58 protein-coding genes (2 of these 58 only partly in view) are annotated in these 55492 nt (G+C 62.9%); 27 read left to right on the top strand and 31 right to left on the bottom strand.

The window, feature by feature from the left end; all coding sequences use genetic code 11:
* The 3 genes from ACIQC5_RS12990 to ACIQC5_RS12980 all read left to right on the top strand — a co-directional run.
* Positions 1–190: the 3' end of a nucleoside hydrolase gene (locus ACIQC5_RS12990; RefSeq protein WP_400282715.1), read on the top strand. The gene continues 719 nt to the left of window position 1, outside the view; the window shows 190 of its 909 coding nt (coding positions 720–909); its start codon lies beyond the left edge, outside the window; the stop codon is at positions 188–190.
* 152 nt (positions 191–342) lie between these two features.
* Positions 343–1965: an SLC13 family permease gene (locus ACIQC5_RS12985; protein ID WP_400282712.1), complete on the top strand. Its 1623-nt coding sequence runs from the start codon at positions 343–345 to the stop codon at positions 1963–1965.
* Between the two features lie 269 nt (positions 1966–2234).
* Positions 2235–2738 (top strand): hypothetical protein, encoded by a 504-nt coding sequence (locus tag ACIQC5_RS12980; RefSeq protein ID WP_400282710.1) that lies wholly within the window; start codon positions 2235–2237, stop codon positions 2736–2738.
* Between the two features lie 47 nt (positions 2739–2785).
* Here ACIQC5_RS12980 and ACIQC5_RS12975 read toward each other — a convergent pair whose 3' ends face one another.
* The 11 genes from ACIQC5_RS12975 to ACIQC5_RS12925 all read right to left on the bottom strand — a co-directional run bounded on the left by ACIQC5_RS12975 (position 2786) and on the right by ACIQC5_RS12925 (position 15618).
* Positions 2786–3982 (bottom strand): glycerate kinase, encoded by a 1197-nt coding sequence (locus ACIQC5_RS12975; protein WP_400282708.1) that lies wholly within the window; start codon positions 3980–3982, stop codon positions 2786–2788.
* 1 nt (position 3983) lies between these two features.
* Complete coding sequence (dctA, locus tag ACIQC5_RS12970; protein WP_400282705.1) at positions 3984–5447, bottom strand: C4-dicarboxylate transporter DctA; 1464 nt, start codon at positions 5445–5447, stop codon at positions 3984–3986.
* 119 nt (positions 5448–5566) lie between these two features.
* Positions 5567–6664, bottom strand: coding sequence for a tartrate dehydrogenase (locus ACIQC5_RS12965; RefSeq protein WP_400282702.1), 1098 nt, complete (start codon positions 6662–6664; stop codon positions 5567–5569).
* Between the two features lie 130 nt (positions 6665–6794).
* Complete coding sequence (locus tag ACIQC5_RS12960) at positions 6795–7691, bottom strand: LysR family transcriptional regulator (RefSeq protein ID WP_400282699.1); 897 nt, start codon at positions 7689–7691, stop codon at positions 6795–6797.
* A 97-nt stretch (positions 7692–7788) separates the two neighbouring features.
* Complete coding sequence (locus tag ACIQC5_RS12955; protein WP_400282697.1) at positions 7789–8775, bottom strand: hypothetical protein; 987 nt, start codon at positions 8773–8775, stop codon at positions 7789–7791.
* Positions 8776–8934: 159 nt separating this feature from the next.
* Positions 8935–9522, bottom strand: coding sequence for a thymidylate kinase (locus ACIQC5_RS12950; RefSeq protein ID WP_400282694.1), 588 nt, complete (start codon positions 9520–9522; stop codon positions 8935–8937).
* 98 nt (positions 9523–9620) lie between these two features.
* Positions 9621–10856 (bottom strand): ZIP family metal transporter, encoded by a 1236-nt coding sequence (locus tag ACIQC5_RS12945; protein ID WP_400282691.1) that lies wholly within the window; start codon positions 10854–10856, stop codon positions 9621–9623.
* Positions 10856–11944: a multicopper oxidase domain-containing protein gene (locus tag ACIQC5_RS12940; protein WP_400282688.1), complete on the bottom strand. Its 1089-nt coding sequence runs from the start codon at positions 11942–11944 to the stop codon at positions 10856–10858. The genes ACIQC5_RS12945 and ACIQC5_RS12940 overlap by 1 nt, the downstream gene beginning before the upstream one ends.
* A 201-nt stretch (positions 11945–12145) precedes the next feature.
* Entirely contained in the window at positions 12146–12979 is an 834-nt protein-coding gene (locus ACIQC5_RS12935; RefSeq protein WP_400282685.1) for an enoyl-CoA hydratase/isomerase family protein, read from the bottom strand.
* Complete coding sequence (locus ACIQC5_RS12930; protein WP_400282683.1) at positions 12976–14220, bottom strand: CaiB/BaiF CoA transferase family protein; 1245 nt, start codon at positions 14218–14220, stop codon at positions 12976–12978. Before ACIQC5_RS12930 ends, ACIQC5_RS12935 begins: the two co-directional genes overlap by 4 nt.
* A gap of 27 nt (positions 14221–14247) precedes the next feature.
* Positions 14248–15618 carry an SLC13 family permease gene (locus ACIQC5_RS12925; protein WP_400282680.1) on the bottom strand — a complete coding sequence of 457 codons (1371 nt, stop codon included), beginning with the start codon at positions 15616–15618 and terminating at the stop codon, positions 14248–14250.
* 115 nt (positions 15619–15733) lie between these two features.
* On the opposite strand from ACIQC5_RS12925, the gene ACIQC5_RS12920 reads away from it, so the two are divergent.
* The 9 genes from ACIQC5_RS12920 to ACIQC5_RS12880 all read left to right on the top strand — a co-directional run bounded on the left by ACIQC5_RS12920 (position 15734) and on the right by ACIQC5_RS12880 (position 21511).
* Complete coding sequence (locus ACIQC5_RS12920) at positions 15734–16498, top strand: IclR family transcriptional regulator (RefSeq protein WP_400282677.1); 765 nt, start codon at positions 15734–15736, stop codon at positions 16496–16498.
* 225 nt (positions 16499–16723) lie between these two features.
* Positions 16724–16882, top strand: a complete 159-nt coding sequence (locus ACIQC5_RS12915) for a hypothetical protein (protein ID WP_400282674.1) — start codon at positions 16724–16726, stop codon at positions 16880–16882.
* Between the two features lie 13 nt (positions 16883–16895).
* Positions 16896–17177, top strand: coding sequence for a hypothetical protein (locus ACIQC5_RS12910; RefSeq protein ID WP_400282671.1), 282 nt, complete (start codon positions 16896–16898; stop codon positions 17175–17177).
* A 121-nt stretch (positions 17178–17298) separates the two neighbouring features.
* Positions 17299–17502 (top strand): hypothetical protein, encoded by a 204-nt coding sequence (locus tag ACIQC5_RS12905; RefSeq protein WP_400282668.1) that lies wholly within the window; start codon positions 17299–17301, stop codon positions 17500–17502.
* Positions 17478–17969 (top strand): hypothetical protein, encoded by a 492-nt coding sequence (locus tag ACIQC5_RS12900; RefSeq protein WP_400282666.1) that lies wholly within the window; start codon positions 17478–17480, stop codon positions 17967–17969. Before ACIQC5_RS12905 ends, ACIQC5_RS12900 begins: the two co-directional genes overlap by 25 nt.
* Entirely contained in the window at positions 17966–19195 is a 1230-nt protein-coding gene (locus tag ACIQC5_RS12895; protein ID WP_400282664.1) for an Nramp family divalent metal transporter, read from the top strand. The genes ACIQC5_RS12900 and ACIQC5_RS12895 overlap by 4 nt, the downstream gene beginning before the upstream one ends.
* On the top strand, positions 19192–19617 hold the full coding sequence (locus ACIQC5_RS12890; protein WP_400282661.1) for a hypothetical protein: 426 nt from the start codon (positions 19192–19194) through the stop codon (positions 19615–19617). The genes ACIQC5_RS12895 and ACIQC5_RS12890 overlap by 4 nt, the downstream gene beginning before the upstream one ends.
* Positions 19604–19939, top strand: a complete 336-nt coding sequence (locus ACIQC5_RS12885; RefSeq protein WP_400282659.1) for a PRC-barrel domain-containing protein — start codon at positions 19604–19606, stop codon at positions 19937–19939. Before ACIQC5_RS12890 ends, ACIQC5_RS12885 begins: the two co-directional genes overlap by 14 nt.
* A 42-nt stretch (positions 19940–19981) precedes the next feature.
* Positions 19982–21511 (top strand): CHAD domain-containing protein, encoded by a 1530-nt coding sequence (locus ACIQC5_RS12880; RefSeq protein WP_400282655.1) that lies wholly within the window; start codon positions 19982–19984, stop codon positions 21509–21511.
* A gap of 60 nt (positions 21512–21571) precedes the next feature.
* Here ACIQC5_RS12880 and ACIQC5_RS12875 read toward each other — a convergent pair whose 3' ends face one another.
* Positions 21572–22408 (bottom strand): alpha/beta fold hydrolase, encoded by an 837-nt coding sequence (locus tag ACIQC5_RS12875; protein ID WP_400283217.1) that lies wholly within the window; start codon positions 22406–22408, stop codon positions 21572–21574.
* A gap of 159 nt (positions 22409–22567) precedes the next feature.
* On the opposite strand from ACIQC5_RS12875, the gene ACIQC5_RS12870 reads away from it, so the two are divergent.
* The 4 genes from ACIQC5_RS12870 to ACIQC5_RS12855 all read left to right on the top strand — a co-directional run bounded on the left by ACIQC5_RS12870 (position 22568) and on the right by ACIQC5_RS12855 (position 25564).
* Entirely contained in the window at positions 22568–23587 is a 1020-nt protein-coding gene (locus ACIQC5_RS12870) for an AvrD family protein (protein ID WP_400282653.1), read from the top strand.
* The gene (locus ACIQC5_RS12865) at positions 23584–24558 is read left to right on the top strand and encodes a beta-ketoacyl-ACP synthase III (protein ID WP_400282650.1); all 975 of its coding nucleotides are present in this window, start codon (positions 23584–23586) and stop codon (positions 24556–24558) included. Before ACIQC5_RS12870 ends, ACIQC5_RS12865 begins: the two co-directional genes overlap by 4 nt.
* Before the next feature lie 87 nt (positions 24559–24645).
* Positions 24646–24891: an acyl carrier protein gene (locus ACIQC5_RS12860; RefSeq protein ID WP_400282647.1), complete on the top strand. Its 246-nt coding sequence runs from the start codon at positions 24646–24648 to the stop codon at positions 24889–24891.
* Positions 24892–24952: 61 nt separating this feature from the next.
* Positions 24953–25564 (top strand): NAD(P)H-dependent oxidoreductase, encoded by a 612-nt coding sequence (locus ACIQC5_RS12855; RefSeq protein ID WP_400282645.1) that lies wholly within the window; start codon positions 24953–24955, stop codon positions 25562–25564.
* Here ACIQC5_RS12855 and ACIQC5_RS12850 read toward each other — a convergent pair.
* The 3 genes from ACIQC5_RS12850 to ACIQC5_RS12840 all read right to left on the bottom strand — a co-directional run bounded on the left by ACIQC5_RS12850 (position 25561) and on the right by ACIQC5_RS12840 (position 27374).
* Complete coding sequence (locus tag ACIQC5_RS12850) at positions 25561–26211, bottom strand: thioesterase II family protein (RefSeq protein ID WP_400282642.1); 651 nt, start codon at positions 26209–26211, stop codon at positions 25561–25563. The two genes, ACIQC5_RS12855 and ACIQC5_RS12850, sit on opposite strands and share 4 nt — an antisense overlap.
* Before the next feature lie 13 nt (positions 26212–26224).
* Positions 26225–26632, bottom strand: a complete 408-nt coding sequence (locus ACIQC5_RS12845) for a winged helix-turn-helix transcriptional regulator (RefSeq protein WP_400282639.1) — start codon at positions 26630–26632, stop codon at positions 26225–26227.
* Positions 26633–26717: 85 nt separating this feature from the next.
* Positions 26718–27374, bottom strand: coding sequence for an HAD family hydrolase (locus tag ACIQC5_RS12840; protein WP_400282636.1), 657 nt, complete (start codon positions 27372–27374; stop codon positions 26718–26720).
* 167 nt (positions 27375–27541) lie between these two features.
* Between ACIQC5_RS12840 and ACIQC5_RS12835 the strand changes: the two genes are divergently transcribed.
* The 3 genes from ACIQC5_RS12835 to ACIQC5_RS12825 all read left to right on the top strand — a co-directional run bounded on the left by ACIQC5_RS12835 (position 27542) and on the right by ACIQC5_RS12825 (position 29998).
* On the top strand, positions 27542–28219 hold the full coding sequence (locus ACIQC5_RS12835; protein ID WP_400282633.1) for an FMN-dependent NADH-azoreductase: 678 nt from the start codon (positions 27542–27544) through the stop codon (positions 28217–28219).
* Positions 28220–28229: 10 nt separating this feature from the next.
* A complete protein-coding gene (locus ACIQC5_RS12830; protein ID WP_400282630.1) occupies positions 28230–28976 on the top strand; it encodes an AAA family ATPase in 747 nt (248 codons plus the stop codon).
* 107 nt (positions 28977–29083) lie between these two features.
* Positions 29084–29998, top strand: a complete 915-nt coding sequence (locus ACIQC5_RS12825) for a helix-turn-helix transcriptional regulator (protein ID WP_400282628.1) — start codon at positions 29084–29086, stop codon at positions 29996–29998.
* Between the two features lies 1 nt (position 29999).
* On the opposite strand, the gene ACIQC5_RS12820 is transcribed toward ACIQC5_RS12825, so the two are convergent.
* Positions 30000–30473 (bottom strand): PASTA domain-containing protein, encoded by a 474-nt coding sequence (locus ACIQC5_RS12820; protein ID WP_400282625.1) that lies wholly within the window; start codon positions 30471–30473, stop codon positions 30000–30002.
* Between the two features lie 105 nt (positions 30474–30578).
* On the bottom strand, positions 30579–31577 hold the full coding sequence (locus ACIQC5_RS12815; RefSeq protein ID WP_400282622.1) for an aldo/keto reductase: 999 nt from the start codon (positions 31575–31577) through the stop codon (positions 30579–30581).
* A 161-nt stretch (positions 31578–31738) separates the two neighbouring features.
* Between ACIQC5_RS12815 and ACIQC5_RS12810 the strand changes: the two genes are divergently transcribed.
* Together ACIQC5_RS12810 and ACIQC5_RS12805 are read left to right on the top strand one after the other, a co-directional pair.
* Positions 31739–33472, top strand: coding sequence for an ABC transporter ATP-binding protein (locus ACIQC5_RS12810; RefSeq protein WP_400282619.1), 1734 nt, complete (start codon positions 31739–31741; stop codon positions 33470–33472).
* Positions 33469–35451: an ABC transporter ATP-binding protein gene (locus ACIQC5_RS12805; RefSeq protein ID WP_400282616.1), complete on the top strand. Its 1983-nt coding sequence runs from the start codon at positions 33469–33471 to the stop codon at positions 35449–35451. Before ACIQC5_RS12810 ends, ACIQC5_RS12805 begins: the two co-directional genes overlap by 4 nt.
* A gap of 124 nt (positions 35452–35575) precedes the next feature.
* Here ACIQC5_RS12805 and ACIQC5_RS12800 read toward each other — a convergent pair whose 3' ends face one another.
* Positions 35576–36148: an MOSC domain-containing protein gene (locus tag ACIQC5_RS12800; protein WP_400282613.1), complete on the bottom strand. Its 573-nt coding sequence runs from the start codon at positions 36146–36148 to the stop codon at positions 35576–35578.
* Between the two features lie 173 nt (positions 36149–36321).
* Here ACIQC5_RS12800 and ACIQC5_RS12795 point away from each other — a divergent pair, with 173 nt between their 5' ends.
* Positions 36322–37101 carry an alpha/beta fold hydrolase gene (locus ACIQC5_RS12795; RefSeq protein WP_400282610.1) on the top strand — a complete coding sequence of 260 codons (780 nt, stop codon included), beginning with the start codon at positions 36322–36324 and terminating at the stop codon, positions 37099–37101.
* Here ACIQC5_RS12795 and ACIQC5_RS12790 read toward each other — a convergent pair.
* Positions 37098–37700 (bottom strand): TetR family transcriptional regulator, encoded by a 603-nt coding sequence (locus tag ACIQC5_RS12790; RefSeq protein ID WP_400282608.1) that lies wholly within the window; start codon positions 37698–37700, stop codon positions 37098–37100. The two genes, ACIQC5_RS12795 and ACIQC5_RS12790, sit on opposite strands and share 4 nt — an antisense overlap.
* A 72-nt stretch (positions 37701–37772) precedes the next feature.
* Between ACIQC5_RS12790 and ACIQC5_RS12785 the strand changes: the two genes are divergently transcribed.
* Positions 37773–38552 (top strand): SDR family NAD(P)-dependent oxidoreductase, encoded by a 780-nt coding sequence (locus ACIQC5_RS12785; protein WP_400282605.1) that lies wholly within the window; start codon positions 37773–37775, stop codon positions 38550–38552.
* 28 nt (positions 38553–38580) lie between these two features.
* Here ACIQC5_RS12785 and ACIQC5_RS12780 read toward each other — a convergent pair whose 3' ends face one another.
* Entirely contained in the window at positions 38581–39084 is a 504-nt protein-coding gene (locus tag ACIQC5_RS12780; RefSeq protein ID WP_400282602.1) for an NUDIX domain-containing protein, read from the bottom strand.
* A gap of 255 nt (positions 39085–39339) precedes the next feature.
* On the opposite strand from ACIQC5_RS12780, the gene ACIQC5_RS12775 reads away from it, so the two are divergent.
* Positions 39340–40617, top strand: a complete 1278-nt coding sequence (locus tag ACIQC5_RS12775; protein ID WP_400282599.1) for a hypothetical protein — start codon at positions 39340–39342, stop codon at positions 40615–40617.
* A gap of 86 nt (positions 40618–40703) precedes the next feature.
* Here the strand turns inward: ACIQC5_RS12775 and ACIQC5_RS12770 are convergent, their stop codons facing one another.
* The 4 genes from ACIQC5_RS12770 to ACIQC5_RS12755 all read right to left on the bottom strand — a co-directional run bounded on the left by ACIQC5_RS12770 (position 40704) and on the right by ACIQC5_RS12755 (position 43474).
* Positions 40704–40883, bottom strand: coding sequence for a hypothetical protein (locus tag ACIQC5_RS12770; RefSeq protein WP_400282596.1), 180 nt, complete (start codon positions 40881–40883; stop codon positions 40704–40706).
* A gap of 8 nt (positions 40884–40891) precedes the next feature.
* Positions 40892–42025, bottom strand: a complete 1134-nt coding sequence (locus ACIQC5_RS12765) for a glycosyltransferase (protein WP_400282593.1) — start codon at positions 42023–42025, stop codon at positions 40892–40894.
* A 267-nt stretch (positions 42026–42292) separates the two neighbouring features.
* On the bottom strand, positions 42293–42463 hold the full coding sequence (locus ACIQC5_RS12760) for a hypothetical protein (RefSeq protein ID WP_400282591.1): 171 nt from the start codon (positions 42461–42463) through the stop codon (positions 42293–42295).
* Between the two features lie 180 nt (positions 42464–42643).
* A complete protein-coding gene (locus ACIQC5_RS12755) occupies positions 42644–43474 on the bottom strand; it encodes an oxidoreductase (RefSeq protein WP_400282588.1) in 831 nt (276 codons plus the stop codon).
* Positions 43475–43599: 125 nt separating this feature from the next.
* Here ACIQC5_RS12755 and ACIQC5_RS12750 point away from each other — a divergent pair, with 125 nt between their 5' ends.
* Positions 43600–44475, top strand: coding sequence for a helix-turn-helix transcriptional regulator (locus ACIQC5_RS12750; RefSeq protein ID WP_400282585.1), 876 nt, complete (start codon positions 43600–43602; stop codon positions 44473–44475).
* Positions 44476–44817: 342 nt separating this feature from the next.
* Here ACIQC5_RS12750 and ACIQC5_RS12745 read toward each other — a convergent pair whose 3' ends face one another.
* The 6 genes from ACIQC5_RS12745 to ACIQC5_RS12720 form a co-directional block, all read right to left on the bottom strand.
* The gene (locus ACIQC5_RS12745) at positions 44818–45210 is read right to left on the bottom strand and encodes a rhodanese-like domain-containing protein (protein WP_400282583.1); all 393 of its coding nucleotides are present in this window, start codon (positions 45208–45210) and stop codon (positions 44818–44820) included.
* Positions 45211–45243: 33 nt separating this feature from the next.
* Positions 45244–46395 carry an LLM class flavin-dependent oxidoreductase gene (locus ACIQC5_RS12740; protein ID WP_400282581.1) on the bottom strand — a complete coding sequence of 384 codons (1152 nt, stop codon included), beginning with the start codon at positions 46393–46395 and terminating at the stop codon, positions 45244–45246.
* Positions 46396–46631: 236 nt separating this feature from the next.
* On the bottom strand, positions 46632–47264 hold the full coding sequence (locus ACIQC5_RS12735) for an SRPBCC family protein (RefSeq protein WP_400282579.1): 633 nt from the start codon (positions 47262–47264) through the stop codon (positions 46632–46634).
* A gap of 236 nt (positions 47265–47500) precedes the next feature.
* The gene (locus ACIQC5_RS12730) at positions 47501–48733 is read right to left on the bottom strand and encodes an amidohydrolase family protein (protein ID WP_400282576.1); all 1233 of its coding nucleotides are present in this window, start codon (positions 48731–48733) and stop codon (positions 47501–47503) included.
* The gene (locus ACIQC5_RS12725) at positions 48734–49237 is read right to left on the bottom strand and encodes a GAF domain-containing protein (protein WP_400282574.1); all 504 of its coding nucleotides are present in this window, start codon (positions 49235–49237) and stop codon (positions 48734–48736) included.
* Positions 49234–50628 carry an MFS transporter gene (locus tag ACIQC5_RS12720; RefSeq protein WP_400282571.1) on the bottom strand — a complete coding sequence of 465 codons (1395 nt, stop codon included), beginning with the start codon at positions 50626–50628 and terminating at the stop codon, positions 49234–49236. The genes ACIQC5_RS12725 and ACIQC5_RS12720 overlap by 4 nt, the downstream gene beginning before the upstream one ends.
* 108 nt (positions 50629–50736) lie before the next feature.
* On the opposite strand from ACIQC5_RS12720, the gene ACIQC5_RS12715 reads away from it, so the two are divergent.
* On the top strand, positions 50737–51615 hold the full coding sequence (locus tag ACIQC5_RS12715; RefSeq protein ID WP_400282568.1) for a MurR/RpiR family transcriptional regulator: 879 nt from the start codon (positions 50737–50739) through the stop codon (positions 51613–51615).
* 779 nt (positions 51616–52394) lie between these two features.
* Here ACIQC5_RS12715 and ACIQC5_RS12710 read toward each other — a convergent pair.
* The gene (locus tag ACIQC5_RS12710; protein ID WP_400282565.1) at positions 52395–55091 is read right to left on the bottom strand and encodes a Tat pathway signal sequence domain protein; all 2697 of its coding nucleotides are present in this window, start codon (positions 55089–55091) and stop codon (positions 52395–52397) included.
* 149 nt (positions 55092–55240) lie between these two features.
* Between ACIQC5_RS12710 and ACIQC5_RS12705 the strand changes: the two genes are divergently transcribed.
* Positions 55241–55492 carry the 5' portion of an ArsR/SmtB family transcription factor gene (locus ACIQC5_RS12705; protein ID WP_400282563.1) on the top strand. It continues 114 nt past the right edge of the window, so the window shows 252 of its 366 coding nt (coding positions 1–252); it begins with the start codon at positions 55241–55243; its stop codon lies beyond the right edge, outside the window.

Below are 55492 nucleotides of genomic sequence, written 5' to 3'. Positions count from 1 at the left end.
CGAAGTGTCCACACCCGGTACCGTCTCGATCACGTGCGACGGCGATTCGGCGGGCTTGAGCACGTTCACCCCTGATCCTGAGGGCAGGGTTCGTTGCGTCACCACCATCGACGCCCAAGCAGTCGCCAACGAAATCAGCACCAGAATCGTCAAGGCGGGCAGGCTGCTGCACGACGTCGAGACTCCCTGAGCCTGATGATGCCGTCACTGTCGGGCGAAGCGCGTGCTTCGTTCCGGCAGTGACGGCATCCCCGTGCTTGGATTCCTTGCCAAACAGTGGCACGCTGATGCCCACTTGGGGTGAATGCAGAGCGGTTGACTCTGCGCAGGGGAAGGACAGGGATGCCCACCGATGTGCCAGCAGGCTCCGCGGGTCCGCCCGCACGGACTGACGTTTCCGCTGCACTGTTGGGTGGGAAAACGTTCCGAAGCCTCAGCGAACAAACCCTCTCACCCAAGGAAGAACAGTTCGAACGAGGCCGCCAAACGCTCGGGCTGTTCCTCGCCCCAGCCGTGGCAGTGGTTTTTGCCCTCCTGCCAGTGCCCATGGACCGGACCCAGCAGCTCCTCGCCGCCGTGCTGTTGGCGGTCATCATCCTCTGGATCTGCGAGCCTGTGCCCATCCCGGTCGGAGGACTTCTTGGGGTAGCGGCCATCGTGCTGCTCGGAATCGCCCCTGCGGGTGACGTGCTTGCTCCTTTCGGATCGACCACGATCTTTACCTTCATTGGGGCGTTCATCCTGGCGCAGGCGATGCTCAAACACGGTATCGCGCAACGGCTCGCCTACGCCGTACTTTCGTTTCCGGGGGTGGCCAAGTCAACGTACCGGGTGATCGTCGCGTTCGGGGTCATCACGTGCATTCTGTCGGCGTTTCTGTCGAACACGGCTACCGTGGCAATGCTGATGCCGACGGCGCTTGGGATACTCGCTGTGATTGCCGAGCTCCTCCAGGACCGCGGAGTCGTAAAGCCCGACTTTGACCCGCTCCGGCTCCGCCTTGGTGCTGCGCTGATGCTCATGCTGGCCTACGGTGCCAGCGTTGGTGGTCTGCTTACCCCTGTGGGTTCCCCGCCGAACCTCATCGGCCGTGGACTGATCGAGGAAGCAACCGGGGAACGAATTTCCTTCGCCCAGTGGATTGCCACGGCGGCACCGCTCTGCCTGGCCATGTTCGTGGTGCTCGCACTGCTCATGTTCCTGCTCAACAAGCCAGAAATCCGGCGGCTCGAAGGAGTCGAAGAGTACATCCGCAAGCAAAAAGCCCTTCAAGGCCGGATGTCCCGGGCCGAGGTGAACACGCTTATCGCCTTCGCAATGACCGTGTGCCTTTGGTTACTGCCTGCGGCGGCAAGCCTGGTCTGGGGCACTGACTCCGCTATCTACAATTTTCTGGACGACCGGCTGGATGAGGGAATAGTGGCCGTTCTGGGAGCGTCGCTGCTGTTCATTCTGCCGACCAACTGGAAGGAACGCCGGGCCACCCTGACGTGGACCGACGCCGCAAGGATCGACTGGGGAACCATCATCCTGTTCGGAACGGGCATCATTTTCGGTTCGTTGCTTTCAGCGACGGGCTTGGCCCGGACCATTGGGACGGCCGCGTCTCAGAACCTGAACGTCACCAACATTGTGGCCATCACCGCATTCGCCGCAGTTCTGGCCGTCCTCATTTCGGAGACGACCAGCAACACGGCTTCGGCCGCCGTCGTGGTCCCTATCGTCATTCCACTCTGCCAAGCGATGGGAGTCGATCCGATGGTGCCCGCGTTGGCCGCCACGTTCGCGGCATCGTTTGGGTTCATGCTGCCGGTGTCCACGCCACAAAACGCGATCGTTTACGGTTCCGGCTGTGTTCCGATCACGCGGATGATCCGCACCGGCATTGCCTTCGACGTCATCGGAGCGCTGCTCATCATCGGCATCATTCCTGTGATGGTGGCGGCTACGGGGATCGGCCGCTAGCCAAGGCTGTCAGGCTCCCGGCATGATGATCAGCCCGCTCGCATGCCGGCCGGGGCTGGTCTGCCTCAGAAGGCCGCGACGTGTGGTTTTTCTATTCGATGGAGAGTAATCTCAGCCGCGATGCCCTTCTTCACTGGCATCTGCCAGGCGGCCTCGGGGAACGGCCGCTGTCAGGGACTTGTCCCGTGAGCGCAGGCACTTGGTCTCCCTCCACAATTCATGGATGGTGCCGCGGAATACACTCGCTCCGCTCGAAATCGAGGAACCCCATGAAAAACAAAAATGCGCTCAGGCTTGCGCCGGTTGCAGTACTGGTCGCTGCCATGCTGTACCCCGCTGTGCCGGCGGCAGCCGCCTTGCAATTACCCATATCGCTTCCAGCAGGCGAGGGCTGTTCGTTTGCTCTGATGCTCGATGGATCTGGTGGCATCATCCAGACAACAGAATTCAAGGACAAAGACGGCAACGTGGTACGCGTTCTCGAAGCCGGCAAGGGCGTCCTCCTGACATACACGAACCTCGATACCGGGGAATCTGTCACGATCCGGACTGACGGTTCGGTGGCCAGCACGCGGGTCAATGCCGATGGGACGCTCACGGTTACGGCAACGGGCCACAACGGACTGATCTTGTTTCCCACGGATATCCCTGCAGGACCTACGACTACGCATTACATTGGCAAATTGGTCTACGACATCGATCCTGTGACCGGCGTGTTCACTTTCGTGACGAGCTCAGGCCAGCAGCGGGACATCTGCGAAGAACTGGGGTAGAGGCGGAATGGCTGGCCCGGTTTCCGGGCCAGCTGCGGACCGCCGTCCTAAACGCCCACAGCATCCAGCACGCTTTGGCCGATGTCCTTGCCAATGCGACGAAGCAGCTTCCTGGACAACTCAGGATCCTTCGCGGAGTCCAACGTTGTGTAGTCAGCCAGCGCATACACGCAGGACAAGGACATCTCGGACCACCGCTCTTGCGGCAGCAGCGAACGGCCGGCGACGGCGATGATGGGCCGGGTGCCGGAACGGCGGGCGACGGCGGCGGGCAGCTTCCCTGCGAGCGTCTGCTCATCGATGCTGCCTTCGCCGGTGATCACAAGGTCGCAATTCTCCTTGCGGGCATCGAAGTCCAGGAGGTCCAGAAAATAGTCCGCCCCTGAAACCTGGCGGGCACCCAGCAGGAGGCAGGCGAACCCGATCCCGCCGGCACTGCCGGCACCCGGCTGCTCTGCCAAGGACGCGGTCTCAGCCTGCGAATCGCGGCCTGCCCAGGAACCCACTGCAGCAGCCCCAGAGCCGGCGAGCACCGAAACGAAGTGCGTCAGACCGGCGTCGAGCGCTGAAACATCGGCGGCAGAACAACCCTTCTGCGGCCCGAAAACGGCGGGCGCGCCGTCGGATCCGCACAGCGGGTTGTGGACATCGCTCGCGAGGATGAGTTCCACGTCCACCAGTTCCGGGACCAACGAGCCGGACACCGAATGCACAAGTGAGAGTGAATGCCCGTTGCCTGGCAGGGAACGCCCAGACGAATCCAGGAACCGAAGGCCCAGCGCTGCGAGCATGCCCATGCCGCCATCGGTACTCGAACTGCCGCCGAGGGCCAGCACCATTCGCCTCGGCTTGAGGCTGAGGGCAAACAGTACGGCCTCTCCAAAGCCGCGGCTGGATGCTTCCAACGGCGCGAGTCCGGCGTTGGGCAGGACGGCCAAACCGCACGTGTTCGCGACCTCCACAACTGCCGTGACGCCGTCGAACGCGATGTCTGCCTTGACGGGCTGGCCCGTGGGGCCGGCGACAGTGCAGTTGTAACGGCCGAAGCCGGAGGCGACGGCGGCATCAACGCTGCCGTCACCTCCGTCCGCGAGTGGAAGGATCTCGCAGTGGATCGCCCCGGATGTGCCGTGGGCGGCACTGAGTCCCGCCGCCAGGGCTTCCGCAACCTCGCCGGCGGTGAGGCTGCCTTTGAACTTGTCAGGGGCGATGAGCACGGTCTTCGGGGCGGTGGTGTTGGTCATGTCAGATGGATTCCGAGTAGGCGGGACGGCGGTCGGCGGAGGCGGCGGGTACAGGAGGTGACGGTACGACGGCGGCAGAGTGCTCGGGTGCTTCAAGGGGGTCTGTCTCGTCCTCCACAGGGACTACTACGGCATCATCAGTTGGCACAGGCTCAAGGATCTCGCCGGCGAAGACGCGGCGGGCGCGGTCGGTGTCCAGCGTGCGGTCCCAGCGGGCGATCACCAAGGTGGCCACGGCGTTGCCCGTGAAGTTCACCAGGGCCCGGCACTCGGACATGAACTTGTCGATGCCGAAGATCAGCATGATGCCCGCAGCAGGGATAGTGCCGAGGGTGGTCAGCGTGGCGGTGAGCGCGATGAATCCGCCACCGGCAACGCCTGCCGCACCCTTTGACGTTAGGAGCATCACGGCGAGGAGGCCGAGCTGCTGGCCAATGGTCAGGTCCGTGTTGGTGGCTTGTGCGATGTACAGGGCAGCGAGCGAAAGGTAGATCGCGGCGCCGTCCAGGTTGAAGCTGTAACCAGTGGGAACAACCAGGCCAACAGTCTCCTTCTTCACTCCGGCATGCTCGAGCTTGCGCATCAGGCCGGGGAGAGCAGGCTCAGCGGTAGAGGTGCCCAGGATGAGCATGTATTCCTCTTTGAGGTGCCGGATCATGGTGAAGATGTTCAGCCGCAGCATGGCCATGATGGAGCCGAGCACAACAATCACGAACAGTATGGAGGTGCCGTAGAACAGCGCAATCAATCCGCCCATGCTGGTCAGCGACGAGACACCGTACTTGCCAACGGCGAAGGCCATGGCGCCGAACGCACCCAGCGGAGCGGCCTTCATGATGAAGCCCAGGATCTTGAACATCACGCCGGTGAGCCGTTGGACGCCGTCCAGTACAGGTGCGCCAACCTTGCCCATGGCGTTCAGGGCGATGCCGAACACCACAGCAATGAAGATGATCTGCAGGATGTCGCCCTCAACGAACGGGCCGGCGATGCTGTTGGGAATGATGTGCGTCAGGAACTGCCACCACTCTTGGTGCTGTCCCGCGTCGATCAGTTTCGCAGCCGAGTCGGAGGTCTTGATAGTGCTGGCGTCTGCGTTGACTCCGTCACCCAGACGGAAAACGTTGATGGCAACAAGGCCGAAGACCATGGCACAAATGGTGCCGATCTGGAAGTAGGTCAGGGCCTTCAGTCCAGTCATGCCGACTTTCTTGAGGTCGGCAACGCTGGCGATTCCGCCCACGATGGTCAGGAACACGATGGGGCCAATGAGCATCTTCATCGCGTTCACGAACGTGGTGCCGATGGGTTCCATGGCGATGCCCGCAGTCGGAGCGAGCCAGCCCAGGAGGATGCCGACCACGATCGCGGTGAGCACCCAGAAGTACAACTGCCGGTACCAACGGGTCTTGTTTGGCGCTTTCCTGCTGGTGGCCGCTGCGCCGGCGGTGGTGATGTGTTCCATGATTCCTACCTCATTGTGGAATGTCTCTGGAGAAGCTGAAGGATGTGGGGAAGGACGACGGCGGCCAGACGGCCGCCGTCGTACGTCGTCTAGGTTGGACTGATTTAGGTGCTGGTGCCTTAGACGGCAGCCAAGGTGCTGACGAGTGCCGAGATGATGGCCTCGGTGACGTCATCTGTGGTGGCGTCGCCGCCGACGTCGCGGGTCAGGTGACCGGAGCCGGTGGCCTGTTCGATGGCTGCTTCGACACGGCGGGCTTCGTCGTGCAAGCCGAAGTGGTCCAGCATGAGGGCGGCGCTGGCGATCGCACCGATCGGGTTGCTGATGCCTTGGCCCGCAATGTCTGGTGCGGAACCGTGGACCGGCTCGAACATGGACGGGAAGCGGCGCTCCGGGTTCAGGTTGGCGCTCGCCGCCAGGCCAAGGCTGCCGGCCAGGGCTGAGCCGAGGTCTGAGAGGATGTCGGCGTTCAGGTTGGACGCCACCACCACGGACAGATCCTCCGGCTTGAGGATGAACTTGGCGCTCATCGCATCAACCAGCACGCTCTCGGTCTGCACATCCGGGTAGTCCAGCGAGACGCGCTGGAACGTTTCGTCCCAGAGGACCATGCCGTACTGCTGTGCGTTGGACTTGGTGACCGAGGAGACCTTCTTCACCGTGCGGGTCCGGGCGAGGTCGAACGCGAAACGCATGATGCGTTCACAGCCCTTTTCCGTGAAGAGCGCGGTCTGGAGGGCGACTTCATTGCCGGGACCGCGGCCGCTCAGGTTGCGTCCGCCGAGGCCGGCGTATTCGCCCTCGCTGTTTTCACGGACAACGATCCAGTCCAGCTCGGTATCGTCAGCCTTGCGGAGCGGGGACTGGATTCCGGGGAGGAACTTGACCGGGCGGATGTTGGCCCACTGGTCAAAGTTCTGGGTGATGTTCAGGCGCAGCCCCCAGAGGCTGATGTGGTCCGGGACGTTTTCCCAACCAACGGCTCCGAAGTAGATGGCGTCGAAGTCCTTGAGGGCTTCAAGGCCCTTGGGGTCCATCATTTGCCCCGTCTTCTCGTAGTAGCCGCAACCCCACGGGAATTCGGTCCATTCGAAGGCGAACTTGCCGTTGGAGTTCTCGGCGAGTGCGTCCAGCACGCGGCGGCCAGCGGAGACAACTTCCTTGCCCACGCCGTCAGCGGGAATCGATGCGATGGTGAATTTCTGGGTGGCGCTCATGCCTACCTCCTCGTTGAGTTTGTTAGCAGTGAGCCTGTTATCGGGGTCACACTGTTCTTCCTCTTCAAGTAGACGTTTGAGGGGTAGTTGGCGTCCAAGACTTAGTTTCGATACGTCTGATAGGTAGGGCCTATGTATTTCTTGTGGCGTGATCTCTGGCGACGTCCAGGAACGCTGTGGCCGCCGGAGTCAGGTTCTCCTTGCGGCTGAGAACAGCGACATCCAGGTGGCTGATTGGTTCTATCAGCAACGTTCGCAGCCCGGCTTTGTGCGCAGTGGGAGCCCACGATGACGGCATGACGGCGTGCCCGACGCCCGCCAAAACCAAGGGAAGAATTGAGGTCCGGTGGGCAACTTCCACCACGATCTCCAGTTCAATGCCGTGGGCGATTGCGTCGTCCACGAGCCAGCGCATGAGCGAACCCCGCTGGCTGGCGATAAGTCGATGGCCGTCCAGATCCTCCCGCTGGATGGCCTGATCCGTGGCCTCGAAGGTGTCCGCCCGCGGGTTGACTATGAGAATCAGCGGCTGGCGTTCGAGTTCAAGAACTTCCACGCCTGGCACCTTGATTGCCGTGGGGGAGCCCGCAAGGCCGATCTCGCTGCTGCCGCTGCGGACTGATTCGATCACCTCTTCCGGCGTGAAGGCGGCCCCGACGTCGAGCCGGACCCACGGGTGGAGTTTGGTGAAAGCGGCGATCATGGAGGTGAGGGGCTCAATGCCGGGGGACGGCATGGTGATGATGTCCAGCCGACCGCTGCGCATGCCCCGCAATGATTGGACCGCGGATTGGGCTGCGTCCAGGTCCCGCATCACCAGTCGAGCGGGGCCGATGAGTTCCTTGCCTGCCTCGCTGAGGACTGCCCGCCGGCCGATGCGGTGGAACAAGGGAACGCCGAGCTCTTTCTCAAGGCTCGCGATGGTTTGGGACAGCGACGGTTGGGCGATCAGCAGATGCTCGGCTGCCCGGTTGAACCCGTCATGATCCACGACGGCGAGGAAGTACTTGAGCTTGCGCGTGTCCATGGTCCGGGGTCCTTTGGGGCGGCGTGCGGGAGTAGATAGTCTATGCCTATCAATTCCCGCCCACGGGTGCGGCGTCCTGCGGCGATGCCGCGCGTGCTCAGCCTGCCGCTGATGAGGCCGCGGTAGTGACGTCCATTCGCCGGCGGCGGATCAGGGCCAGTGCGACCGTGCCCGCCAATCCGATGGCCAAGGCCGTTAAGACTCGTGGGCCGGCTTGGCCTTGGGGTCCGAGTGTGGCGGCGAGGATCTGCCGGCTCATGAGTGCCATCTCATCCAAGTCACCCAGGGTGATGCGCGTGCCCAGTACGTAATTCACTGACGTGAAGATGGCGGGGACCAGCCACAGCAAGGCCAGGTTCGCGGTCCATACAATGGCGCGGCTGGCTGGACGAAGCCCGCACCAAGCCAAGGCCGTGCCCACAAGCACGGGCGGCAGCCAGTAGATCCCCGTGAGGACCGCCGAGGGGATGTCGCCGGGGCCTGTTGCGTTTACGGCCCACTCGGTGATCCAGGATGCGAAAGGCAATGCCATGAGTCCTGCGCCAAGAGTCGCCCAAGCTCTTGACTTGGCCGACAACAGCAAAACCGACAGGAAGCTCGCCACCACGGCAACCAGTGCTCCGGCGAGAAGGCCTGCGAGGTAAAGGCTGGAACGCGAGCCAGGCTCCAACCCTCGTTCCACCACTGCAAAGGCTTGAACCGTCGCCGTGCCGTGCACTGCGAAAACTCCCGCCAGCGCGCACCAGGTCACCAGCCGCCGTCGTGCGGGCGCCCAAGCACGCACCGCCAAACCTGCGACGGCGCCGCCTACAGTCATCAGCGACAAGATCACGGTGACCTTGTATTGGCTGACGGGCAGCAGCGATAAGGGCATGTCGGCCGGCAGGGTTTGGGTTGACCACAGATTCTGCAACGGAAGGATGGCGCCCGTGGTCAACCATGGGGCCAGGCCCAAGAGGGCTGACGTGACTCCGAGCAGTAGGGCAAGGGGTGCGGTCTTGCCGATGTTTGGCAGCTTGTTGGTCCGGGTGGTTCCTGCAAGTCCTGCGGGCTGAGGAGTGTGGTGGTGGATCGGGTGGCTCACGGAAATCCTTCAGCGTCAGGCGGGCATGGGTGGGCCGGATCTGGTTCAAAAATTAAGGGATCGAACCAGAATCATATACCGAATGGATTAATGCGCTGAAGTGGTTGGGATGTGAGAGAAGGTTGGGCTAAAGCGGTTGGGATGTGAGAGAAGGTTGGGCTAAAGCGGTTGGGATGTGAGAGAAGGTTGGGCTAAAGCGAGTCGGATGTGGGAGAGGGTTGCTTCGGGATCGCCGTTGGCGTCCACTTCCAGGAATTGGTCGAATTCGGGGAGGGATCGGTAGGCGTCGCGGAATGCGATCAGGTCCGCCAGCGTCTCTGAATCGGTTCCCCGAGCCATGACGCGGCGGCAGGCCCGCTGGGGGTCGACGTCGAAATGGATCATCAGATCCGGCGACGGAAGCGCCTTCAGCAGCCACGGCAAGAATCGGCCTCGGGGCAGGCCTGCGGCCTCCCGCAGGGCGAGTTGGCAATGCAGATGGCGATCCATCACCACCAGCCCATCAAAACGCGAGGCCCGAGCATGGGAAATGAGGACGTTCACCACGCGGACGCCGGTTTCTATGAAGTCGGCCAGACGGGCCGGTGGTTTCCAGCCAATTCGTGCGCCGATCAGGGACAACCTCCGCCGGGCCGCGTGGTTGCTGAGCAGCAGCGCATTCCTGCTTTCGGTGCGGGCAGAATCAACCAAGGCGCGGGCCGCCGTCGTCTTTCCTGAGCCGTCGATTCCTGTTAGAACAATGAGCATGGGGCCTCCCGTCGTCTCTCTTTCAACGAGGGGACCCGCCGTCTTGTGCCGACATGAGGCACACGTCACGTTCCAAGCCACTGAAGCCGCTCCGGAAATCAGGCTTGGACGAGAAGCCCCGTAGCGAACATGATGCCGAGTCCGAGGATGATGCCGGTTGAGGCAATTGGACTGAGGACTTTGCCACTCATGCCCTTCATGAGGGGCAGGATCTTGAGGGCAACCTGGGCTACGGCGCCGGCTCCCAGTCCCAGCAGGAAGGCCGAGAGCGCGGGTTGGTAAACGGTCGCGCCAATCACGGCCCCACCAATGGCCGGAGCTCCGGCGATCAAGCCAAGCACCGCAAGCCAACCGAGGCGGGCGGGTTCCTTGGCCAGAGGTGTGACGATGGCCAGACCTTCGGTGGTGTTGTGGATCGCGAAGCCGACAATCAAAGTGGCGCCGAGCGCCAGGGAGCCTACCGCGTACGCGGAGCCGATGGCGAGTCCTTCGCCAAGATTGTGCAGGCCAATGCCGATTGCGATCAGCAAGGCCAAGCGGCGGGGGGCCAATGCGGTTGGCTTGTCCGCACGTGAAAGATCCTGGTGTCGGCGCATCCACGCGTCCGAGCCTTCAAGGACAAGGAAAGCAACCAGCGCGCCGAGGAACACCACCAAAGGTCCGCCAAACGCGCCGCTTCCGGCCACAAGTTCCATGCCCTCAAAGGTGGCATCGATCGCCAGGAAAGCCAGCAGTCCTACCGTGACACCGAGCAGCAACCTGATCCACGATGCAGAGGACCGGCGGATGAATGGCATCCACAACATGCCCAGGGCGACCGGAATCACCCCCACATAAATGCCGAGCAGAGTCATCAGCCCGAAGAAGGACGTGCCGCGTTCAGGGCTGAGCGCGGCAGCATCGATCGTGGCCGGAATCTTGCCGCCAACGGACGTGACCAGTGCGATCTCGTACGGATCGCCTTCCACCCAGCTGTAACTGATGGTCAGCGTTGTGGCCTCGAGGGGCGCCATGGTTTCGCGGGTTTGGGTGAACGCGGCGTAGTAGTCGGAGACGTTCACCTGTGCGATCGTGACCGGGTCCGGCCCTTCGTTCCTTGCCGTGATGACAATCTGCCCCGGCAGAAGCCGGACATCTTCGACGGCGACTTCCTCCTTGGGTGGGATGCCTTCAGTCAGCCTCGCCAGACCTGGGCCGTTGAACACCGCGAACGCTGCCATCAGAAGGGCGATCAGGATCAGCGGGCCGATGCCCAGCAGCCAGCCCGGCAGGGAAGGGCGGGGTTCTGCCGGCGAGGTGACTTTCGCCGTCGTGCGCTTTTCTTCAATGCTCATCAGGGATTCACCTCGAAGAAGCCCATCCATCCGAGTTCGGCGAACTCTGTCTTGTGCGCGTGGAACATGTACTTGCCGGGGTAGGGGAAGCGGATTTCGACGATGCCGCGCTGACCCTGCACTTGGGAGATGGTGTCCGTGAATTCGCTCGGCGTGAGCATGGTCCCGGTGGGGTAGTAGTGGAAGAAATTGCCGTGCACGTGGAAGGAATTGATGGGGTCGTACTCGAGCACGTTGATCAGGTGGATCCTCACCAGGGCGTTTTGCTTGACCTGCACCGGGTTGTCCATGAAGTGGAATGGCAGGCCGTTGACGGAGTAGAACTCGTTGTCGTCCCCGCCGTCGGTGTTGTAACCGTTCATCACCATGACCATTTCGTCGTCTGCTGCCGGACGGCCTTGCTTTGGCTCGATGATGAAGCCCCCGTACAAGCCTTTTGCAATGTGCGGCGCCAGCGGCGACTGGTGACAGTGGTAGAGATGCGTCCCGAACGGCGTCGCGTCGAACTCATACGTGAACGACTGGCCCGGGCCGATTGAGCCTGCTCCAATACCGGGTGTCCCGTCCATTTCGGCGCGGTGGACTCCGTGGAAATGCATGGTGTGCGGGTGCGAACCGGCGTTGGTGAAATGGATCCGCAGCACGTCTCCCTCCCGCGCCCACAGCGTGGGGCCCGGGATCCTGCCGTTGTAGCACCATCCTGGGAACGTCACGCCCGGGGCGATTTCGAAGTCCTTATCGACGGCCACGATGTCCCACTCGCGGAGTGTCCGTCCGTCCGGGAGGGTACTGGTCTTGCCGCGGTCGAAGTCGTGGAGGATGGCGGTGGGATCGATGCCGGCCCGGTCGGGCGGGACCGCGCCGCCGGCAAACCCGGCGTGGCCGGCGTGACTCGTGACGTCTGTATGTGCCGTGGTTCCGGACGTGCCTGCTGTCGACGCCGGACGGGAACCTTCTGCCGGAGTGCCCTGGGGGTCGTGGCTGCTGTGATTTTCGGCGGCGCTGAACGCCGGGACCGCAGCGATTGCCGCAGCGCCCGAGAGCATCGACCGCCGGCTAAGGAGCTTCTCCACCATGGATTTAGGCACGCCGACTCCTGCAAATTCGTAACTAGTAACACTATTGTTCGCCTAGCCTAACAGTTGGAGGCGTGGCGTCACCAGATCAGGAGAATGGCGCTCATCAGACACATCGACCACATCATCCCCTGGCACACAGGAGGACCACACCAGCAAGCGCCAAGCCTCCGTCAGCGCAGACCGGAAGCTGATCGGACGGGGGGAAGCGGATCAAGTCCGGGGTGACCACGTGAACTGCGGATGCTCGCGATTGAGGAACGCGCTGATGCCGATGCTCATGTCGGGGCTGGCGGGCATGGCTGTCCAGGCGTCTGACCATTCCTGATCGATATTGGAGGGGTCGGCACCTGAATGTGGTGCGTCAGTCAGACCGACCAGCCGCTTCATGGCATGCATGGAGAATCGCGACCGGCTTCGGAGCGAACCGAGAAGCTCGAGACACTGTTCTTCAAACGAACCGTCAGGTACGACGTCGGCAACCAGCCCCAGCTCCTTGGCTTGCGTGGCGCCGAAAGTCTGGCCGGTCAGGAGGATGTACTTTGCGTTGGCGTGTCCCACCAGCCGGACGAGTCGTTCGATCCCGGGCCGGGGGTAGATGATGCCAATTTTCGCCGGTGTCAGCCCAAAGACCGAACGCTCGTTGGCGATGATGAAGTCGCAAGCCGAAGCGATCTGCCAGCCGCCACCCATGCAGGCCCCCTCGACAATGGCGACGCTCGGTTTGGAAAGCGACGTGATCGCTTGGTCGGCCAGGCTGAGGTGGTCAACCAGCGAACCATCGGGCTGCTGATCCAGCAATACTGACGAGAGTTCACTGATGGCAGCGCCGGCACAGAATGTACCGCCTGCGCCGCGGAGCACCACGACGCTGACCTGTGGATCGGCATCAAGGCGGGGCATGAGTTCCTGTAGCTCCAAGCACATTGCCTTGGTGAGGGCGTTGCGCTGGCCTTGGTTATCAATCCACACCGTAGCAACACTGTCGTTGATCGAGGCGGCTATATGAGCTGTCTGGAAGGCCGCGGTCTTCAAGGAAGTGGTCATCGTCCTGCTCCCATCGTTGCGGCATCCAAGACGGCACCATCCAAAGCGCCGCCGCACCTAACGCGCCCTTCGCGCTCAAGCCGGGTGACGTCGTCGTGCGTCATTCCAAGTTCCTGCAGTATTTCGGCGGTGTGCTCGCCAAGCAGTGGCGGCGGCGAGTGGATTTCGCTCGCTTCACCGTCCAAACTCAGCGGCCCGCGGAGGAGCGGCAGCTCAGAGCCGTCCCGTCGCCTGCTCTGTTGGACGAGGCCCAGAGCGGCAACTTGCTCTGAGGCCAGGGCCTGCGGGTAGTTGTAGATGGGTCCGCAGGGAATTCCGGCCTGACTGATCAGGGAGACCCAATCGGCCGAGGGCTTCGTGGCGAGAGAGGATTCAATGAGTTCGGTAAGGACTGACCTGTTCGCCGAGCGGTCCGCGCCAGTGATGAAGCGAGGGTCCTCCACCGCTGACGGAATGCCCAGCACTGTGCAGAAGGCTTTCCACTGTTTGTCGCTGCCGACCGCGATGTTGATGGATTCCGTTGCGGTGGCGAACATGCCGTAAGGGGCGATGACCGGGTGGTTGTTGCCTTGGGGAGCTGGTGCTTCGCCGAGGCTGAGCGCCTTCTGCCCTTGGAATGCGGACAGGTTCAGCGCCGTTTCCAACAACGACGTCGATACCCGGCTGGCGCGCTCACCCTTACGGACTCCGAGCAGGGTGGCCACGATCCCGAACGCGCAGACCATGCCGGACGTGATGTCAACGATCGGAACGCCCACGCGGTAGGAAGTGCCGGGGCCGGGCCCTGTGACGGACATGAGCCCGGACATTCCCTGGATTACTTGGTCCAGGCCCGCGTCGTCCTTGAGTGGGCCGGTGTTGCCGAAGCCGGTGACGGATCCAACCACAAGCTCCGGGTTGAGCTCTTCCAGCCGTGATGCCGTCAGCCCCATCTTCTCCAGCGTGCCGGGTTTGAAGTTTTCCACGAGTACGTCGGCCCCGGCGATGAGTGTGGAAAGGATGTCGCGCCCCTCGGCTGAGTAGAAGTCGAGGCACACGGAGACCTTGTTGCGGTTCACGGAATCGAAGTACAGGCTGTGGCCGTTGTGGAACGGCGGCCACTGCCGGGCGGTGTCGCCTCCGTTGATGCTTTCGACCTTGATGATCCGGGCACCCATGTCCGCCAAGAGCGCTGTGCAGTATGGGCCGGCAAGGGCTCGGCTGAGGTCGATCACGGTGATTCCATTGAGTGGCTTAATCATGCTGATTGTCCTATCGATGTAGAGGGTCTAGAGGCTGGAGGGCAGCACCAAGGTGCCCACCAGCAGGAGCGGGCCGAATACCACCATGGACAATCCCCAGCGCGTGAGGAGTTTGGTGATTCTGGGCCGTTCCTCCTCGTCGACGGTGGCCACGAAAGTGGCGCCGACTGTGGAGAACGGTGAGACGTCAACGATCGAGGAACACACGCCCAGTGCCGCGATGACCGCCCATCCTGCGATGTCTCCGGAGGCAACCAGTGGCAGCGCCAGCGGCACCAGCGCCGCAAGCATTCCGGTGGTGGATGCGAACGCGGACACGAGTCCGCCGATTGCGCAGATCACCAGCGCGGCCAGCAGGGGAGTCCCGACGGCGCTGGCTGCTTCGCCGAGCAAGGCGACGGCGCCCATGGTCTGAAGCACCCCCACGAACGTGATGATCCCGCCCACCAAGAGGACGGTGGACCAGTCGATCTTGGTGACAGCTGATTTGCCGGACTGCGGGTCGCAGAGGGTGAGGACGGATGCGAAGGCGAAGCACAGGACGCCAATGTCCGGGCTGGATCCCAGGAGGGACATGAGTATGACAGTGACTACCAGGCCCGCCATACAAAGAACCGTGATGATCTGGTTGCGGTTCAGCCTGGCAGGCTTCGGCGTCGCGGCGTGGGGTTCTTCCAGAACCTGAACGGCTTGCTTGCTGCGCGCAATGTTGCCTTCGCGCTCAAACGGGTGCGACGGCGTGGGGCGGCTTGCGCTGAAACGTGGGACGTTGCTGCCGAAACCGTCAGTGGTTCGAGCGTTGAGCAGCTTGAACCCGCCGAACAGGACGTAGGCCGTGGCCAGGAGCAGGACGTTGGCGCCCAACGCCACGCTGAAGAGGACCAAGGGATCGAGGTCGATGCCGGCCGCCCGGGCGGTGCCGTAGGTGACGATGCCGAAAAGGCTGGTGGGGGCGAAACCCCCGGCGCTGAGACCCGATCCGATGGCTATGCCCATGAGCATCCGGTCAATGCCGTAGCGCTTGGCCAACGGCATGCCGATGGGTGCCATGACCAGTCCGGCCAAAGGCGAACCCATGGCCGAGATACCGATGGTCAAGGCGAAAAACGCCAGGGGAAGGAAGAATGCGCGGTCGCCGACTTTGGCGATGGCCATTTCGATAATGCGGTCAATGGTTCCGTTGGCTTGGGCGATTGCGAAGAAGTAGGTCACTCCGACCAGCAGCACAAGGATTCCGATGGGAAAGCCGGCTACCACCTTGTCGATGGTCATGCCTGCCATCCAGACGCCGACGCCGGCAGCGGCTGCAAACATGAGCACTCCGATGTGCACTTTTCGCAGGGTGGCCAGGACGAAAACGCCAACAAAGATGATGAGGGCGGCAATCTGTAAATCCATAAGTCTCGTTCTCCAATCAAACTTCATCGGTTCACTGGATGAACCATTGGTTCATTTTTGGAAATCGCCTGTAATGTAGATCAGGAACTCGGGGCGGTCAAGAGGGAGAGAGTGGATGAGCACTCAGAGCGTGGTCACAGCGATACGGGTGCTTGAAGCCGTGTCCGACAATCAACCTGCGGGCTTATCGGAGCTGAGCCGTGAGGTGGATGTCCCCAAGGCCACAGTGCTGCGCATGCTCAGGACCCTCGCGGAGCTGGGGTGGGTGGTGCAGTCCGAAACCCAGGCTGGAAAATGGGTGCTCACCAACCATGCCTTCGCCGTGGCAAGTCGAGGAAGCAGCGGTTCGGTGATCCGCGACGCGGCCATGGGACCTCTGAATGCGCTGCAGCTGGATACCACGGAGACGGTTCACCTTGCGGTGCCGGACCGTGGGTACATGCTCATCATCGAACGCCTCGACACCCCGCATGTCCTCAGGGCTTTCCTGCCGCTGGGCTCGCGGCTGCCCATGCACGCCTCGTCCACGGGCATCGCCTATTTGTCCGCTGCTGAGGATGCCTTTGTTGATGAGTATTTGGCGGGGCCTTTGGAGGCCGTGGCGCCGCAAACGGTGATCGACCCCGTTCAGCTCAGGGCCATGATTGTCGACACGCAAGCGCGGGGTTACTCCATCAATGAGCAGGGGCTTAGTGCGGGGATTACGTCCATCGGCGTTCCGGTGCTGGGGCCGGGAGGCGTGGCGGCCGGATCCATCTCGATTTCAGGGCCGTCCAGCAGGATTGTGCCCGCGAAGTACCAGGAGTATGGAGACGCCGCAGTAGGCGCCGCAAGGGAGATTGGTCGAGCGCTCGGGGCGTTTTCCGGCAAGGGATACTAAGTTTCCTTACTAAGGCCCTATTCGAAGGCGCGACCCACGTTTATCATGATGCTGTGTACGTGCTTCCGGCGGGCTCGGCCCGTTCGAACCCTCGTGGGTTGGGGCGCGTAAGCGAGGTGGAGAGCAATCTCCTTTTCGGTGCCCGTTGGCCTGGGTGGAACCTTTCGGGGTCCCAGCGGACGCCTTCTTGAATACATAAAATTCATTGAAGGGATGCGTAGCTAAATGAACACACTTCTCATCATCGCCGGCGTTATCGCGATCGTCTTGTTGCTTGTTGGCGGATTCAACCAAGCCCTTAGCTTCCTGCTCTGGGTGGGAATTATCCTGCTTGTCGTTGCCCTCTTGGGCTGGGTCCTGGGCAGGGGCCGGTCTCGAGTATGAGGACTGAACCCGAATGACCACCGAACCAGCCGAAGCCACCGGACAAAATGAGATTCGGGACGGAATTTCGGCGACAGATCATCCCATTCCGCGGGATTTTGAGACTCCCGAAACCAGCGACCTCGTGCCTGCGGAACCGTCATCCAAGGACGGTCCGGACGGTCCGGACGGTCCGGACGATGCGTCCGACGCGGGAGCCAGTGAATCGGCCAGTCCGCCAGGACCTGCTGAGGAAGAGGATGAGCAGGTAGGCGATGATCGCGCCCTGACAACTGAGGCAAACCCTACGGACTGACATCTCCTGGTGTAGCCGCGGTCCGATCCGCATCGGGCCGCGGCTGCATCTGTTGTCTGGTATCGATTTATCAGTATGCTTACTAATAACTGAGCACACTCGTCTGTCGATGGAGAAAGTGATGCGAATCGGTTCTATTCTTGGGCTGATCGTGGTGGTATGGCTCATCGTTGGGGCGGTGGCAGCGGGGCAGCGCGGCTACTACACCTCGCCACCTGCTCAGTGTTCCCAATTCGCCACCATTGCCCTGAACATCGTCGCCGGCCCCTTGAATTACCTGGGCATGGACCCGCAGGCGGGTTGCGAGATTCCGCAGCCATCGTGATCCGGTCCGGAAGGGCCCTGGCGGCAACTCTTGTGATGCTGGCGGTACTCGCGGGCGCGCTGGCCGCGTGCTCGCCCCGGCCTGCTGCTGACGCCCTGGAAGGGCCCGCCAAGTCGGTCTCCGCAGCCGTGCGGGCAACGACCCTTGCCGTGGACCTCCGCAGCAGCGACCGCACGACGGCGGCGGCCGGCACTACGGTTGCCGACGACATGCTGGGCGAAGTCGAGTCCGCCATCGACGAGGTTGAAAGCATTGCGCTGATTCAAGAGGAGCGGGGGCTCCGAGATGACATGTTGGCCGCGTTCTCCGTCGTCGCCCGCTCCATCCTGCACGCCCGCGATGCCATGACCGTCCCTTCGGGTGAGTCCGGGATCAAGCAGCCCGGCCAACTGCCGGAGATTCTGGGTGAACTGCGGCGAGCAGACGATCAACTTCACACGCTGATGGCCAAGGCCGGCATCCGGTGAAACGCCTCCTCGGTGTTGCGCTTGGCATCCTGACGGCGATCGGGGGCTTTGTTGATATCGGGGACTTGGTGACCAATGCTGTAGTGGGTTCGCGCTTCGGACTTTCCTTGGCATGGGTGGTGGTTGTCGGCGTCGTGGGAATCTGCCTGTTTGCGAATATGTCCGGAAGGGTGGCCGCAGTCTCGGGCCGGGCAACCTTTGAGGTCATTCGAGAACGGATGGGACCACGAGCCGGGCTGGCCAATCTGGGAGCCTCCTTCCTGATCAACCTGATGACTGTTACGGCTGAGATCGGCGGTATCGCCTTAGCGCTGCAGTTGGCCAGTGGCGTGGCTTACCTGCTCTGGGTTCCGTTTGCCTTGCTGGCCGTGTGGTTGGTGATTTGGCGGGTGAAGTTCAGCATCATGGAGAACGTCACGGGGCTCATGGGTCTCTCTCTGGTGATCTTTACGGTCGCGCTGTTTCTTCTCAAGCCTGATTGGGGTGTTCTTGCGGCCCAGGCCTTCACCCCGTCGGTGCCGCAAGAAGAGAACTCCGGCGTGTATTGGTACTACGCCATCGCCCTCTTCGGCGCCGCTATGACGCCCTACGAGGTGTTCTTCTTCTCATCGGGCGCCGTTGAGGAACGTTGGAAGGTCAAGGACCTGATCCAGTCCCGCATCAACGTCCTCCTCGGTTTCCCACTCGGTGGGTTCCTGTCGGTCGCGATCGCCGCATGCGCCGCCGTCGTACTCTTGCCTGCCGGGATCAGCGTCACGACGCTTTCCCAGGTCGCGCTGCCCGTCGCGCAGGCCGGTGGCCAGCTGGCCTTGGCTGTCCTGATTCTGGGGGTCGTGGCCGCTACGTTCGGTGCGGCATTGGAGACTACGCTTTCAAGCGGCTACACGCTGGCGCAATTCTTCGGGTGGTCGTGGGGCAAGTTCCGCCGCCCGGCGCAGGCTGCACGCTTCCACATGGCCATGATTGTTTGCCTGCTGGCGGGTATTGCGATTTTGGCCACGGGCGTCGATCCCATCCTGGTAACCGAGTACTCGGTGGTGTTCTCGGCAATTGCCCTCCCGCTAACCTATTTGCCCATCCTGATCGTGGCGAACGACCCCCAATACATGGGAGAGCATGTGAATGGGCGGGCCGTGAATGTCATGGGGCTGATGTACCTGGTGATCATCCTGGTTGCCTCACTGGCGGCCATACCTCTCATGATTGCGACGGGAGCAGGCGCATGAGCGCTGCCAAGCGAAACATCCAGCCCAAGGAACTCAAACCTGCGCCGCGTCCGGCCGGGTTGGTGCTCGACGCCCAACTGCACTTGCTGGACCGTCAGATGTTGGACGTCGACGGCGTACCCGTCACCACCGTTGACGACGTCGAGTTGAGCGGGCCCCCGCTTGGCGAACCGATTCCCGAAGGCACACCGCCGCCGCACATCACAGCTTTCCTGACCGGTCCGGTGCTGGGCACGCGAATCTTTGGCGGCAGGCCGCCGTCGAGCAGGCTGATTCGCGTCTCGTGGGACGCGGTAGCCGGGGTTGGCACCGTGGTTCAGCTCGGAGTCCGCTCGGACTCCCTGGACGCCTCGTGGGTGGAGAGATGGCTGCAAACGCATGTGATCGGTCGGATTCCGGGAGGTCGCCATGATCCTGACTGACGTGCTGGGCAGCGATGTTGCGGACAGTGGAGGAGGGCGACTGGGTGAGGTCTCGGATGTCCGGTTCGCACTGGACTCTGCACCCACGCAGCTTCTGAGCCAGGCCCGGCTGGTGGGCATCGTGGTGAGTCCCAGGACGGCGTCGTCGTTCTTGGGCTTTGAGCGGCAGGGTCTCACCCAGCCGTGGCCTGTGGCGCAACTCCTGCGATGGTGGCACCGAGGATCGTTCCTGGTTTTATGGGAAGACATTGGCATGATGGGTCCGCAGAAGGTGACGCTGCGCCCGGGATACGTGGCCTACGATGCGGGGCTCCAACGGTAAGTGACCAGAAATTGATAAGTTTACTTAGGGAGGATCACGGCAATGACACCATCCAGCAGTGTGGAGGCCGAGCGGAAGTTCGACGCCGGTGAGTCCGCCGATCTTCCCGAGCTCGCGAAGATCGACGGCGTCCATCGGGTAGGCGAACCTGCCCGCCACAGCTTGGAAGCTGTCTACTTCGACACCCGTGACTTGGCCTTGGCCGTCCGAGGGATAACCTTGGGCCGCAGGACCGGCGGTCCCGACGCTGGATGGGACCTCAAAATCCCCCACAGTGCCGGCAAACGGACGGAATTCCACGCACCACTGGGCCAAGCCGACACTGTGCCGGTGGAACTGATGGACCGCGTGCTCGCCTACTCCCGAGGACACGCGGTGACCGCTGTCGCCAGGCTCTCCACCGAGCGCACCATCTACGCCCTGTACCAGGAGGACGGCGGGCGGATGGCGGACTTCGTGGACGACCACGTGCAGGCACACGCTTCTGTAGGAGAAGGCAGCGACCTTCAATGGCGGGTGTGGGAGGTGGCGCTGGCAAGCGCAACAGATGACGGCGCGGCAGACGTTTTCCTCGACGCCGCCGCAGCCCGGTTCAGCCAGGCTGGGGCAACACCCAGCAGCCACGCCCCCACGTTGGCCCGGGCGTTGGGGGATTCGTGGCCGCAGTTACGCGGAACCGGACGCGATGCCCCCAAACGCAATGGGCCCGCAGTTAGTCCGGTCCTGGACTACTTGGACGCACAAGTCGCCGAACTTCTCCGCAGGGATTCGCACGTCAGATTGGGCCGGGAGGATTCCGTTCACAAGATGCGGTCCGCTACCCGGAGAATCCGCTCGGTGCTGCACAGTTATCGAAGGCTCTTCAAGAAGGCCCCGGTTCGGTCGCTGGAGGCCGAGCTGAAGTCGCTTGCCAAAACCCTGGGGCGCTTCCGCGACGTAGAGGTCCTTCACGAAAGGCTGCGCCGCGACCTGAACGAACTTCCCGGAAAGCTGGTGTTGGGCCCAATCCATGACGAACTGGACGAGCGAATGGGGGTCCGGGGGGATACCGCGATGGCAGCTATCCGGACCCGACTCACCAGCCCAAGGTACTTCCGGCTGTTGGACGATCTCGATGCCTTCATCGAGTCCCCGGGGTTGTCGCCGCGAGCAACAAAGCCTGCCCGCAAGTCGACGGCGAAACTCGTCAACAAGGCCGCTAAACGACTCGGTAAACGTCACGACACCGCGGTGGGTGCCGCCGTCGGACCGTCACGCGACACGGCATTTCACGATGTCCGCAAGTCCGCCAAGAAGCTGCGCTTCGCCGCGGCCGCCGTCGAGAGCATTCACGGCAAGCGTGCCGCGAAGCTGGCAGAAGAAAGCCACACCGTCCAGAGAATTCTCGGCGAGCACCAGGACAGTGCGGTTGCCCGCGCCGAACTGCTCACATTGGCTTCAGCGGCCGACGTCGGCAGCAGCGCCTTCACGTACGGGGTTCTGCATGCCGCCGAACGCAACGCGGCCGATGCCGCCCAACAGGCATACCTGCGCCGCGGGAAGAGGCCCCGGAAGCTCCGGCTCAAAAAGTAGGAGTTTGTGTACAGCCAACGCCCCTAAAAGGGGTCATCTGCTGTACACAAACTCCCGGGGTTACGCCTTGAGGAAACCCAGCAAAGCCTCGTTGATCTCGGTGCCGTGGGTCCACAGCAGGCCGTGCGGCGCGCCCTCGATCTCCACGTACTCTGCGCTGGGGAGTGCGTCCTTGAAGCGTCGGCCCGTGACGTCGATCGGCAGGATGTTGTCCGCTGTGCCGTGGACGATGAGTGCCGGAACATCGATCTTGGGGATGTCCGCGCGGAAGTCCGTGAGCCATGTGGGCTGGGCGGCAACCGACGCGAAGGCACCCGACTGGCTGGCGAGATTCCAGCTGGCTTCCACGGATTCCTGGCTGAGGCGCTCGGTGCCCAGGAAAGTATCGCTGTTGTAGAAGTTCTTGAAGAACTCAGTGAAGAAGGCGTAACGGTCGGCCTTGACCGACTCGGCGAGGCCGTCGAAGACTTCCTGCGGGACGCCGTCCGGATTGTCATCGGTCTTCAGGAGGAACGGTTCCAGCGAGCCGAGGAACACGGCCTTGGCAACTCGCGCGGAACCGTACGTGCTGATGTAGCGGGCAACCTCGCCGGTACCCATGGAGAAGCCCACCAAAACGGCGTCGTTCAGGTCCAGGGTTTCAAGGATCGTCTTGAGGTCCGCAGCGAACGTGTCGTAGTCATAGCCCAGTGTGGGCTTGCTGGACTTGCCAAAGCCGCGGCGATCGTACGTAACAACGCGGTATCCGGCGTCGAGCAATGCCGCGGTCTGCTTCTCCCACGATGAACCGTCCAGCGGATATCCGTGGATGAGGACCACTGCCTGGCCTGTCCCATGATCCTCGTAATAGAGCTCGATCTCTGTGCTGTTTTCGTTTCCGACGGTGATGTAAGCCAAAACTTCGGTCCCTTCGTAGCGGTTCTTGCAGAACATTCCCAGCCTACTGGCCTGCGTCGGGATGGTGGTGTTGGTACCACCACCATCCGCGGACACTGGTTACGCGCGGCGCCCCGACGGATCCTTGGATCACCGCCGATGACGAACCAAGGACCACCCATGCCACTTGCCCTACGCTCCGCCACCGAGACCTGCGCGTCCATCGACGACCTCCTGGGCGACGGCCGGCGCCGCTTCTTCAGCCACGGCTACAAGTCAACGCACCCGCGGCTGCGTCAACTCCGCGTGAACCACACACTGTCCGAGTCCGTGCTCGCCGCCCGCGCCGCGCTGGGCGTGGAGGGAACCTGGTCCGTCAAAGGGGCTTCGGAACAAACCCCGCATCTGGGCACCACGGATGTCATGGTCCTTGCCTGCAGGGCCGCCGAAGCTTTGCTGGCCAGCCGATACTCACCTGAACTCTTACCCGAGGCATACCTGGAAGCCGTGACCATCTCCGGCGGCAGCGAACCCGTTGAGGGTGCCTTGGACGACCTCGACTGCCGGGCCACGCTGCAGGACCTGGGCACCCGATCCATCCTGCGATGCTCGGTCGCATCCATGTCTGCGGTTGTGGAATTGGCCCACGCTTCGGCTGAACTCGGCCTTGCGTCGGTTCAGTCGCCCTCCGAAGATGCCCTGGTGGGCGACGCCGGGACCCGCCTCTACGGCGACCTCTGGGCGGAGCGGCAGGTTTCGCTGCGTGACGTGGTCCTCGAGCCCGCGGACGGAACCGCTAACGCGCAGATCTCTTTCCATCAGCAGCATTCCGTGGGCGAGCGCCGCGGCCTGGAAGCTGCCTACCCCGAGGCACTGTCCGCCATCGAGTATTTCGTGGCAACGCTGCAGCTGGGGCAGGTCCTGCTCTACCGGCTCGACGCCCTGGACCGCGCCGACAGCAACACGCTGTGGATGCGAAAGACCCGCATCGCTTTCACCGGTTCCGGCCCGAACATTGGGGGCGGGCACGGAACCGGGTTGAGCGTGCGGCTGCGGAAGAGCCGGTTGATCGCGAAGGACGGCGAATCATGGCGCTGCGCCGACGTCGTGGGAAAGTTCGACGGCGGCGAGGTCGTCTGCAGCGTCGCTCACCGCCTGCCCGCGCACGTTGTGGCCCAGCCGGCAGGGGCCGATCAATGAGCGCCCCGGCTGCCGTCGTCCGTGGTTTGGGCGGTGCCCTGCCCGAAAAAGTGGTCACCAACGATCACCTCTCCACCATCATGGACACCACGGATGAATGGATCAGGCGCCGGACGGGGATCGCGGAACGACGCCATTCGGTCGAGGCCGAGGGTACCAGTGTCCTGGCCACCACAGCCGCCCGTCGCGCCTTGGCAAGTGCCGGCGTCGACTCCGTTGGGCTGCTGATCGTGGCGACGTCGACGCCGGACAAAGTCTGCCCGGCGACCGCACCGAAGGTCGCCGCGAACCTCGGATTGCACGGCATTGCCGCCTTCGATGTCTCCGCTGTTTGCTCCGGATTCGTGTACGCCTTGGCTACGGCCACCTGGGCTATCGCCTCGGGCGCCGTGGACTCGGCGCTCGTGATCGGAGCGGACACGTTCACCCGGTTGCTCGATCCCACGGACAGGACCACGTCGGTCATTTTTGGCGACGGCGCGGGCGCGGCCTACCTCTCCGCCGGGACCGTCGACGAGCCGGGTGCCATCCTGGCCTCGACGCTCCACTCGGACGGAAACGGCGAGACGCTCATCCAGGTGCCGCGGACCGCCGGGGCATTCTTTGAAATGCAGGGCAAGGAGGTTTTCACGCAGGCAGTCTCCGCAATGTCGGAGTCCGTGGAAACCGTGCTGGCGAGGGTTGGCTGGGCAGCGGCCGAGGTGGATTCCCTGATAGCCCACCAAGCCAACCTCAGGATCCTGAACACCGTTGCCTCTGTGACCGGAATCCCGGGATCCAAGGCAGAAGTCCACTTGGACAGGGTGGGGAACACCTCCGCAGCTTCGATTCCGTTGGCCATGACCGACGCCGGAACCAAAGGCCACAGGAACCCTGGCGACAAGGTGGTCCTGACGGCGTTCGGCGGCGGAACAACATGGGGCGCCATCGCCATGACATGGCCATCGATTTCGGTAGTGGACCCGCACTAGGGACCGCACCGATTCCTGTGGGGCCGGCGCCCCGCGGGACCACCGTGGCACCGGCCATCCCGGGCCACTTGTACAAGGGGGAAACCAATGGAAATTACTGCACTGGACGTTGTTGATGCCATCCGTTCCACCATGGACGAGCTCAGCCACATGGGACCGGACGACTCGTTCGCGGACCTGGACATCGATTCACTCTCGCTCGTGGAAGCCGCCGTGATCCTGAGTAACAAGTTCGGTGTGCGGGTGGACGAATTTGAGCTGGCGGACGCAGGCACTGCACGCGCCGCTGCAGGCCTGGTCAGCGGAAAACTGACCCTGCAGCCCGTGTCCTGACCACCACCGTTCACAAGACCCCAACAGACCCTCGAACCAAGCACAAACAGTGAGGACACCCATGGCCATTCCGGCAATTGCAGTTGTTTACTATTCAGGCTCCGGCCACACCAAAGTCCTGGCGGACGCAGTGGTTGCTGCTGCCGCTGCTGCCGGTGCCAGCACGGCACTCCTGCGGGTGGACGAGTTGACTGAGGACGCGTGGAACTTCATCGACCAGGCCGACGCCATCATCTTCGGAGCGCCGACCTACATGGGCACAGCGCCGTCCGCCTTCCATGCCTTCGCAGAGAAAACCGCAGGCCGCTGGGCCGTGCAGAAGTGGCACAACAAGCTGGGTGCCGGCTTCACCAACGCTGCCTGCAAGGCCGGGGACAAGAACTCCACCTTGGACTACTTCTCCACCTTTGCTGCGCAGCACGGCATGAACTGGATCAACCTCGGTCTGCTCCCGGGCTGGAAGAGCACCAAGGGCACCGAAAACGACCTCAACCGCTTTGGCTACTTCAACGGTGCCGCAGCCCAGACCTTCTCGGACGTCGGCATCGAAGGCGTGCATCCCGCTGACATCGCCACTGCCGAGCACCTGGGCAGGAGGGTCGCGGAGATCTCAGCGATCTTCGCTGCGGGAAAGCTCGCAGTAGACCGGGAACTCGTCAGCGCGGGAGCCTAGCAGCTCCCCACCACGGATGACCCTGTCCCCGGTGCCGCAGGATCCAACTGCAGCATCGGGGACAGCGTCGTTTCTACAGTGGCCTTCACCCCCGGATGACCGATATGGAACAGGTGGCCACCGGGAATCTCATGGAGCCGCGGTTGCGTTGAACACCAGCCTGCCCAGCGTACGGAGTCCGACGCCGGGACCAGAGGATCGTCCGAGCTGTATAGGACGGTGGCCGGCACCTCCAGCTGGCCAGCAGGTGGCCTGCCCGGATACGTCGCCAACAACGTAAGGTCCTCAAGGAGTACTTCGCGGGCACGCCCGGACAGTTCGCCCGCAGTGGCAACTGCGGCAGCCCCGGCGTCGTACCTTCCGGAAGGCGGGCGGGCCGCCGCGAGGAAGACGTGCGCTGGACGGCCGGTGTGCTGGAGCCGCATGGCGATTTCGAAAGCCAGGACGGCGCCCATGCTGTGGCCGTAGAGCGCGATCCGTGCGGATGGAGCAGCCTCAATGCGTTGGGCCAGGGCATCCGCAGCAGCACCAAAAGACCCGAAATCCCTGCCGCGGTAGCCGAGCTTGGTGACTTCCACTCCATCAAAACGCCAGCTGGCAAAACTGGCAGTGGTTCCGCCCGCGTGATGCAGGCAAAACAGGTGCATGCCGTGCCCGGGGCTAGTTGAAGGCCAGCCGGTGGCGGTCGTGTTCCATACGTGACGCGGCGACGTCGTCCATGTGTTCCTCGGCCCATTCCTTCATTTCGAAAATGATCCGGAGCAGCGAATGGCCGCGGGGGGTGAGCTCGTAGTCCGTCCGGACCGGAACGGAGACAGTAACGTGCCGGTCCACCAGCCCGTCACGTTCGAGTGAGCGCAGGGTGGACGTCAGCATCTTTTGGCTGGCGCCGGGAATCCTCTTGCGGAGATCACTGTGGCGCTGTTGCCCATCCTGCAGTGCGAGCATCACCAGCGTGACCCACTTGCTGCTGATCGCTTCAAGCAGCTGGCGGGCCGGGCAAAGGTCCAGGGAAGCGTTGTAGTGCTTCTGGGCCTTCTGGCGTTTTTGTTCAGCCGTGAGAGTCATATCCCCAATACTTTCCTCATCAAATGGACTGGTGGGGACAGCATACTTGGGGGTTGCTACGGTCCGGGAAACGGTGTCGCAAACCTTAACCCACGGTGGCAGGAGTGACCAGCAGTGATTCGCCCGCCAGGGCCATGAATTCAAGGTCCGAATGGTGGTCTCCGTAGGCGAAGCTCCGTGCCAGGTCCACGTTGTGTTCCGCTGCGTGGGCCGCAACGGCCTGCGCCTTGGCATCTCCCACCAGCGCCCTTTCAAGGTCCCCGGTGTACCGGTCGTCGGCAACACGGGGGATTGTGCACAGCAGCTCAAGGTGGGGCCACCGGCGTCGAACGCGTAGCAAAGCCGGCTCGAACGACGCCGTCACCGCCACGAGCCGGCGTCCGGACAGCGAGTGCGCGTCCAGCAGCGAAGCCACAGGTTCCAGGAAGGGCCATTCGTCCGGAGATCCATCCTGAAGATCCGCCCAGCGCTCGCCGGTTTGGGCCACCTCGCTGATGCTCCGTCCACGCCACCAGCCGAAGTAGCGGGCATTGGTCACGGACCGTGGCACACCGTTCCGGGCGGCAGAACGCAAGCCGGCCAGGAACTCCTCGGCGTCCGCGCTGCAGGAACGTTCGGCAGCGTCGAAACGAAGGAACTCGAAGATGGTGTTGTAGGCGGTGACGGTGCCGTCGATGTCTGTGTAGGCAGCCTGGCTTGGTCGCTGGGGGCGGCGTCCCTGGGGTCGTCCGGATTCTTCCACAGGAAGAATCCTAGGGGCCGTTCCGCCGTTTGGAAGCCATGCCGGGGAGGGCACTTTGAGGTGCCCTAGGCACAAGAAAGTGCGTTCTTACGCTGCACCCAGCAGACGGGTGAGGATCGATGACGGGGCACACAGCGTCCCCGCAGCAAAGCCTCGAAAGGAAGCCAATGCCTACCATCCTCCACATCAACGCCTCTCCGCGCTACGCCAACAGCGACTCCCTGCGGTTGGCCCGGCACTTCATCGACTCCGTCCAGGCTGCCGGTCCCGAGAGTTTTGAGCTGGAGACCCTGAACTTGTTCGACGACGGCGCGCTGCCGGTTTTCGGTCGTATCGCCGCCGCCGCCAAGATGGCCGTCTTCACTGGCCAGGCACAGACCCCGGACCAGGTGGCCGCGTGGGAATCCGCCCGCGCCGTTTTCGACCAGTTCGCCGCTGCCGACGCCTACGTCTTCAATATCCCCATGTGGAACGCCGGCGTCCCGTACGTCCTGAAGCAGTGGATCGACATCATTACCCAGCCCGGCTGGAGCTTCGGCTTCGACCCTGAGCAGGGCTACCGCGGTCTCCTGGAGGGCAAGCAGGCGCTCGCCATCCACACCAGCGGCGTCTACGCTCCGGGTGTACCGGCAGCCTTCGGCTCGGACTTCAGCAGCACGTTCTTTGCTGACTGGCTGAACTTCGTGGGCATCGAGGACGCCACGCACGTCCGCTTCGCGCCCACTGTCCTGAACGGGGACGTGGACGGCACGCGCAAGGTCGCCGAAGCTGACCTGAGCGACGCCGCCATCGAGTTCGCCGGCAAGCTCAGCGCCGCGGGAACCCTCCAGCTCGTCAACGACTAAGGCGGCCGCAGTGCGCATCGGCATTTCGGGTACCTACTCCTCGGGCAAGACGTTCACGTCCATGGCCCTTTCCCACTACACCGGGCTGCCCCGGACCAGGGCCAGGACCATGCGGGAAATCCTTCCTGAAGCCGCTCCGGGCAAGACACTCGAGGAATGCACGGCAGCGGAACTCATCCAGATGATCGTGACCCGCCACGTGGAACGGGCCGTATACGAAGACAAACTCTCGGACGGCTTCATTTCGGACGGGTCCTCCCTGCAGGAATGGATCTACGGATCCGTGCGGGTTTCGCTCGGTTTGAACCCCAGCGCCTCCGCGCACCTTTCTGCGGGAGAAACAGTGGAGAAGACGCCGGAGCTGGTCTTCTTCGAGGAAGTCATGACGAGCCTTGGCAACAGCTTCAAGAGGCACGTGCAGAATTCCTTCGACGTCTTCGTGCACCTGAAGAACGAGCTCCCGCTCTCGGCTGACGGTCACCGTCCCGTCAACGACCAGTTCCGGAACATGTCTGACGCCATCCTGCAGCAGACCATGGACGAGCTGGGCATCCCGTTCCACGTCGTTTCAGGTTCAGTGGAGGAACGGCTGGAGCAGATCGCGTCTCTGTTCAACCTCCAGCCGCGCATGAGTCCGGCGGACGCCACCCGCCTGGCTTCGGAGGAATACGCGCAGCTGGACATCCGCTCCGAACAGGAGCGTGCTGCCTCTGCTCAGGAGCCGGCTGCTTCTGAGCAGGAGCCAGTTCTGCAATAACCGATTCCGTCACCAGGAATCCTCGGGATCCGCGGTTCGGATTCCGCTCACCGGTTCGTCCGGCCGGCCCCAGTGGCCGGCCGGACGCTCGTCATTAGTGGAGAACCATGCGTACCGATCAGCACCCATCAACCCAGACGCGCTCCAACCACGCGCGCTTGGGCGAGTTCTTCCGCACGCGCCGGGAACAGACCCGGCCCGAGGACGTCGGGTTGCCGGCCAGCTCACGACGCCGGACTCCCGGGCTCAGGCGTGAAGAGGTCGCCGTCCTGGCCAACGTGGGGGTGTCCTGGTACACATGGCTGGAGCAGGGCCGGGCTATCGGGGCCTCCGAGGAGATCCTGGACGCGATTTCGAACGCACTTCAGCTCGGTCCGGAGGATCGGACCTACGTCCGCCGGCTTGCGTCGGGGCGCCGGGCAGTGCCCGCGATCCGCTCAGCAGACCAGTCACGCGGTTCGGCCGGAAGCCCGGTTTCCGGCGCGGCACAAGGCCGGCCGTTCGACGCCGACTGCCACCAGTTGGCACTCCTGCAGCAACTAGTGGATGCCATGGCGAACCCCAGCTACATCGCAGACCCGTTCTGGGTGGTTGTGGCAATGAATACCGCCGCCGGGGATACTTTTGACACCCGCGTCGGCGAGAGCTGCCTGCAACGGTTCTTCACCGACCCGGAATTGGCCAGGCCGCATGTCCATAAGGAAATGATGGCCCGTTCCATGGTGGCCCAGTTCCGCGCGCAGTCCGCCAAGTTCCCTGACGACCCCCGGTTCGATGTCATGGCGCGCGACCTTTGCGAGGTCTCCGAGGCCTTCCGTGAACTGTGGGAACGCCAGGTGGTGGGGGATTCCTACCATGTGGACGTTGTGTATGAGCACCACACCATGGGCAGGCTCAGCTTCGCCCCGATGGTCCTCGCCGTCCCACAATTCCCCGCTCTCAGGTTGTTCACGTACTTGCCCAAGAGCGGGACGGGGACGCAAGCTGCCCTGCTCGGGTTGAACAGGAAAGCCGTGGTCTAGGCTACTTTCCTGCGCTCGCGGCCGCGCTGGCCGCTGCCGCCGCAGCTGCCTCAGCGGCTGCTGCGGCTTCCGAGGCCGCCGTCTTGGCGGCATCGACAGCACCGTCAGCGGCAGCAACGGCGTCGTTCATGATCTGCTGATCGGCCTCGGTGAGGTCCACAACCACGGTGACCGTTTTGGCGTCGGTCTCCGAGCCCGCTGCGGGGTTCGTTGACACGGCAGAGACATGCTTGCCCGGCTCCAGCTTGGCCCACGGAGTTCCCTCGGGACCGGCTACCGTGACAGTCAACCCTGCGGCGGCCAGCTGTGCTTTGGCGTCGGCGAAGGGCTTGCCAGCGACGTCGGGAACCACCGTGCGCTGGGTGGCCGCAGTCTCGGAGGACTTCACTTGGGGGGAGCCTGACGACCCTCCTGAGCATCCTGCAAGTGCCGTGCCGATCACCAAGGCAAGCGCCAGTGCTGCGGTTTTCTTCATTCCCGTTCCCCCAATGTTTTGTTGTCCGGCGGTGTCGGCCGGTTAGGTGTAAGTCCAACGACCAACTTTATCCGGTGCCAGGAGCGTAGTTTTCCAAGGGAAGGACTACAGGTTGGTCATCCGTTCACCGGCTTCGTTGTAGCGGCCGCCCTCCACGGTGATCTTCGACGCGGCTACTTCGATCTCGGCCAGTTCCGCTGGTGAAAGCTCGACGTCGGCCGCAGCCAGGTTTTCTTCGAGCCGGTGCAGCTTCCGGGTGCCCGGAATCGGCACGATCCACGGCTTCTGCGCCAGGAGCCAGGCGAGGGCGATCTGGCCGGTCGTGGCGCCCTTCCGCTCAGCGATGACGGCCAGCAGGTCCACCACGGCCTGGTTGTTCTGCATGGCTTCGGGAGTGAAGCGCGGGATGGTGGCACGAATGTCGTTGCCGGATTCAAACGTGGTGGCTGCGGTGATGGTACCTGTCAGGAAGCCTTTGCCGAGCGGGCTGAACGGAACAAAACCGATGCCCAGTTCCTCGCACACGTCCAGGACTTCTTCCTCCGGCCGGCGCCACCACAGCGAGTATTCGCTCTGCACTGCGGCCACAGGCAAGACGGCGTGTGCCCGGCGGATCGTTCCTGCGGCGGCCTCGGACAAACCGAAGTGCTTTACTTTGCCGGCCTCCACCAGTTCTTTCACGGCACCTGCGACGTCCTCGATCGGCACCTCCGGGTCCACGCGGTGCTGGTAGTAGAGGTCGAGTGCCTCCACGCCGAGCCTGCGCAATGAGCCCTCCACCACTTCTTTGATGACCTCGGGACGGCTGGTCACTTTCCCGCTCGGTTTGCGCTCAATCGGATCGATGTCCCACCCGAACTTGGTGGCAATGACAACCTGGTCCTTGAACGGTGCCAGGGCCTCTCCTACGAGTTCCTCATTGATGTATGGACCGTAGATTTCGGCGGTGTCGAAGAACGTCACGCCCCGCTCCACGCCGGTGCGGACGAGCGATATCATTTCGTCCCGATTGGGCCTTTCGCTGTAGCCGCCGGTCATGCTCATGCAGCCCATGCCGATCGCGGAAACTTCCAAGCCGTTGGTGCCGAGTATGCGCTTTTCCATGGTTCGTCTCCTGTGTGGTGCGGGCTGTTTGGTACTTCGACGGTATTGCCCCGGAAAGAAGGGAGGGAGTCACTGGCATTACCCCTCAGTTCCCTCTAGTTGCCCGCAGCAACCAGACGTAAACTGGCCTTCGGTTCACAACGCTCTTGGTCGGAGATCGCATGCTGTGGAAGGTTCTTGTTCGCTTCCTGCGGCCGCATCAGCGGCTGCTGATCGCGGTCGTGGTCTTCCAGCTGGCGCAGTCCATCGCGTCTCTGTACCTGCCTACGCTTAACGCCGACATCATCGATCACGGCGTCGCCACCGGGGACACGGATTACATCCTGCGCATGGGCGGCCTCATGCTGCTGATCACCCTGCTGCAGATCGCGTGTGCAGTGGTTGCGGTGTACTTCGGCGCGAAAGCGGCCATGGGGATGGGGCGCGATCTGCGCGACGCCATCTTCAGCCGGGTGGGGGAGTTCTCCGAGCAGGAAGTCACCAGATTCGGGGCTCCGTCGCTGATTACGCGCTCCACCAACGACGTTCAACAGGTGCAGCAACTGGTGCTCATGTCCTGCACGCTCATGGTGGCTGCACCCATGCTCAGCATCGGCGGCGTGATCATGGCGGTGCGTCAGGACGCCCAACTCTCTTGGCTGATCGCTGTGTGCGTACCGGTGCTGTTGGTGGCCGTGGGGCTGATCGTGACGCGGATGGTGCCGCTGTTCCGGAAGATGCAGGTCCGGATCGACGCCGTCAACCGTGTTCTGCGCGAGCAGCTCACAGGCATCCGCGTAGTCCGGGCCTTTGTGCGCGAGGACATGGAGACCGCGCGGTTTGGCACTGCGAACGACGACGTCACGGACGTCGCGCTGCGGGCTGGCCGTTTGATGGCGCTTATGTTCCCTGTGGTCATGTTGGTGATGAACGTTTCCAGCGTGGCGGTCATCTGGTTCGGTTCGTTCCGCATCGAGGACGGGTCCATGCAGGTGGGGACGCTGATCGCATTCCTGAGCTATCTCATGCAGATCCTCATGTCGGTCATGATGGCAACCTTCATGGCCGTGATGATCCCGCGCGCGTCCGTTTCTGCCGACCGGATCGGTGAGGTGCTGGAGACCGAATCAAGTGTCCAGCCGCCGTCGAACCCTGTTACTGGCGGCATCCGCCGCGGCGAACTGGAAATGTTCGACGTCGGATTCGCCTACCCGGGTGCCGAGCAGCCTGTGCTGAGCGGCGTCACGTTCACTGCTCAAGCTGGGCAGACCACCGCCATTATCGGCAGCACAGGCGCCGGCAAGACCACCCTGGTGAACTTGATGCCTCGGCTGTTCGACGCCACGTTGGGCTCGGTGCGGATGGATGGTGTGGACGTCCGGGAGCTGCACCCCGATTTGCTGTGGGGGCACATCGGCCTCGTGCCGCAGAAGCCCTACCTGTTCTCCGGCACCGTGCGCAGCAACCTCTTGTATGGCAAGCCCGACGCCACGGAGGACGAACTCTGGACGGCACTTTCCGTGGCCCAGGCCCGCGACTTCGTCGAGGAGATGGAGGGTGGCTTGGATGCACCCATCTCGCAGGGCGGCACCAATGTTTCCGGCGGGCAGCGGCAACGTCTGGCGATTGCACGGGCCCTGGTCAAACAGCCTGAGCTCTACATTTTTGACGACTCGTTCTCTTCGTTGGACACCGCCACCGACGCGCGTCTCCGGCGGGCCCTCAAACAGCACACCAATGGCGCCACCCTGGTGATTATCGCCCAGCGCGTCTCCAGCATCGCCGACGCGGACCGCATCCTGGTGCTCGACGACGGCAGGATCGTGGGGCAGGGAACGCACGATGAGTTGTTGGAGACGTCCGAAACCTACCGGGAAATCGTGTCCTCCCAACTCGCAGCGGAGGAGGCAGCATGAGCACTGTCACAGCTTCGTCCGGCCCTGCCAGCGGGCGCGGACCACAACGCCCACCCATGGGGCCAGGACGTGGTGGGCCCTTCGCCGGCATGAACATTCCGGCTGAGAAAGCGTCCAATTTCAGTGCCTCGGCTCGTCGGTTGCTGGGCACGTTGCGGCCGGAACGGTTCTGGCTGACTCTGGTGCTGGTCTTTGCCGTGGTCAGTGTTGCCCTGTCCGTGATTGGGCCCAGGTTGCTGGGCGAAGGCACCAACCTGATCTTCGCCGGCGTCGTGTCCAAACAGCTGCCCGCGGGCGTTTCCAAAGCCGACGTGATCGCCGGCCTGCGTGCCTCCGGCGAGGACAGCAAAGCGGACATGCTAAGCGCCATGACACTCACGCCCGGCGTCGGCATCGACTTCGGCGCGCTGTCCAACATCCTGCTGTGGACGCTCGTCCTGTACGTCCTTGCCGCAGCGTTCGGGTGGATGCAGGCGTACGTGCTCAATGGCGTCGTGCAACGGACGGTGTACCGCCTCCGCGAGCGGATCGAAGCAAAAATCCACCGCCTCCCACTGCGATACTTCGACTCCATCCAGCGTGGTGAGCTGCTCAGCCGCGTGACGAACGACGTCGACAACATCTCCCAGAGCCTGCAGCAGTCCATTAGCCAAGTGGTGTCCTCGCTGTTGACCGTGCTGGGCGTGCTGGTAATGATGGTCCTGCTCTCGCCGCTGCTTGCTGTCATTGCGCTGGTGACCATCCCGCTGACGCTTGGCACCACGCTCCTGATCGCCAAGCGTTCGCAGAAATTGTTCGTCGCGCAGTGGAAGAACACCGGCGAACTCAACGGGCAGATCGAGGAAACCTACACGGGGCACGCTCTGGTGAAAGTGTTCGGCCGGCAGCATGAGGTGCAGGAGCGGTTCCGGTCCAAGAACAGCGAGCTGTACCAGGCGAGCTTCGGTGCGCAGTTCGTGAGCGGGCTGATCATGCCCGCAATGACGTTCATCGGCAACCTGGTTTATGTGGGTATTGCCGTGGTGGGCGGCCTGCAGGTTGCATCCGGTTCCATGCAGCTGGGCGACGTGCAGGCCTTCATCCAGTACTCGCGGCAATTCACCATGCCTTTGGCGCAGCTCGGTTCCATGGCCAACATGTTGCAGTCCGGCGTTGCATCGGCCGAGCGCGTGTTCGATCTGCTGGATGAGGAGGAGGAGTCACCCGAGCCTGCGCCTACTGGCGCCGCAGCTGGCCGCGGACGGCTCGTATTCGAGAATGTGTCCTTCCGATACCTTCCCGACAAGCCGCTGATCACCGACCTCAGCCTGATTGCTGAACCGGGGCAGAGCATTGCCATTGTTGGGCCCACAGGTGCGGGCAAGACCACCCTGGTGAACCTGATGATGAGGTTTTACGAACTCGACGCCGGCAGGATCACGCTCGACGGAGTGGACATTGCCACGCTCCCGCGGCACGAACTGCGCTCGCGGATGGGGATGGTTCTGCAGGATACGTGGCTGTTCGGCGGGACGATTCGCGACAACATTGCCTATGGCAGGCCCACGGCTTCCGAGTCCGAGATCATGGAGGCCGCGCAGGCAACGTACGTGGACCGGTTTGTCCGTTCGCTTCCCGAGGGCTACGACACCGTGCTCGACGACGAAGGCGGCAACGTCTCCGCCGGCGAGAAGCAGCTGCTCACCATTGCCCGGGCATTCCTGTCCAGGCCGTCTGTGTTGATCCTGGATGAGGCCACGAGCTCCGTTGATACCCGCACCGAGGTCCTGGTTCAGAAGGCCATGAATGCACTGCGCTCGGACCGGACCAGCTTTGTGATCGCCCACCGGCTCTCCACCATCCGCGACGCCGACCTCATCCTGGTCATGGAGTCCGGGCAGATTGTGGAGCAGGGGACGCACTCCGAGCTGCTTTCGGCCGGTGGGGCGTACTCGAGGCTATATGAGGCCCAGTTCGCGGCGCCGGCGGCTGAGGTCTGAGGTTTGCTTGTTTGGGGTTGCGTGGCTTCCTGACCTTGTTTGAATCGTGGAAGCCTGAGATTCAACCTGTCCGGGTTGGGTTGGGGCTCCATCTCTCTCAAAGGAGGTCAGGAAGCAACCAGCACTAGGGCAACCGAGATGGCCGAAGCACGGTTGCCTCACCGGCTCGGGCAGGATCCAAGGGGACTGGGCTGACCAGAACGGCTCGCCCGCGGTGCAACTGGCCTCCCGCGACCACCTGGCACCGGACGCCGCCCCGTCCACGCATTGCCTTATGCGCACCGGGAGCAAGCATCTGGTCCATCCAGGCGCAGGGGTGTGCTGGGCGTCCAGCCTTGAGCCGCACCACATCAGCGCCGGACTCCAGCGTGAATTCGTGCCCCAACAACGGAGCCAGCTCGGCTCCTCGGATGACCACATTCCGGCGGGTCAGCAGGGGATCAAAGGGCTCCGCCCCGAGTTCAGCTGCGATCGATTCGAGCGCCTCCACAGCGAACAGCGTCACTGCGGCGTCCATATGGGCCGCCTTGCCGAAGAACCTGTCCCCAACGATGCCCTTGTCGGCTACGAGTTCGGCTTGCTCGGCGTCCATCGTTGGAACGTCCGCGGCCCCTTCGCGGGCGCGGCCAAAATAGGCGTGCGCCGGCGACACCAAAAGATGCAGCACCTCGACGTCGTACTTGTAGTCAGTGGTCACCCCTCAACGCTAGCCTTCCACCCACCCGCTGACCATTGCGCTGCTTGGCATTCCTCATGGCCCAAACGTTCAACTGCACCATATAAGAGACCTTCTCGACCGAATGACTGGAGGTTCGCCGTTGTGTGCCGCACGCCACGGCGCGGCGGGCGCAGCAAAGATACAGTGGCACGGTGAACTTTGCTGCGGCCGCGGACGGCGCTGAACTCGCCTGGACGGAGTCCGGTCAGGGCGAACCGCTGCTGTTGATCGCCGGTCAGGCGACGGCAATGGATGGCTGGGGCCCGACGGCGGACGCGCTGTCCCGCCATTACCGCGTCATCCGCTTCGATCACCGCGGGATTGGACGCAGTGGCAAGGGGGAAGCAGATCGTTACACCACAAGGCTCCTCGCAGTCGATGCCGCGGCCATCCTCAAAGCTGCAGATGTTGATTTAGCACACGTGTACGGCCATTCGATGGGTGGTCGAATCGCCCAGTGGTTGGCCATCGATGATCCAAAGAGGGTGCGGACCCTGATTCTCGCGGCCACCAGCGGAGGGCGGGGCGCAGGAAAGGGAACCGAGCCGGACCGTGCAGCTTTGGAGGCTCTGGTCAGTGGTGACGCGACGCGTCTGGTGCCGCTGTTCTTCAGCCCGGACTGGGCCAAGGAGAACCCTGATGCAGTGCATACGTTCTTCAACTCGAAAGCCTCAGCTTGGGCCAAGTCGCGTCATTTCAAGGCAAGCCGCGAGCACGATGCCTGGAGCCGGCTTGGCGATGTCAACGCCCCAACGCTCATCCTCCACGGCACGGATGACGCCCTCACGCCCCTGCAGAATGCTGTCCTTCTCCGTGAACACATCCCTCGGTCCACCCTGATTCGGGTGCCGGGAGCGGGCCACGGGCTGCACCTCGACCATCCGGAAACCATCGGGTGGATCCGGGAGTTCATCGCCAGGAAAAGCGCCTAGCCCACGGGTGGCACCCTCAACACGTCAACCGCGGACACCAAATACGGCACGGGGTCAGGGTCCGAGCCGGCGGCCCATTGCATCCACGCTTCGAATGTTGCTCCGATGTACGCGGCACACAAGTACCGGGCCGCGGACTCGGCAATGCCGCTCGAAACCAAGTAGGCCTGTGCCTGTTCGCGCTGGGGTGCCAGGGATTCGTAGCTTCGGCTTGTCAGCTCCGGATGTTCCGCGATCAGGCGCAGCCGTCCGCGGGTGACGGCAAGATCCGGGATCGCGGAGACTCCGGCGATAGCTGCCTCGCGAAGCCCGGCCAGCACGCCGCCGTCGGGGTTTCCCTGATGGTGGAATGAGCCCAACGCCAGGGTCGAGGCCTCGACAACCGGCTCGCTGCCGCCCCATACCAGGTCCGCTTTGCTGGCGAAGTAGCGGTAGAGGCTCTTGCGGCCGATGCCCGCTTCCCGCGCGATGTCCTCCATGGACGTGTGCTCGTAGCCGCGTTCGGCGAACAATTGCAGGGCGAGTCCAGCCACGGCGTCGGGGTCGATCGTGGTTGGGCGGCCGGCGCTGGGCCTGGCTTTCGCGTCATCCGATGGCATGTTCACTCTTACATAATGACACAGAGTGTCATAAGGTGGGTATCACCAGCCAAACAGGATCGGAAGGACACCATGAACGCCAACAGCACGTGGCAGGAGACCATCAGTACGGGTCGTTTCGAAGGCAAGACCGTGATCGTCACCGGCGCTGGTTCAGGCATCGGCCAGGCAACAGCCCTTCGCATCGCCAAAGAGGGCGGCAGGGTCATTGCAGCTGACATCAGCAAGGACCGCCTGGACGCACTGGTACAGGAGAACTCCGGAGTGGAGTTGGTGCCCGTCTCCGGCGATATCTCCACTGAAGAAACCGTTGCCGCGGTGGTCGCTGCAGCCGCTGGACGAGTGGATGCGCTGGCGAACGTGGCCGGCATCATGGACAACTTCGCCCCCATTCACGAGGTTGACGACGAGCTCTGGGAACGCGTGTTCCGCATCAATGTCACTGCCCTGATGCGACTCACCCGTGCAGTGGTCCCGCTGATGCTCGACGCCGGCACAGGGTCCGTGGTCAACGTCGCCTCGGAGGCTGGTCTCCGTGGCTCGGCTGCGGGCGCGGCCTACACCGCGTCCAAGCACGCCGTGGTCGGGCTCACCAAGAATTCGGCTGTGATGTACGGACCCAAGGGGCTCCGATTCAACGCTGTGGCGCCGGGTCCAACCATCACCAACATTGTCGCGAATTGGGGATCGCAGCTTGCAGCGGAGCGGCTCGGCCCGCTGATGCAGGCCACGGTTCCCACGCCCGCAACGGCGGCGCAACTGGCTGCGTCCATCAGCTTCCTGCTCAGCGACGACGGTACCAACGTCAACGGCGCAATTCTCGCGTCCGACGGCGGGTGGTCAGCGCTGTAGGAGACGGACGCCCAAGGTAGGCGGCGCGTCAGCCCGATGCGCCGCCGTCGAACCGTTGCTTTGCTGAATCGCCCAGATGCCGAACCAGCGCGTCCACGATGGACAGTTGACCCTTGACGAGCTTGGTCCGCGCCTCGGCTTCTTCGAACCAGCGGGCATCGTCAATTTCAGGGAATTCCTTGATAACGCCGCTGTCTTCTGGCCACTCAAGGGGAAAAGTGTTGCTGACAATCTTTTCGGGAAGGAAGTCTGCCTCCGCCGAAAAAACGGTGATGAGTTTGCCTGACGGCTGCCGGAAAATTCCTAAAAAATGATAGTTGGCGGTTGGCGGCGGGGTTCCGATTTCCTCGGTGAATTCGCGAATGGCAGCAACCAATGGGTCCTCGTCGTCGGGGAACTCGCCTTTAGGGATGGACCATGCATGAGCGTCTTTGTGCGCCCAAAATGGTCCACCCATGTGGGCAATCCATAGTTCCAATTGGCCAGAAGAACTGTGCCGGTAAAGCAGAATTCCTGCGCTGCGAATCGTCATGATTCTTCCCTTAGATGTTCGTTCATCTTTTTTCTTCCCAGCAGACGTTGTTGTGATTCATAATCGTGGAACTCCACGTCCCTGGGAAGTGGAATGATACAGCGGGTCGCCGGGCAATCGCTCGGCGACTGTTCTGGGCGCATCAGTATGGAGGCATCGGCTATGGCACGGACAGGAAGGCTCTTTCCGCATGGGGGCAGCAAAATTGTTGGTTGGGCTGCCTTGTTGGCGGTCGGATTATCCATGCTCACCGGAATGAGCGCCGCAACCGCGGCCGATACGACTCCCATGGCTGACGATCCAGGACCAGTGGGCAGTTTCGCCTGGAAAGGTTTCAACTGGCAGAAGCGGTTCTGGGGCGGTGCACCCATGTACAACGCGAGCTGGGACGCCAACAACGTGAGCAACCCCGACGCCAATGGCTACGTCAAACTGTCCATCTCCAACGCGACCGGCTCAGCTCCAAAGGGTGCAGAGTTCCAATCCACCCGCGAAGGGTTCGGCTACGGCACGTACAGCACCACGGTGCAGAAGGACGTGAGCGCGCTACAGAAGGAAGTCGTGTGGGGCTGCCTCTTCACCTACGATCCCGAGGCCGAGCCTGGGTACACGGAGATCGATCTCTGCGAGGCATCCGCTTGGGGCGGCGGGGCTGCCTATGGTGAGAACTGGCCGGTCACTCAAGGCCATGGGTACTGGTTCGACGCCACGCTGCCTCCTGGGCAAGGCAACAACACTGTCACGTTCGATGTCACCACTGCACCGATCCTCACCCACAGAATGGTCTGGGAGCCGGGGAAGCTGACCTTCGAGACTTTCGCGGGCGAAGGCTTCACTGGCACGCTCCTCAAGCGGACTGTTCTCCAGGGATCCACGGTTCCCCTGCCAGCCAATGAGCAGATCCACTTCAACCTGTGGGTGACGGGAGGCGGCGGCGGTGACGCAGCCCATGTGGCTCCTGAATCCGTGACCATTCGCGATTTCTCGTTCGTTCCTGGCATTCCGCTCGTGGCTCCGACGCCCACCATTTCCGGAACGGCAGCCGTCGGATCCACGCTGACAGCCAATCCGGGCGCATGGACCACCGGAACCGCGCTGACCTATCAATGGTTCAGGAACGGCACAGCGATCTCCGGCGCAATTGGCTCCTCGCGTGTCCTTGCAGCCGCTGATCAAGGCGCCACATTGACCGTCCGCGTCACGGGCACCAAGGCCGGCTACGCAACAGCCACCAAGGAATCGGCGCGGACGGCAACGGTCGTGGCGGGTACTCTGCTCGCTCCGACCCCCACTATCAACGGAACGCTCACTGTGGGTTCCACCCTCACCGCCATTACTGGGACATGGACCTCCGGAACCACTCTGACGTATCAGTGGTACAGGTCCGGCGTGGCAATTACGGGGGCGACGGCCAAAACATATGTTCTTGTGAGCGCCGACCAAGCAGACACTATGACGGTGCGGGTTACCGGTACCAAAGCCGGCTACACCACGGTGGCCAAGTACTCCGCGGCCACGGCCGTGGTGGCTTAGAGAGGCCATGGCTTAAACAAGCAACCCGCGGTTGTGTCGTCATGAGGGCACATAACCACACAACCGCGGGCTGATTGATCTTCGGGTTAGGAGTTTTTCTGCCCGCGCACCGGGATGATGCGCTTGATGGCGAGACCGAGGGCAAGCAAGGCGAAGGCTGCCATGGCGAACCAGAAGAGATTGCCTGCGCCGGACGCGGCGAGGGTTCCGGAGCTGGCGCCTCCTACGAATGCTCCTGCGGCTGGGCCTGCTGGGTTGTTGTACATGAGTCTTCTTACCAAACTTTCTTTCGGTTGAGTGCTGCATCCAGGTAGGCCTTGGTGTGGACTGCCTGAAGGAAGATATCGATGACGGTTTCGTACATGGTTGCGGCCAGCAACATGTGCCTCCAGCCTCGTAAACGGACAGTTACTACGCGTTCCACGACGAAGACACAGGTCACTGCGATCCAGAAGGGGTGAAGGTTCAGTCCAATGCCGGAGGCCAAAGCGAAGATGACGGAACCGAAGTACGCCAGGGTCACCAGGACCCCGATCATTGAGAGGAACTGGCGTCCCCAGTATGGGCGAGTCACTTTGGTCCATCCGTATTGCACGCAGTTCTCGACGGCGCCGCGCTTCCATCGGAGGCGCTGGGCCCACAGTGCCCGCCACGTCGGCATGACTTCGGTGACCAGCGTGCACTCGATCGGGGACTTGATGCGGTAGCCCAGAGTCAAGAGAGCGAATGAGAGCTCGTTGTCTTCGGTCAGGACAGACGTGTCATAGACGCCACCAGTGCCGTTGCCTGCCGGGAGCGTGCCGTTCAAACGGGCAGCCACCACGTCCCGCAGCGTCTGGACCCGGAACAGGGCTGCAGTGCCCGTCACCACCAGGCACTTGCCGTGCAGGCGCTTGACGTCGCGCGCGTACCTGGCATATTCGTTGCGCTGCAGATGCCCAACGAAACCGCCACCAGGACCGCCGCTGAACACACCGCCGACGGCACCCAGACAATCGTCTTCGAGCAGGTTGGACAATGCTTTTTCGATGAAGTTGAGGGCAAGCTGTGAATCGGCATCCTGAACCAGGAACAGGTCTTCAGAATCTGCATCGGGAAGCAGCACGCTGAGGGCGAAGTTCAAGGCTCCTGCCTTCTTGTCCTTGTTGCCGACGGTCTTGATGACCTCTACTCCGTAGGCCAGCGCGAGGGCCTCGGTGCCGTCGGTGCAATTATCGGCCACGACGATGATCCGGTCGGGACGGCGCGTCTGGTTGTTGAGGGAGACGAGCGTTTCGGCGATCCCTGCTTCTTCATTGTGCGCGGGGACCAGGACGGTGACCACTCCGCCCGCAGCGCGGTGACGACCGCGGTGGGATGCGACGCCAGTGACCGGCGTTGTCACCTGGGTGGTTGGCTGCCCGCTCATGGTGGTCGTTCCTTCTAGTGTGCCGTGCTGATCTCCCAAGAGTTCCAACGCCAACGCAAGAAACGTGCCCGCAAACCATCAAGGAAGTCTCAAGGTTTGGTCAGGAATGCCACTACGGCGTCACGTTCTGTGGCTGGAAACCACTAGTGCGCTAGCATCGGCGTCCCTGGGTGCCGCAGCTCCGACGCTTTCTGGACGGGCCTTAAACGCAAGAGGACGACGCCGGTAAGTCCCGGCGTCGTCCTCTTGTGTTGTGCTTGGGCTGCTTTAGCGGCTCAGGCTGACCGTGAAGGTCTTCGGTCCGCTGAGCGTCACTGCGATGCCGCAGTTTTCTGCAGCGGCGCGCGGGGTGAGATCCCGGATGGCGGCATCGATGGTGTGGTCGATTGCCGACTTGTCCCAGATTTTCAGCGTGATGGAGTCAGTATGTGTCGTCATTGTCAGTACTTTCACTCAGGCCGTTAACAGCCCCAAGCTTCTTCGCCAGGGCCGCATCCTCGTCGGTGAGGATTGCTGATTCAGCTTGTGTGGGAAACGCATTCCCTCTTTCATGGTTCATGCTGGCCACCATGATTGACAAGCGAATCCGGCCAAGTGTGACCGATTACACGTTGTTGGTTACTCCGCGTAACCTGTGCTGATGCTGACCTCCCGCCAGCGGTTTACCTCGGCCCGTTGGGCTTCCTCCACGGCGTCGAAAGCCTTGGCTGCGTCTTCGCCGAGCAGCAGGAAAGCCGGCGTTTCGGGGGCTTCGACGACCGTAATGATCGCGGCCGCTGCCTTGTCCGGATCGCCCTGCTGCGTGCCGTGGACGGTATCGTGCTCCTTGCGGCGCTTGCCTGCGGTGTCGGCGTAATCGGCGATTGCCTCGGCTGACTGGGTGAGCGAACGCCCCGCAAAGTCGGTCCGGAAACCACCCGGTTCCACCACGGTCACCGAGATGCCCAGCGGCTTCAGCTCCTTTTGCAGTGAGCCGGACAGACCTTCCAGGGCGGCCTTGGTAGCGGAGTAGTAGCCGGAACCGGGAGGCGAGATGCGGGCGCCGATCGAGGAGATGTTCACGATCGCGCCGGACCTGCGGGAGCGCATCCCCGGCAGGACCGCTTTGATCATTGCCACCGGGCCGAACACATTGGTGTCGAACAGCGTGCGGACGTCACCGTCGTCGCCCTCTTCAATGGCGGCACGGTAGCCGTAGCCTGCGTTGTTGACCAGCACATCCACAGCGCCGAAGCGCTCCTCTGCTTGCCTGACCGCGGCTGCCACCTGCGATTGTTCGGTGACATCGAGCGCCACGGCGAGTGCCGTCGTCGGGAATTCATCTGCGAGTTCCTGGAGCGTGGAGGTGTCGCGGGCGGTGACGACGGCGTTGTCGCCTCGCGCCAAGACTGCCTGCGCGAGTGAACGGCCAAGTCCGGTGGAGCAGCCAGTGATGAGCCAGGTGGTCATGATGTGTTCCTTTCGTGGGTCGACGTATCCATTTGATCGCGTGCTGGGCGGCAGCGGGAGTGCCTGTTATTCCGGGTACTCGCAGTGCCTCCCTGATAAGCAGCGCGAGTCCTAGGCTTGACGGCATGGACAACCGCAGCGAGATCCGTGAATTCCTGGCGACGCGTCGGGCCCGGATCAGCCCCCACCAAGCTGGCCTGCCTGCCTATGGCGGAAACCGTCGCGTCCCGGGCCTGCGCCGCGAGGAGGTCGCCATGCTGAGCGGCATGAGCGTCGATTACTACATTCGGCTGGAACGCGGGAATCTGGCTGGCGTGTCCGAGAGCGTCCTGGAGGCGTTGTCCCGTGCGTTGCAATTGGATGAGGCCGAGCATGCCCACCTGTTCGACCTCGCCAAGGCGGCCGGTTCGTCATCGCGCCCACGCCGGAAGCCCCTCGAACAGCAGGTCCGGCCTACGGTGCAGCGGATTCTGGATGCCATGACTGATGTGCCCGCCTACGTTCGCAACGGCCGCCGAGACATCCTGGGCACCAACAAGCTCGGCCGCGCCCTCTACTCGGAGCTGTACGTGGACCCGGTCCGGCCAGTGAACGTGGCCCGTTTCGTCTTCCTCAACCCGCGTGCCCACGACTTCTTCATCGATTGGGACGGCGCGGCACATGACCTCGTGGCGGTCCTGCGGACCGAGGCTGGCCGCAATCCCTACGACCGCGCGCTGACAGACCTCGTCGGAGAGTTGTCCATGCGCAGCGAAGAATTCCGCACCCGATGGGCGGCGCACAACGTCCGGTACCACCGCTCCGGGCTCAAGCGCATCCATCACCCCGTCATAGGCGACATCGAGTTGTCCTTCGAAGCCATGGACTTGCCGGCCGATCCTGGGTTGTCGCTGATTGTGTACAGCGCCGAACACGGTTCCGCGGCAGAGGAGTCCCTGGGTTTGTTGGCGAGCTGGACGGCAAGCGAAGGAGAAGCCGAGCAAAAGATCGTGCGCTCCTGACCTTCTTTGGGTGGTGGGGTGGCAAAGATCAACCGAATTCCCTTCCATTTGGCCTGTCCTGGCGGCAAAGACGGTCAGGAAGCTACGGCTACAGGTCCAGCGTGTAAACCACCAGCTGCACTTTGGGCGCCGCCCGGTTCGGCGGCTTCGGTCCGAACGAGCCGGCCTGGACGCTCTTTCAGTTCCTTACGCTTTTGGCTGGACGCTCTTTCAGTTCCCCACGCTTTTGGCTGGACGCTCTTTCAGGTCCTTACGCTTTTGGCCGGACGCTCTTTCAGCTCCCCGCCAGCGTCGCCGAAAAGCGGGCGGGACGTAACGAGCGTCCGGGGAGGTGGTGCGGACTCAGCGCTCGGGGGCCGGCGGCGCCGTCGGCTCGGTGGTGGGTACGCCGACGTCGCGGAGGGCCGGGAAGCCTCCGTCGACGTGGACGGCGTTGGCGTAGCCGAGGATCCTGAGCTTCTGAGCCACTGGGCGCGAACCGTTCACTGAACCGCAGAACACCACGATCTTCTGGTCCGTCCCGGTGACCTGGGCCAGACGGTGGGCGGATTCCGGGTTGAAGTCTTCCTCCACATGCTCGCGGTTGACCACCACGGCACCGGGGACTGTGCCGGTGCTGGCTCGGCCGCCTTCGCTGCGGACATCGATCAGCAGGGCGCCTTTTTCGATGAGCTGGGCCGCTTCATCTGCGGTGATCAGCTGGGTGTCTTCCTGGACTTCGGTTTCGATGGACATAGTGCTCCCTCTGTAAGTGGTTGGAACGGAAAGCTAGAGGCCCCAAGCCTCTGCGAGCAACTGATACGAGTTCTCGCGGTCGGCGGGGTCATGGGCAATGGTGGTGACGAGTACTTCCTGGGCGCCCGTGGCGCGCTGCAAGGTCCGTAGCCCTTCGCTGACTTGGTCCGGATCTCCCACGAACCTCGTATCCAGGCGGTCCTTGATGAGGTCCTCGGCTTCGGCGTCCAAGTGCAGTTCCAAGGCATCTTCCGGGGAGGGGTAAGGGATGGCACCGTGGCCACTCCGGATCCCGTGAACCCATTGCGCGTATCCGAGGGCAAGTTGTCCGGCCCGCCGCTCGTCAGAGGCCACCAAGACGTCGGCGGAGACGATCACGTGGGGTTCGGCCAGCGAGGCTGAGGGTTTGAAGTGGGCACGGTATTCGGCCACGGAGTCCAGCACGTTGGCGGGTGCCACGTGGTAATTGGCGCCGAAGGGAAGGCCCAGTTTGCCGGCAAGCCTTGCGCTGGGACCGGCGGTGGAGCCGTGGATCCAGAAGCGTGGTGATTGGCCCAAGGCAGGCGTGGCTGTGACTTCCTCGCCGTGCTTGGTGCGGTAGTCACCGGTGAAGAAGCCGATGATGTCCTGAACGTCGGACTCGAAGTTGTCGGTGTCGCCAGGGACGCGGCCAAGGAGCTCACCTTGTAGGCGGAACTTCCGCGGGAGTACCGCCCCGAAGATGGGTCTTGGCGCCGGGACCAGGAGACCGTCTACCAGGCGTACGGCCGGGTCTGGTTCGGGGATGTTGCCTGCGGCCGCTATGAAGCCGGGCGCTGGTTCGCTGGGCGATTTGGGTGGGCCGGATCTTCCGAACCCCAGATCGATCCTGTTGGGGAACACCGCCGCGAGCGTTCCGATGCTCTCGGCAATCTGGAGCGCCCTGTAATTCCCCAGCAGGGTGGCCGCGGTCCCAACGCGAATGGACTTGGTGGCCGACGCAACCAACCCGGCAAGAATGTGCGGCGCTGACCCCGCAACGCCGGTGTTGAGGTGGTGCTCGGCCAGCCAATAGCGGGAATAGCCGGAGGCCTCAGCCGACACCGCGAGCTCGATGGTGCTGCGCAACGCCTCGCCGGCAGTCTGTCCGGCCGACACTGGACTGAGGTCGAGGACGGACAAAGGGGTAACGGGAGGCTTCGGCATGGCACGACACTACGGAGCGCAGCCCCACGGCCCAAGCCGAGCTGTCACCCCGCTCAACGGGGCTAAATCCAGCGAAATCCGGAGCAACGGGCCGTCACACGAGCGGGCTTGGGGTAGGCGGGTGTTCCTTCCTGACCCGGTTTGAGTTCCCGGACACCACAATTCAACCCATACGGGTTTGAGGTGGATGCTCCGGCGCCCAAAGGCGGTCAGGAAGTCACACCCGCTGCCGTTGCTTACCGCTGTCCCGGCAGCCCTCCTATCGGCGGGATAAAGCCGGGGCCATCTTGATCCTTGTTCCGCTCCGCCGCACTGTGGGTATCGCTTTCGGCGGTTTCGTCGGAGTCACCCTCGATGTCCACCAAGCCGTTGGTCTGGTCGAAAGCGTGGGTCACGGGATCAACGATCGGGGTGGCAGGAGCTGCGGCCTCCGTCTCAACGACCGTGTCCGGCCCCTTCTTCTCGATGAACGCCTTGAACTTTTTCAAGTCGGACTCCGCTTGCCGTTCAATGACGTGCAGCTTGTCGCCGAGGTATTCCAGGACGCCGTGGGGTTCGTACTCAAGATTCAAATGCAGGGACGTCTGACCGGCTCCCGCCTCCTTGAAGTCCACCCAGCCGGCGTTTTTTGCTCCGTCGACGGCGGCCCAGGCCACGGCGCGGTCGGTGTCCTGTTGCACGATCTTGGCTTCCCAGCGCCGATGGACGCCAGCGATGTCGGCCACCCATTCCAGCCGGTCGTCGCTGAGCCGTGTCACACGTTCCACTCCGCCCATGAAGTGCGGGAACTCCTCGAAGTGTGTCCACTGCTCGTAGGCCGTACTGACCGGAACGTTGACCAGGATGGTCTTGTTGACTTTGGTGGTCACAATGTCCTCCTCTGACTCGGTTCGGTAGGTGCCGACGACGCTCCGCGGCGCCTATTAATAAGCATACTTAGGGCCGCGGATTCCTGACCTTCTTTGTGCTTTCTTCGTGGGCAAATCAACCCTTTTCGGTAACTTTTTACCCTCAAAGGCGGCAAAGAAGGTCAGGAGCAAACAGGACTTACGACGCCGGGACCTCCAAAGAGGGCAAGCGACCGCACAGCGTCGGGGACCAGGGCTTAGGAGATCACCCGGCCGTTCTGGATCAGGTACTCCAGGTGCTCAGAGATGTCAGCGAGAACCGCGATGTCCGCCACGGGGTCCGCGCCCAGGATCAGCATGTCGGCGTCGGCGCCTGGTGCGATCACGCCAAGCTCGCCTTCGCGCTCAAGCAGCAGGGCCGCCGTCGTTGTTGCGGAGCGGATGGCGTCAATTGCCGGCTGGACCTTGCCCAGCAACCTGAACTGCTCATTCTGGTGACGGTGCATTCCGCCCAGGAGGTCCGAACCGAAGGCCATTTTCACGCCGGCTTCATGTGCCCGGGCGATCGCTTCCAGGCCGCTGCTGAGAACCGAGTCCACCTTGGCCCACATTTCCTCTGTGAGGCCGAACTCCTTGCCCTCTTCCTTCAGCGCCCAATAGGTCACCAGCGTGGGGACCAGGAAAGCGTCCTTTTCGAGGAACAGCTTGAGGCTTTCGTCGTCCAGGAGGTTGCCGTGTTCGATCGATCGGACGCCGGCTTCCAATGCGCGGTTGATGGCGCGGGCGGTGTAGGCGTGGGCGGCGACATAGCGGTTGGCCGCCTCGGCTTCCTCCACCGCGGCGCGCATTTCTTCCATGGAGTACTGCGTGGAATCGATGCGGTCGGTGGGGGAGGAGACGCCGCCGGAGGCCATGATTTTGATGTGATGGGCACCCTTGCGGATCTCGTCCCGTGCTGCAGCCCGGACCGCATCAACGCCGTCGGCTACGCGTCCGATCCCGCAGCACCCGCGACCGTTGGGATCGTGGTCTTCGCCCGGCAGGCGCATGTCGCCGTGACCACCGGTCTGGCTCAACGCGTGGCCGCAGAAGTGGATTTTGGGACCCTCCAACAGGCCTTCCTGCTGGGCCATGGCCAGCCCAAAATCGGCGCCGGACAGATCGCGGACGGTGGTGAAGCCGCGGCGCAGCATCTGGCCCATGATCCGGGCGGTCTGGGCGTAGACGTACGACGCGGGTGTATGCGTCAGCGCGCGGAAGTCGGCACTGGACGCGACCACGTGGACGTGCGCGTCGATCAGGCCGGGAATGACGAACTTTCCGGTGCCATCGATGACCCGCGCACCGGATGGTGCCTCGGCGTCAGGACCGACACTTGCGATCTTTCCGTCAACGCTCACGACGTCGGACGTCGAGTACGTGCCTGCCTCGACGTCCAGGACGCTTGCGTTGCGGATCACCAGAGCGGTGGTTTCAGGGGTGGTGCTCATCTAAACAGTGTCCTTCCCGGGGACTTCGGGGACTTTCGTGTCGTCGGTGGGATGGGCCGCGAAGGCCTCAACGAGATCGTCCAGGTTGCGTTTGACCACCTCGACGGCGGTGTCCACACTTTGCTGCGTGTACTTGCCTTCTGCGTCCAAGAGCGCGAGGACGCCCACCACGTTGCCGCCGTCGTCGAGGACTGGAACGTTGATAACGGCGCCGCAGCCGAGTTTTTGAATGAGTTCGGAATCGGTGAAGACTTCACGGAGTCCGTCCAGGTCGGCGGCGAGGAAGGGTTTCTTCTCCTTGATCACTGTGCCCAGCCAGCCGGGTGAGATCTCAACGGTCTTTTCCGCTCCCACTGGATAGTCGGCCGGGTGGCTGGTGAACAGCCGCTTGAGGCTGGACCGGTCCGGGTTCCACTGAAGGACGGTGAAGAGGATGACGCCGGGATCCTGCTGCACGGCATCGAAGGTTTGTTGAAACGCTGCTGTCATTGAAGTTCCCGTCATTTCCGTCCCGTTCCTGCAATTTCGGGATCGTGTTCAGCGCGGGCGTTGATGTCCTCCAAGGACTTCCCTGCGGTGGAGGCCCCGAAGATCACCACGCCCAGGACGCCGATGGTCAGCACTACGGTTGTCATGGTGAACACGCCGCCGAAGCCGAGGGCAACGGAGAAGATGCCGATGATGGACGGTGCCAGGATGCTGCCGATGCGTCCGACAGCGCTGGCCAGGCCCACGCCTGTGGCGCGCATCCATGTGGGGAAGAGTTCCGGCGTGTAGGCATAGACGCCGGCGTAAGTACCGTTCAGGAAGAAGGACAGCGTTGCGGCTGCCATCAGGATCATCCCGGACTCGTTGGATTGGCTGAGCCAGAAGGCACTCAGCGCCGATCCCGCCAAATACAGGGCGATGGTGTTCTTGCGGTCGATCCTGTCGCACAGCCAGGCGGCGGAGAAATAGCCCGGAATCTGTGCCAGGTAAATGATGATCGAGTACTCAAAACTCTTGGTGACGGTGATGCCGCGGCCAACCAACAAGGTGGGGATCCACGAGAAGAAGCCGTAGTAAGAGAACGTGATGACGAACCAGATCAGCCAGATGACCGCGGTCCGGCGGCGCATGGCCTTGGACCACATGAACTTGAGCGCGTTCCAGATGCTGATCTTCTGCTCGTGCTTGGTGATCTCTTCCTCGCCGGGCGGAAGTGACGCGAGGGTCTTGCCGGTGGCCTTCACGACGCTCTGCTCAAAGCGCTCCACCACTTCTGTTGCTTCCGCGATGCGGCCTCGGCTGATCAGGAAACGCGGGGATTCGGGCAGGCTCCGGCGCCACCAGAGCAGAAGAAGGATCGGAACGGCGGTGATGACCTGCGCCCAGCGCCAGCCATCGTCGCCCAGCGGGACAACGAAGCGGCCGATCAGCGCAGCACCGACGAAGCCAAAGGAGAAGAATCCGGCCAGGGTTCCGATGAACCAGCCGCGGCGCTTCGGGGGAATGAACTCGGACAAGAACGGGGCGATGATGACGCTCTCGGCGCCAGCTCCCAATCCTGCAAAGATCCGTGCAATCAGGAAGATTTCGAAAGTGGGAGCCATGGCCGCCACCACCGACATGAGGCAGTAGAAGGCCAGCGCCCAGAGCATGACCTTCTTGCGGCCGAAGCGATCGCCCATCCAGCCGGAAAGGATGGCGCCGAAGAAGAATCCGAGCGGGGCGGCGGAGCCGACCAGGCCGAGGCTGGCATTGCTCAGGCCCCACAATTCCTGGATGCGCGGGAGCAGGAATGCGACAACTGCCCCATCCATGCCGTCGAAGGAGTAGCCGAGGCCGCCGATGAGGAGAAGCTTGTAGTGTGGTCGACTGAGAGCCAGACGATCCAAGCGTGCTGTGAGAGACATGGTGATTCCTGCCAAAGTGGGCCAAGTTGTACATTTTTAGGAATATGCACGGGTCTGTGCAGAAGTGATGTATCGAAGTTACGGCCAAAGTGTGAGGTAGGTCAATAGGTGGAACAAGATTTCGACTCGTCAACGTTGACCGAGTGGCTCGATAGTCGTGTCCACGGGCGGAAGCTCGCGGCACGCCAAATGCAGGTGGTCGGCATCCTGCGCTCGCAACCGCGCCTTGCGTCCTACGGCTCCGTCAGCGACATTGCTGCAGCGGCCGCATCCAATGCCTCAACAGTGACCAGAACCGCACAAACACTGGGATTCAAGGGTTGGGCAGACTTCCAATTTGAGCTGCGATCCCGGTTCCTGGCCTCGCTCAGCGCATTGGAAGTAGCGGCGGAACACAACGGCCACATCAGTAGTCCTGCACAGGCCGCTGTGTCCACGGATCGTGCGAATTTGGCCCACTTTGAGCGCACTTTGGACGCCGATACCCTTCACAAGATTGCGAAGGCGATCGCGGGCGCCCGGCAAACCTTCATTGTTGCGGCCGGCAGTTATGCCATCCCGGGCAAGGCCTTGGAACACAACGCGATCATCGCCGGGTACAACGTCCGCCTCCTGGATGCCGACGTCGCCGCCCTCACCAACGCGATCGCGCGGTTGGGTGCCGAGGACCTGGTCATCGCCATCAGCCTCTGGAGGGTCTACGACAGCACCGTCCGGGCCGTCGACATCGCTCACAACCTTGGCACGCCGATCGTTTCCATCACGGACAGTGCGGGCTCACCGGTGGCAGTGCATGCTGACCACCGGATCGTCGTGCCCACCGAAGGCGCCGGCTTCTTCCCGTCCCTCACCGGTGCCGTATCGGCGGTCCAAGCCATCGCCGTCGAACTGGCATCCCTGGACCGCGAACGCTCCAACCAAAACATCGCGGCCTCGGAGCGGACCTGGGACCAGATGCGCATCATGCATCCCAGGTCCAGCTCCTAGCGGTGGCTGACCTTCTTTAGGCTCGCTCGGGCGGTAAATCAACCCTTTTGGGTCACTTTCGGCCCGCGGCGGCGGCAAAGAAGGTCAGGAACCAGCAGAACCAACAGAACCAACGGAACTTACGACGCCGGGGCCTCCATTGGGGGCGACGTCCCAGTCCAGCTGGTGACTGACCTTCTTTGGGCTCGCTTGGGCGCGAAATCAACCCTTTTGGGTCACTTTAGGCCCGCGGCGGCGGCAAAGAAGGTCAGGAACCAACGGAACCAACAGAGCCAACGCAACCAACGGGACTTACGACGCCGGAGCCTCCACCGCGACGTCCCAGGTCCAGCTCGTGGCTGACCTTCTTTGGGCTCGCTCGGGCGGTAAATCAACCCTTTTGAGTCACTTTCGGCCCGCGGCGGCGGCAAAGAAGGTCAGGAACCAACAGAACCAACGGAGCCAACGCAACCAACGGGACTTACGACGCCGGGGCCTCCATTGGGGGCGACGTCCCAGGTCCAGCTCCTGGCGGTGGTTGACCTTCTTTGGGCTTGCTTGGGCGCGAAATCAACCCTTTTGAGTCACTTTCGGCCCGCGGCGGCGGCAAAGAAGGTCAGGAACCAACGGAACCAACGGAACCAACGGAACCAACGGAACCAACGGAACTTACGACGCCGGAGCCTCCACCGCGACGTCCCAGGTCCAGCTCCTGGCGGTGGTTGACCTTCTTTGGGCTCGCTTGGGCGCTAAATCAACCCTTTTGGGTCACTTTCGGCCCGCGGCGGCGGCAAAGAAGGTCAGGAACCAACGGAACCAACAGAACCAACAGGACTTACGACGCCGGGGCCTCCATTGGGGGGCAACTCACCGCCAATGAGGGCCAGGTTTTGGATGACCGCCAGGCCGAACTGTGCTGTGTCATTGGTGGAGACAGTTGGGGCTTCGTCGACTGGTTGCAGCACGTAGGGTGGCAGGATCTTCTTCAGGGTGAAGGCCTCGGAGTGGTTGAGGTTTTCCCCGCCCTCGGCGAAGCTCTCCCACGCCCGGTGAGCCAATGAGGACGAGCCAAGCCGAGCCGCCGCATAGGCCGACAAACGGCTGTGCGCCTGCGTCAGATAGATGCCGGCCAAGGGCTGCCCCACCTCCGTGATCTGTTCCGACGGTGACGCAAGGAACAACCGGCAATACTGCAGCCAAGCTTCTTCGAAGGCGGAATCCTGCACCAGGTTGATCAGTTCGCTGCAGATTTCCACTAAACCGAACACGGCACTCAGATGGGAGACGCTGATGACTTCCCTGCCGGCGTCGAACCTTCCTGCATCCAGGTCGTACAAAGCCTCGCCGGTGAGGAAGCCGTACTTCAGTGCGCCGATGTCCGCCATGGTGCCCAAAAGGCGATCGCGGGAGCGCGGATTGCCCGTGCGTTCCCAGTCGGTGAGCCAGGTTGCCGCCAGCGATCCCCAGTCCGTCCCCAGCCCCACGCCCAAGGCGCCGCGGTCCGGGCGGTAGGTGTCGGCGTCGGGCCGTACTTTTCGGACGGGGTCCAGGCCCAGGAAGTTCTGGTCGCTGTCCACGAGTTCGGTGAGAAGATCGCCCGTGCGTTCGTCCGCCGTCAGGTAGTAGTAGAAGCGGCGGTAAGCGGGGGTGCTGATGCGCAGTTGCTTGGCGCTGCAGCCCCAATGCTGGACGTTGTGCCGGGAACCCAAGCCACGCCACGGGCCCAGATGGTAGACGTCCACTTCGCCGGTGTGACGGGTCATGGCCTCGGCGAATCGAAAGACGTCGGCCCGGCCCGAGCGCAGGTACATGTACCAGAGCCAGAGGTCCGGCGAGAGTTCGGAGTTGTCCCACGCGTAGCCGCCGACGTCGTAGCGCCACACGTGCCGGTCGGTGTCGTAGGTGTGCATAACGTCGCCGTAGTTCCAGAATCCGTACCAACGGCGCTGTTCGGTTTGGCCCCGGTAGAAGTCGAAAAGGAAGTCCAGCTTGTCCTCGAGTGCTGCGCGTGCCGTGGTTGTGCGGTCCACCGGGGCCCAATCTCCGAAGACGCCGGCAGCATGCAGGTACTCCGGTGACGGCTGCAGCAGTGGGGGAGTGGAGGCCGCGTTGGCGTCGATGGCGAGGTTTTCGGTGGAGGGTGTCGCGTCGTAGGCGAAAAGTGTCAGCTCGTGCGTCCTGGCGATGCCACGCGGATTCCCGAATCCCGGCTCGTAGTCTTCGTACGTGATTTCCAGGCCTTCAAGCTGTTCCCTGAACGTGTCCTGGCCCAGGCCGTCGTGGTAAAAACGGAGGTCCATGGGCTGGGCTTCGGGGGAGTGGAGCCAAGCCGTTACCGATGCCTCTGGGGTCGCCGCACCACGGATATCCAGCTGCCCGGGGTGGGACTGCCAGAAGTCGCGGACGCCAACCCCGAATCCGCCACGCAGATCGCTCAGCGAGCAGAAGCCGGCCGATCGCGTGCCTCCCGAAATGCCCACCCACCCATGGCCCGGCGCAGTTCGCTTCCGCAGCTCGAAGCCGTCCGCGCTCAGCTGCGTCAGCGTGTAGTCATTCCAGGCCGGTATGAGGTGCAGCCGTTCGGAAACCAGGGGGCTCCAATCCGCGAGCGGCGGGGTGGGCTGGCCGCTGATCTGGGCACGGCGAACTGTTTCGCCGGGGTCCCTCCGCAGTCCCGTGAGCCCGCGGACCCCTTCCGCCAGAAATCCGCCGTCCGCGCCCGCGATTCGGACGTGCCGGTCGTGCAGCCGGCTTTCCAGCGGGACGGTGAAGTGGACGCCAAGCCCCGCAAGGAAATCCTGCTCAGCCTCGCCGTCCCAGATGAACGAATGCATCATGCGGACGCTTCGGGCGCCGGCGTAGAGGTAGAACCGGACGGTGAAGGGAAGCCATTCTTTGCTCGTGGTGTCAGACTTGTGACGGCCTTCAACCCGCACCACCGCGCGCACCGGACCGTGCTGCTCCACCGTCACGGATTCGACGTTGCCCGTAAAGCCTTCCCTGGTGATGCTGCCGGCTCCTTCGGCCAGCTCCGTCTGCAGCAGGCTCACGAGTTGAGCGTCCTTGGCCACCAGCACGCCGTTGCGCTTCAGCTCGCTGAACAGAGCCTCGCCGGACCGGCGGAACACGATTTCCAAGACTCCCGTGGACACAATGACGGACTCCGCCGTTTCGGTGACTGTCATTTCAGGCGAGGGTTCGACGACGGTTGCCGGCCCGCCGTCGTGCGCTTCCGGTGCGCCCCGGGCGACGCTGTACGCTGCCGCGGGCTGATCGGTTGCGCCAAGGGCGATGCCTGCCCATTTGAGTGAGCCATCGGGCCAGGTGGCGAGCGGCCACGTTTGGGCTTTGATTGCGCCGCCCGTGGTGTCGAGGACTCTGAGGGCGGCGGCGTCCGGAACGGTGCCGCGCTGGAACGGCATCCCCCAGGTCGTGCCGCCGCTGAGTCCGGCGGGTGGTTCGCCATCGATCCACGTGATCGGGGCGTGCTGAGTCATGGAATTTCACCTCAAGAGTCTGGGAAAACGCTTTCTTTGTGACGTTTCAAAAACTACCCGGGTTGTGATGGGCGCCGCAAGGGGTGGTCGGTCGCTGAAAAGAGAGCACCCCTTGACGACCCCTCCACCCCGGCGTATCGTACAACCAAATGGTTGTAGATCAGCTCAGGGCAATGCCGGATGACGGCGCCGAACTCGACCGCTTGTTCCAAGCCTTGGCCGACGCCACGCGCAGGGACATCCTGGCCCGGGTGACGGCGGGGGAGTATTCGGTGTCTGGTCTGGCTGCGCTCTACGCCATGAGTTTCGCGGCCGTACAGAAGCATGTTGCGGTCCTGGAACGGGCCTCCCTGATCTCCAAGGAGAAGCGCGGGAGGGAACAGATCGTGCGGGGGAATCAT

Source organism: Paenarthrobacter sp. NPDC092416, assembly GCF_044755025.1.
GTDB lineage: Bacteria > Actinomycetota > Actinomycetes > Actinomycetales > Micrococcaceae > Arthrobacter.
The sequence above is the reverse complement of the archived record's forward strand: the minus strand, read 5'-3'. Positions and strand labels throughout refer to the sequence as shown.

Coding starts and splice junctions, on each gene's coding strand:
- ACIQC5_RS12985 (WP_400282712.1), top strand. CDS start 343: ATGCCCACCGATGTGCCAGCAGGCTCCGCGGGTCCGCCCGCACGGACT.
- ACIQC5_RS12980 (WP_400282710.1), top strand. CDS start 2,235: ATGAAAAACAAAAATGCGCTCAGGCTTGCGCCGGTTGCAGTACTGGTC.
- ACIQC5_RS12975 (WP_400282708.1), bottom strand. CDS start 3,982: ATGACCAACACCACCGCCCCGAAGACCGTGCTCATCGCCCCTGACAAG.
- dctA (WP_400282705.1), bottom strand. CDS start 5,447: ATGGAACACATCACCACCGCCGGCGCAGCGGCCACCAGCAGGAAAGCG.
- ACIQC5_RS12965 (WP_400282702.1), bottom strand. CDS start 6,664: ATGAGCGCCACCCAGAAATTCACCATCGCATCGATTCCCGCTGACGGC.
- ACIQC5_RS12960 (WP_400282699.1), bottom strand. CDS start 7,691: ATGGACACGCGCAAGCTCAAGTACTTCCTCGCCGTCGTGGATCATGAC.
- ACIQC5_RS12950 (WP_400282694.1), bottom strand. CDS start 9,522: ATGCTCATTGTTCTAACAGGAATCGACGGCTCAGGAAAGACGACGGCG.
- ACIQC5_RS12945 (WP_400282691.1), bottom strand. CDS start 10,856: ATGAGCATTGAAGAAAAGCGCACGACGGCGAAAGTCACCTCGCCGGCA.
- ACIQC5_RS12935 (WP_400282685.1), bottom strand. CDS start 12,979: ATGACCACTTCCTTGAAGACCGCGGCCTTCCAGACAGCTCATATAGCC.
- ACIQC5_RS12930 (WP_400282683.1), bottom strand. CDS start 14,220: ATGATTAAGCCACTCAATGGAATCACCGTGATCGACCTCAGCCGAGCC.
- ACIQC5_RS12925 (WP_400282680.1), bottom strand. CDS start 15,618: ATGGATTTACAGATTGCCGCCCTCATCATCTTTGTTGGCGTTTTCGTC.
- ACIQC5_RS12920 (WP_400282677.1), top strand. CDS start 15,734: ATGAGCACTCAGAGCGTGGTCACAGCGATACGGGTGCTTGAAGCCGTG.
- ACIQC5_RS12915 (WP_400282674.1), top strand. CDS start 16,724: ATGAACACACTTCTCATCATCGCCGGCGTTATCGCGATCGTCTTGTTG.
- ACIQC5_RS12910 (WP_400282671.1), top strand. CDS start 16,896: ATGACCACCGAACCAGCCGAAGCCACCGGACAAAATGAGATTCGGGAC.
- ACIQC5_RS12905 (WP_400282668.1), top strand. CDS start 17,299: ATGCGAATCGGTTCTATTCTTGGGCTGATCGTGGTGGTATGGCTCATC.
- ACIQC5_RS12890 (WP_400282661.1), top strand. CDS start 19,192: ATGAGCGCTGCCAAGCGAAACATCCAGCCCAAGGAACTCAAACCTGCG.
- ACIQC5_RS12885 (WP_400282659.1), top strand. CDS start 19,604: ATGATCCTGACTGACGTGCTGGGCAGCGATGTTGCGGACAGTGGAGGA.
- ACIQC5_RS12880 (WP_400282655.1), top strand. CDS start 19,982: ATGACACCATCCAGCAGTGTGGAGGCCGAGCGGAAGTTCGACGCCGGT.
- ACIQC5_RS12870 (WP_400282653.1), top strand. CDS start 22,568: ATGCCACTTGCCCTACGCTCCGCCACCGAGACCTGCGCGTCCATCGAC.
- ACIQC5_RS12865 (WP_400282650.1), top strand. CDS start 23,584: ATGAGCGCCCCGGCTGCCGTCGTCCGTGGTTTGGGCGGTGCCCTGCCC.
- ACIQC5_RS12860 (WP_400282647.1), top strand. CDS start 24,646: ATGGAAATTACTGCACTGGACGTTGTTGATGCCATCCGTTCCACCATG.
- ACIQC5_RS12855 (WP_400282645.1), top strand. CDS start 24,953: ATGGCCATTCCGGCAATTGCAGTTGTTTACTATTCAGGCTCCGGCCAC.
- ACIQC5_RS12850 (WP_400282642.1), bottom strand. CDS start 26,211: ATGCACCTGTTTTGCCTGCATCACGCGGGCGGAACCACTGCCAGTTTT.
- ACIQC5_RS12845 (WP_400282639.1), bottom strand. CDS start 26,632: ATGACTCTCACGGCTGAACAAAAACGCCAGAAGGCCCAGAAGCACTAC.
- ACIQC5_RS12835 (WP_400282633.1), top strand. CDS start 27,542: ATGCCTACCATCCTCCACATCAACGCCTCTCCGCGCTACGCCAACAGC.
- ACIQC5_RS12825 (WP_400282628.1), top strand. CDS start 29,084: ATGCGTACCGATCAGCACCCATCAACCCAGACGCGCTCCAACCACGCG.
- ACIQC5_RS12820 (WP_400282625.1), bottom strand. CDS start 30,473: ATGAAGAAAACCGCAGCACTGGCGCTTGCCTTGGTGATCGGCACGGCA.
- ACIQC5_RS12815 (WP_400282622.1), bottom strand. CDS start 31,577: ATGGAAAAGCGCATACTCGGCACCAACGGCTTGGAAGTTTCCGCGATC.
- ACIQC5_RS12810 (WP_400282619.1), top strand. CDS start 31,739: ATGCTGTGGAAGGTTCTTGTTCGCTTCCTGCGGCCGCATCAGCGGCTG.
- ACIQC5_RS12805 (WP_400282616.1), top strand. CDS start 33,469: ATGAGCACTGTCACAGCTTCGTCCGGCCCTGCCAGCGGGCGCGGACCA.
- ACIQC5_RS12790 (WP_400282608.1), bottom strand. CDS start 37,700: ATGCCATCGGATGACGCGAAAGCCAGGCCCAGCGCCGGCCGCCCAACC.
- ACIQC5_RS12785 (WP_400282605.1), top strand. CDS start 37,773: ATGAACGCCAACAGCACGTGGCAGGAGACCATCAGTACGGGTCGTTTC.
- ACIQC5_RS12780 (WP_400282602.1), bottom strand. CDS start 39,084: ATGACGATTCGCAGCGCAGGAATTCTGCTTTACCGGCACAGTTCTTCT.
- ACIQC5_RS12775 (WP_400282599.1), top strand. CDS start 39,340: ATGAGCGCCGCAACCGCGGCCGATACGACTCCCATGGCTGACGATCCA.
- ACIQC5_RS12770 (WP_400282596.1), bottom strand. CDS start 40,883: ATGTACAACAACCCAGCAGGCCCAGCCGCAGGAGCATTCGTAGGAGGC.
- ACIQC5_RS12765 (WP_400282593.1), bottom strand. CDS start 42,025: ATGAGCGGGCAGCCAACCACCCAGGTGACAACGCCGGTCACTGGCGTC.
- ACIQC5_RS12760 (WP_400282591.1), bottom strand. CDS start 42,463: ATGACGACACATACTGACTCCATCACGCTGAAAATCTGGGACAAGTCG.
- ACIQC5_RS12755 (WP_400282588.1), bottom strand. CDS start 43,474: ATGACCACCTGGCTCATCACTGGCTGCTCCACCGGACTTGGCCGTTCA.
- ACIQC5_RS12750 (WP_400282585.1), top strand. CDS start 43,600: ATGGACAACCGCAGCGAGATCCGTGAATTCCTGGCGACGCGTCGGGCC.
- ACIQC5_RS12745 (WP_400282583.1), bottom strand. CDS start 45,210: ATGTCCATCGAAACCGAAGTCCAGGAAGACACCCAGCTGATCACCGCA.
- ACIQC5_RS12740 (WP_400282581.1), bottom strand. CDS start 46,395: ATGCCGAAGCCTCCCGTTACCCCTTTGTCCGTCCTCGACCTCAGTCCA.
- ACIQC5_RS12730 (WP_400282576.1), bottom strand. CDS start 48,733: ATGAGCACCACCCCTGAAACCACCGCTCTGGTGATCCGCAACGCAAGC.
- ACIQC5_RS12725 (WP_400282574.1), bottom strand. CDS start 49,237: ATGACGGGAACTTCAATGACAGCAGCGTTTCAACAAACCTTCGATGCC.
- ACIQC5_RS12720 (WP_400282571.1), bottom strand. CDS start 50,628: ATGTCTCTCACAGCACGCTTGGATCGTCTGGCTCTCAGTCGACCACAC.
- ACIQC5_RS12710 (WP_400282565.1), bottom strand. CDS start 55,091: ATGACTCAGCACGCCCCGATCACGTGGATCGATGGCGAACCACCCGCC.